This is a genomic window from Mesorhizobium sp. B2-2-4 (genome assembly GCF_006442375.1).
In the GTDB taxonomy this organism is placed as follows: domain Bacteria; phylum Pseudomonadota; class Alphaproteobacteria; order Rhizobiales; family Rhizobiaceae; genus Mesorhizobium.
Genome location: NZ_VFWB01000009.1, coordinates 1 through 57,671 on the forward strand (window position 1 = coordinate 1; position 57,671 = coordinate 57,671).

The 57,671-nt window shown below is 61.9% G+C and carries 53 protein-coding genes (1 of these 53 running past the window's edge); 39 read left to right on the forward strand and 14 right to left on the reverse strand.

Going from position 1 to position 57,671, the window contains the following annotated elements:
- Positions 1-12 precede the first annotated feature (12 nt).
- From FJ959_RS22475 to FJ959_RS22495, 5 genes are all read left to right on the forward strand, one after another.
- Positions 13-9,096 (forward strand): DUF5801 repeats-in-toxin domain-containing protein, encoded by a 9,084-nt coding sequence (locus FJ959_RS22475; protein WP_140632147.1) that lies wholly within the window; start codon positions 13-15, stop codon positions 9,094-9,096.
- Positions 9,097-9,122: 26 nt separating this feature from the next.
- A complete protein-coding gene (locus FJ959_RS22480) occupies positions 9,123-9,491 on the forward strand; it encodes a hypothetical protein (protein WP_140498145.1) in 369 nt (122 codons plus the stop codon).
- 449 nt (positions 9,492-9,940) lie between these two features.
- A complete protein-coding gene (locus tag FJ959_RS22485) occupies positions 9,941-11,140 on the forward strand; it encodes an ABC transporter substrate-binding protein (protein WP_140632150.1) in 1,200 nt (399 codons plus the stop codon).
- Positions 11,141-11,159: 19 nt separating this feature from the next.
- On the forward strand, positions 11,160-11,846 hold the full coding sequence (locus FJ959_RS22490; protein ID WP_140524689.1) for a thermonuclease family protein: 687 nt from the start codon (positions 11,160-11,162) through the stop codon (positions 11,844-11,846).
- Between the two features lie 104 nt (positions 11,847-11,950).
- Positions 11,951-12,697 carry a GGDEF domain-containing protein gene (locus FJ959_RS22495; RefSeq protein ID WP_140623836.1) on the forward strand — a complete coding sequence of 249 codons (747 nt, stop codon included), beginning with the start codon at positions 11,951-11,953 and terminating at the stop codon, positions 12,695-12,697.
- Positions 12,698-12,820: 123 nt separating this feature from the next.
- Here the strand turns inward: FJ959_RS22495 and FJ959_RS22500 are convergent, their stop codons facing one another.
- The 5 genes from FJ959_RS22500 to FJ959_RS22520 form a co-directional block, all read right to left on the reverse strand.
- A complete protein-coding gene (locus FJ959_RS22500) occupies positions 12,821-13,633 on the reverse strand; it encodes a formylmethanofuran dehydrogenase subunit C (RefSeq protein ID WP_140632152.1) in 813 nt (270 codons plus the stop codon).
- Entirely contained in the window at positions 13,630-14,538 is a 909-nt protein-coding gene (gene fhcD, locus FJ959_RS22505; protein WP_140557450.1) for a formylmethanofuran--tetrahydromethanopterin N-formyltransferase, read from the reverse strand. The genes FJ959_RS22500 and fhcD overlap by 4 nt, the downstream gene beginning before the upstream one ends.
- Positions 14,526-16,157, reverse strand: coding sequence for a formylmethanofuran dehydrogenase subunit A (locus tag FJ959_RS22510; protein ID WP_140632154.1), 1,632 nt, complete (start codon positions 16,155-16,157; stop codon positions 14,526-14,528). Before FJ959_RS22510 ends, fhcD begins: the two co-directional genes overlap by 13 nt.
- On the reverse strand, positions 16,151-17,257 hold the full coding sequence (locus FJ959_RS22515) for a tungsten formylmethanofuran dehydrogenase (RefSeq protein ID WP_140632156.1): 1,107 nt from the start codon (positions 17,255-17,257) through the stop codon (positions 16,151-16,153). The genes FJ959_RS22510 and FJ959_RS22515 overlap by 7 nt, the downstream gene beginning before the upstream one ends.
- Before the next feature lie 118 nt (positions 17,258-17,375).
- Positions 17,376-17,756 carry a 4a-hydroxytetrahydrobiopterin dehydratase gene (locus tag FJ959_RS22520; RefSeq protein WP_140498164.1) on the reverse strand — a complete coding sequence of 127 codons (381 nt, stop codon included), beginning with the start codon at positions 17,754-17,756 and terminating at the stop codon, positions 17,376-17,378.
- Between the two features lie 157 nt (positions 17,757-17,913).
- On the opposite strand from FJ959_RS22520, the gene FJ959_RS22525 reads away from it, so the two are divergent.
- The 7 genes from FJ959_RS22525 (at position 17,914) to fae (ending at position 24,397) form a co-directional block, all read left to right on the forward strand.
- Complete coding sequence (locus FJ959_RS22525) at positions 17,914-18,885, forward strand: beta-ribofuranosylaminobenzene 5'-phosphate synthase family protein (protein ID WP_140524695.1); 972 nt, start codon at positions 17,914-17,916, stop codon at positions 18,883-18,885.
- Between the two features lie 30 nt (positions 18,886-18,915).
- Complete coding sequence (locus FJ959_RS22530; protein WP_140566625.1) at positions 18,916-19,809, forward strand: NAD(P)-dependent methylenetetrahydromethanopterin dehydrogenase; 894 nt, start codon at positions 18,916-18,918, stop codon at positions 19,807-19,809.
- 46 nt (positions 19,810-19,855) lie between these two features.
- Positions 19,856-20,917: an ATP-grasp domain-containing protein gene (locus FJ959_RS22535; protein ID WP_224655934.1), complete on the forward strand. Its 1,062-nt coding sequence runs from the start codon at positions 19,856-19,858 to the stop codon at positions 20,915-20,917.
- Positions 20,914-21,870, forward strand: a complete 957-nt coding sequence (mch, locus tag FJ959_RS22540; protein ID WP_140515161.1) for a methenyltetrahydromethanopterin cyclohydrolase — start codon at positions 20,914-20,916, stop codon at positions 21,868-21,870. The genes FJ959_RS22535 and mch overlap by 4 nt, the downstream gene beginning before the upstream one ends.
- A gap of 51 nt (positions 21,871-21,921) precedes the next feature.
- On the forward strand, positions 21,922-22,869 hold the full coding sequence (locus FJ959_RS22545; RefSeq protein ID WP_140515160.1) for a RimK family alpha-L-glutamate ligase: 948 nt from the start codon (positions 21,922-21,924) through the stop codon (positions 22,867-22,869).
- A gap of 12 nt (positions 22,870-22,881) precedes the next feature.
- Positions 22,882-23,742, forward strand: a complete 861-nt coding sequence (locus FJ959_RS22550; RefSeq protein ID WP_140515159.1) for a triphosphoribosyl-dephospho-CoA synthase — start codon at positions 22,882-22,884, stop codon at positions 23,740-23,742.
- A gap of 148 nt (positions 23,743-23,890) precedes the next feature.
- Positions 23,891-24,397 (forward strand): formaldehyde-activating enzyme, encoded by a 507-nt coding sequence (gene fae, locus FJ959_RS22555; protein ID WP_140498176.1) that lies wholly within the window; start codon positions 23,891-23,893, stop codon positions 24,395-24,397.
- A gap of 135 nt (positions 24,398-24,532) precedes the next feature.
- Here fae and FJ959_RS22560 read toward each other — a convergent pair whose 3' ends face one another.
- On the reverse strand, positions 24,533-25,324 hold the full coding sequence (locus tag FJ959_RS22560; protein WP_140515158.1) for a HisA/HisF-related TIM barrel protein: 792 nt from the start codon (positions 25,322-25,324) through the stop codon (positions 24,533-24,535).
- Between FJ959_RS22560 and FJ959_RS22565 the strand changes: the two genes are divergently transcribed.
- Entirely contained in the window at positions 25,274-26,320 is a 1,047-nt protein-coding gene (locus tag FJ959_RS22565; protein WP_140524699.1) for a hydantoinase/oxoprolinase family protein, read from the forward strand. The genes FJ959_RS22560 and FJ959_RS22565 overlap by 51 nt on opposite strands.
- Positions 26,321-26,340: 20 nt before the next feature.
- Here the strand turns inward: FJ959_RS22565 and FJ959_RS22570 are convergent, their stop codons facing one another.
- The 5 genes from FJ959_RS22570 to FJ959_RS22590 are packed head-to-tail and all read right to left on the reverse strand — an operon-like array spanning position 26,341 to position 30,945.
- Positions 26,341-26,925 (reverse strand): DUF447 domain-containing protein, encoded by a 585-nt coding sequence (locus FJ959_RS22570; protein ID WP_140524700.1) that lies wholly within the window; start codon positions 26,923-26,925, stop codon positions 26,341-26,343.
- On the reverse strand, positions 26,926-28,320 hold the full coding sequence (locus FJ959_RS22575; protein WP_140632159.1) for a DUF6513 domain-containing protein: 1,395 nt from the start codon (positions 28,318-28,320) through the stop codon (positions 26,926-26,928).
- A complete protein-coding gene (locus FJ959_RS22580; RefSeq protein WP_140632161.1) occupies positions 28,313-28,864 on the reverse strand; it encodes a flavoprotein in 552 nt (183 codons plus the stop codon). The genes FJ959_RS22575 and FJ959_RS22580 overlap by 8 nt, the downstream gene beginning before the upstream one ends.
- 3 nt (positions 28,865-28,867) lie before the next feature.
- Entirely contained in the window at positions 28,868-30,694 is a 1,827-nt protein-coding gene (locus tag FJ959_RS32390) for a (5-formylfuran-3-yl)methyl phosphate synthase (protein WP_140632164.1), read from the reverse strand.
- On the reverse strand, positions 30,691-30,945 hold the full coding sequence (locus FJ959_RS22590; RefSeq protein ID WP_140560484.1) for a hypothetical protein: 255 nt from the start codon (positions 30,943-30,945) through the stop codon (positions 30,691-30,693). Before FJ959_RS22590 ends, FJ959_RS32390 begins: the two co-directional genes overlap by 4 nt.
- A gap of 38 nt (positions 30,946-30,983) precedes the next feature.
- Between FJ959_RS22590 and FJ959_RS22595 the strand changes: the two genes are divergently transcribed.
- The 6 genes from FJ959_RS22595 (at position 30,984) to FJ959_RS22620 (ending at position 36,036) form a co-directional block, all read left to right on the forward strand.
- Complete coding sequence (locus FJ959_RS22595) at positions 30,984-32,213, forward strand: ABC transporter substrate-binding protein (protein WP_140632166.1); 1,230 nt, start codon at positions 30,984-30,986, stop codon at positions 32,211-32,213.
- 42 nt (positions 32,214-32,255) lie between these two features.
- The gene (locus FJ959_RS22600) at positions 32,256-33,206 is read left to right on the forward strand and encodes a YVTN family beta-propeller repeat protein (RefSeq protein WP_246679005.1); all 951 of its coding nucleotides are present in this window, start codon (positions 32,256-32,258) and stop codon (positions 33,204-33,206) included.
- 29 nt (positions 33,207-33,235) lie between these two features.
- On the forward strand, positions 33,236-33,679 hold the full coding sequence (locus FJ959_RS22605) for a hypothetical protein (RefSeq protein ID WP_140557423.1): 444 nt from the start codon (positions 33,236-33,238) through the stop codon (positions 33,677-33,679).
- 70 nt (positions 33,680-33,749) lie between these two features.
- Positions 33,750-34,538, forward strand: a complete 789-nt coding sequence (locus FJ959_RS22610; RefSeq protein ID WP_140632171.1) for an ATP-binding cassette domain-containing protein — start codon at positions 33,750-33,752, stop codon at positions 34,536-34,538.
- 11 nt (positions 34,539-34,549) lie between these two features.
- The gene (locus tag FJ959_RS22615; protein WP_181168592.1) at positions 34,550-35,410 is read left to right on the forward strand and encodes an ABC transporter permease; all 861 of its coding nucleotides are present in this window, start codon (positions 34,550-34,552) and stop codon (positions 35,408-35,410) included.
- Complete coding sequence (locus FJ959_RS22620; protein ID WP_140498203.1) at positions 35,410-36,036, forward strand: hypothetical protein; 627 nt, start codon at positions 35,410-35,412, stop codon at positions 36,034-36,036. Before FJ959_RS22615 ends, FJ959_RS22620 begins: the two co-directional genes overlap by 1 nt.
- Before the next feature lie 101 nt (positions 36,037-36,137).
- Here FJ959_RS22620 and FJ959_RS22625 read toward each other — a convergent pair whose 3' ends face one another.
- Positions 36,138-37,070 (reverse strand): LysR family transcriptional regulator, encoded by a 933-nt coding sequence (locus tag FJ959_RS22625; RefSeq protein WP_140498205.1) that lies wholly within the window; start codon positions 37,068-37,070, stop codon positions 36,138-36,140.
- Between the two features lie 124 nt (positions 37,071-37,194).
- On the opposite strand from FJ959_RS22625, the gene FJ959_RS22630 reads away from it, so the two are divergent.
- The 10 genes from FJ959_RS22630 (at position 37,195) to gph (ending at position 47,172) form a co-directional block, all read left to right on the forward strand.
- Positions 37,195-38,241: a class 1 fructose-bisphosphatase gene (locus FJ959_RS22630; protein ID WP_140515144.1), complete on the forward strand. Its 1,047-nt coding sequence runs from the start codon at positions 37,195-37,197 to the stop codon at positions 38,239-38,241.
- 8 nt (positions 38,242-38,249) lie between these two features.
- A complete protein-coding gene (locus FJ959_RS22635; protein WP_140498210.1) occupies positions 38,250-39,122 on the forward strand; it encodes a phosphoribulokinase in 873 nt (290 codons plus the stop codon).
- A 10-nt stretch (positions 39,123-39,132) separates the two neighbouring features.
- A complete protein-coding gene (tkt, locus tag FJ959_RS22640) occupies positions 39,133-41,142 on the forward strand; it encodes a transketolase (RefSeq protein WP_140557417.1) in 2,010 nt (669 codons plus the stop codon).
- An 11-nt stretch (positions 41,143-41,153) separates the two neighbouring features.
- Complete coding sequence (fba, locus tag FJ959_RS22645; RefSeq protein WP_140515142.1) at positions 41,154-42,233, forward strand: class II fructose-bisphosphate aldolase; 1,080 nt, start codon at positions 41,154-41,156, stop codon at positions 42,231-42,233.
- A gap of 21 nt (positions 42,234-42,254) precedes the next feature.
- Positions 42,255-43,748 carry a ribulose-bisphosphate carboxylase large subunit gene (locus FJ959_RS22650; protein WP_140632173.1) on the forward strand — a complete coding sequence of 498 codons (1,494 nt, stop codon included), beginning with the start codon at positions 42,255-42,257 and terminating at the stop codon, positions 43,746-43,748.
- An 18-nt stretch (positions 43,749-43,766) separates the two neighbouring features.
- Positions 43,767-44,201 carry a ribulose bisphosphate carboxylase small subunit gene (locus FJ959_RS22655; RefSeq protein WP_140498220.1) on the forward strand — a complete coding sequence of 145 codons (435 nt, stop codon included), beginning with the start codon at positions 43,767-43,769 and terminating at the stop codon, positions 44,199-44,201.
- A gap of 7 nt (positions 44,202-44,208) precedes the next feature.
- Positions 44,209-45,147: a CbbX protein gene (gene cbbX, locus FJ959_RS22660; RefSeq protein WP_140557415.1), complete on the forward strand. Its 939-nt coding sequence runs from the start codon at positions 44,209-44,211 to the stop codon at positions 45,145-45,147.
- 61 nt (positions 45,148-45,208) lie between these two features.
- Complete coding sequence (gene rpe / locus FJ959_RS22665) at positions 45,209-45,895, forward strand: ribulose-phosphate 3-epimerase (RefSeq protein ID WP_140632176.1); 687 nt, start codon at positions 45,209-45,211, stop codon at positions 45,893-45,895.
- Between the two features lie 21 nt (positions 45,896-45,916).
- Complete coding sequence (locus FJ959_RS22670; protein ID WP_140632179.1) at positions 45,917-46,474, forward strand: thioredoxin family protein; 558 nt, start codon at positions 45,917-45,919, stop codon at positions 46,472-46,474.
- On the forward strand, positions 46,471-47,172 hold the full coding sequence (gene gph, locus FJ959_RS22675) for a phosphoglycolate phosphatase (RefSeq protein ID WP_140632181.1): 702 nt from the start codon (positions 46,471-46,473) through the stop codon (positions 47,170-47,172). The genes FJ959_RS22670 and gph overlap by 4 nt, the downstream gene beginning before the upstream one ends.
- Before the next feature lie 48 nt (positions 47,173-47,220).
- On the opposite strand, the gene FJ959_RS22680 is transcribed toward gph, so the two are convergent.
- The gene (locus tag FJ959_RS22680) at positions 47,221-47,601 is read right to left on the reverse strand and encodes a cytochrome c family protein (RefSeq protein ID WP_140498230.1); all 381 of its coding nucleotides are present in this window, start codon (positions 47,599-47,601) and stop codon (positions 47,221-47,223) included.
- Between the two features lie 360 nt (positions 47,602-47,961).
- On the opposite strand from FJ959_RS22680, the gene FJ959_RS22685 reads away from it, so the two are divergent.
- The 6 genes from FJ959_RS22685 (at position 47,962) to FJ959_RS22710 (ending at position 52,710) form a co-directional block, all read left to right on the forward strand.
- Positions 47,962-48,171 carry a hypothetical protein gene (locus FJ959_RS22685; RefSeq protein WP_140498232.1) on the forward strand — a complete coding sequence of 70 codons (210 nt, stop codon included), beginning with the start codon at positions 47,962-47,964 and terminating at the stop codon, positions 48,169-48,171.
- A gap of 31 nt (positions 48,172-48,202) precedes the next feature.
- A complete protein-coding gene (locus FJ959_RS22690) occupies positions 48,203-49,189 on the forward strand; it encodes an ABC transporter substrate-binding protein (protein WP_140498234.1) in 987 nt (328 codons plus the stop codon).
- A gap of 77 nt (positions 49,190-49,266) precedes the next feature.
- Positions 49,267-50,013 (forward strand): ABC transporter permease, encoded by a 747-nt coding sequence (locus FJ959_RS22695; protein ID WP_224519073.1) that lies wholly within the window; start codon positions 49,267-49,269, stop codon positions 50,011-50,013.
- Complete coding sequence (locus FJ959_RS22700) at positions 49,982-50,722, forward strand: ATP-binding cassette domain-containing protein (protein ID WP_140632395.1); 741 nt, start codon at positions 49,982-49,984, stop codon at positions 50,720-50,722. Before FJ959_RS22695 ends, FJ959_RS22700 begins: the two co-directional genes overlap by 32 nt.
- 65 nt (positions 50,723-50,787) lie before the next feature.
- Positions 50,788-51,729 carry a quinoprotein relay system zinc metallohydrolase 2 gene (locus FJ959_RS22705; protein WP_281406687.1) on the forward strand — a complete coding sequence of 314 codons (942 nt, stop codon included), beginning with the start codon at positions 50,788-50,790 and terminating at the stop codon, positions 51,727-51,729.
- Between the two features lie 117 nt (positions 51,730-51,846).
- A complete protein-coding gene (locus FJ959_RS22710; protein WP_140566577.1) occupies positions 51,847-52,710 on the forward strand; it encodes a quinoprotein dehydrogenase-associated SoxYZ-like carrier in 864 nt (287 codons plus the stop codon).
- A gap of 52 nt (positions 52,711-52,762) precedes the next feature.
- Here FJ959_RS22710 and FJ959_RS22715 read toward each other — a convergent pair whose 3' ends face one another.
- Positions 52,763-53,116: a hypothetical protein gene (locus tag FJ959_RS22715; protein ID WP_140632186.1), complete on the reverse strand. Its 354-nt coding sequence runs from the start codon at positions 53,114-53,116 to the stop codon at positions 52,763-52,765.
- A gap of 686 nt (positions 53,117-53,802) precedes the next feature.
- On the opposite strand from FJ959_RS22715, the gene FJ959_RS22720 reads away from it, so the two are divergent.
- From FJ959_RS22720 to FJ959_RS22735, 4 genes are all read left to right on the forward strand, one after another.
- The gene (locus FJ959_RS22720) at positions 53,803-55,704 is read left to right on the forward strand and encodes a methanol/ethanol family PQQ-dependent dehydrogenase (protein WP_140632189.1); all 1,902 of its coding nucleotides are present in this window, start codon (positions 53,803-53,805) and stop codon (positions 55,702-55,704) included.
- Between the two features lie 175 nt (positions 55,705-55,879).
- Positions 55,880-56,404, forward strand: coding sequence for a c-type cytochrome, methanol metabolism-related (locus FJ959_RS22725; protein ID WP_140515133.1), 525 nt, complete (start codon positions 55,880-55,882; stop codon positions 56,402-56,404).
- Positions 56,376-57,269, forward strand: coding sequence for a substrate-binding domain-containing protein (locus FJ959_RS22730; RefSeq protein ID WP_140524717.1), 894 nt, complete (start codon positions 56,376-56,378; stop codon positions 57,267-57,269). Before FJ959_RS22725 ends, FJ959_RS22730 begins: the two co-directional genes overlap by 29 nt.
- On the forward strand, positions 57,266-57,671 hold the 5' portion of the coding sequence (locus tag FJ959_RS22735; protein WP_140581044.1) for a PQQ-dependent catabolism-associated CXXCW motif protein. 155 nt of this gene lie beyond the right edge of the window; only the first 406 of its 561 coding nucleotides appear in the window; the start codon lies at positions 57,266-57,268; its stop codon lies off the right edge, out of view. Before FJ959_RS22730 ends, FJ959_RS22735 begins: the two co-directional genes overlap by 4 nt.

The window sequence follows — 57,671 nt, forward strand, 5'->3', positions numbered from 1 at the left end:
CCGAACGGTGCCTTGAACGGCCTGTTCCTGGACGGCTTCGTCCCCAATGGCGACGCCTGGGGTGCGGGCAGCGGCACGAACACCACGGGCACGGCCGGAGCCTGGACCATCGAGGCCTCGGAAACCCACGGCGCCACCAGCGTCGAACTGGAGAAGGTCGGTGACGGCTATCGCGGCGCCGACAGTCCGACCAACAGTGTTATGGTCGACCTTGAGGCCAGCCCCGGCAACATCCAGATCTCGCAGACCATGCTGCTCAGCGCCGGCGAATACCGCATCTCCTTCGAGATCGGCGCCGCCAACGACACCAGCCTCCTACACAGCGCCAAGCTCGAAGTGCTGTGGAACGGCGTCTCGGTCGGAATCTATGATCCCACGTCGGGCGTCATGCAGACCATCGCCATCGACGTCACGGCGGTCGGCGGGAACAACTCACTGATGTTCCGTGAAATCGGCGAAGCGGGCGACAACACCGGCACCTTCCTTGCCAACATCAAGGTCGGCGACATCATCGTTATCGACGAGACCGCAGGTGTCGATGCCGATTCCGACGACACCACCGATCCTGCCGTGGCGGCCCTGTTTGCCGGCGTCAATGCCGGGACCGATCCCGACATGCCGCTGCACCAATATGCGCAAGGCAGCGGCGGCGTCGTGAACGCCACGGCGCTGTTCGGCGCCGACGGACCGGCAGCGAAAGCTTCGCTCGTCTATGCGCTCACCCTTGCCAGCAATACGGGCGTGGATTCCGGCCTGAAGACCACCGATGGCCACGCAATCTCGCTGTTCAACGACGGCAACGGCCACATCATCGGCGTCTATGATGCCAACAACAACGGCGCTACCGCCACCGACAAGGTCGCCTTCGCGCTGCATGTCGATGCCGCCACCGGCCAGGTCGCGGTTGCGCAATACGTCTCGCTCCAGCATCCCGACACCAGCAGCAACGACGAGGGCATCGCGCTCGGCGCCGGTTCGGTCTCGGTCACCGTCACGGCGACCGATGGCGACGGCGACCACGTCACACAAAGCGCCGACATCTCCCAGACCATCGTCTTCGAGGATGACGGGCCGAAGGCCGTCGGAACCGCCTCGATCACGGCGAATGTCGACGAAGACGGGCTTGCCGGGCACAACCCAGATGCCGGCAGGCCGGGTGAGACGGGAGCGATCGGCCTTTCCGCGACCGTCACGGGCGCTGCCGGCGCGCTGACCGCGCTCGTCGACTTCGGCGCCGACGGCCCGGGCGCCCAGGCGTTTCATCTTGCCTCGACGGCCGTGCCGGCGGATTCCGGCCTTACGTCGCAGGGCGCGCATGTGCTCATCGTATCCGATGGGAGCACCTTGCATGGTTATGCCGAGGCAGGAAACGGCGCCGGCTTCTCGGCCGGCGACCGCGAGATCTTCCAGCTGACCGTGGGGGCCAACGGCTCCTACGTCTTCACGCTCAAGGACCAGATCGATCATCCGGCGCTGGACGGCCAGGCCGGAGACAATGGTGAAAACCAGCTGACGAGCCCGATCGATCTTTCCTCGTATATCGTCGCGACCGACGGTGACGGCGACTCCATCTCCCTTGGCGCCGGGACCTTCCTGATCCAGGTCCTCGACGACATTCCGGTGCAGACCAGCGCCACCGTCTCCGGCAATGTCGGCGAGGACGCGCTTTTGCTGGCGAACTCGAATGGTCATTCCGTCGGCAATCCCGACGGAGATGGCCTCGGCACGGTCGCGACCGGTTCGCTGAGCTCGCTGGTCTCCGCCGGGGCGGACGAACCCGGTTCCTTCTCGCTGATCCAGAACCCCGCTGGCCTGCCGGCGGCGACATCGAAGGGCGAGGCGATCGTCTACCACGTCGACGGCACGGTGCTGACCGGCTATGTCGAGAGCGGAACACCCGGCCTCGATGCGGGCGACCGCAAAGTCTTCACCCTCGATGTCCAGCCGAACGGCACCTACACCTTCACCTTGCTGGATCAGATCGACCACCTGCCGAACTCCCCCGCCAACGATGACAACCAGAAGCTGGTGCTCGACTTCACACATGCGCTCCAGTTCACCGACGCCGACGGCGACACGATCGCGATCACCGGCGAGACGACGACCACCACAGCCACGACAGGCCTGAGTCTGCATTCCGGCCATTACGGCACCTATACCGTGGGCGGCGTTACGTTCGACGGACTAACGTTCAATGGAGCCTTGGCTCACGATTTCAACAATGGCGCCGGGAGCGATTCCTTCAACGTTTCGGGTCAGGGCGTCGGCATCGGCGACAATCATATCCATGACAATGAGGGCTTCATCTTCTCGCGGCCAGGCACCGACGCGGTGAGCTTCACCATCAACGGCAACGGTTCGGGCACAATTTCCTGGGAAGCCTACAATGGCGCCGGCGTGCCGGTTTCCGGCAGCTCCGGTTTCCAGACAGGAACGATGACCGTGCCGGCCAACGGCTCCGTCGTCACGATCGACCCGGCGGGCACGTTCGACCATCTGGTGATCCGCTTCGATCTCGACAGCGGCGACAAGATCCGCGCCGAAAATTTCCTCTATACGTCGACCACCACCAGCAGCGGCGGCGTCTTCACCATCGGCATCGAGGACGACATTCCGGTAGCGCTGAACGGCAGCGCCACTCTTCCGACCGTCTACGAAGACACGCTGACCGGCCTGTCGAGCGGAAATTCGGAAGGCGGCAGCCAGCCAACCTCGGTTACGTTTGGGGCATCAGCCTTCGTCCCACTGCTTTCCATCGGCGCTGATGACGACGCGACTTTCTCCTTCAACGTCGAAAAGAATGGAACTCAGGCGGGCGTGTCGTCGGGGGGATCGGCGGTTCATTTCGTTGTGGGTGTCGATGCCGTCGATGGCGTCGCGGCGGACGGTCGCACCGTGTTCACGATTGCGGATAACAACAACGGCACCTTTACGCTGACGCTGCTCGATCACCTCGACCATAGCCTCAATTCCGGCGACAGCGGAACGACGGCGATCGACATCGGCTCGCTCTTCAAGGCGACCGACTTCGACGGCGACAGCGTCAACCTGGCCGGCACGTTGAACATTGTGGTCGAAAATGACAGGCCAGTGATCGTTGCGGCGGAGACCACCGTGGCGGAAAGCACCGCAGCGGGTTCCACAAACGCATTCAACGCGGCCTCCGCGACCGGCTCGCTGGGAATCTCGTGGGGAGCCGACGACGCCAATCCCAACAGCGGCATTCACGACCGGTCGGTTGCCTTCAATCCGGCGTTGGCCGGCGTCCAGGCTGGCCTGACGTCCAACGGCGATGCCATCACCTACACTCTGTCCAGCAACGACACCGTGCTGACGGCGACCGCCACGCACAACTCGGTCATCCGCACCATCTTCACCGTGTCGATCAACGATCAGACGAACGGCAACTATTCGTTCAACCTGGAAGACAATATCGACCATCCGGCTGGGGCCGACCACAATGGCAAGGCCCTGTCCTTCGGCTTCAACGCGACGGATTCGGATGGCGACAGCACGTCGTCCGCCTTCACCGTGCATGTCACCGACGACATTCCGGTCGTCACCAGCCCTGCGGGTACGGGCAATGTGCCGGAGAGCCTGCTGCCCCTGGTACAGCCGACATCAGGCAATCTCAATATCGACTGGAATGCGGACGACAAGGGATCGAGCCATCTCGAATTCGCGCGCGGTCCCGGCAACACTCTCATGGCGCCCGAAGAGCTGACCTCGGGCGGCGTTTCGCTGGAGTACACAGTCCGTCTTGCCGCCAATGGCGTCGATGAGGAACTCGTCGCCTTCAAGCAAGGCGACACCGTATCCAATCCCGTCTTCATGGTGACCCTGAACGGCATGGGCACCCCGACCTTTGTCTTCACCCTCTGGCAGCCGCTTGACCACGACCACACCGGCGGCAGCGACGCCTCGCTGCCGCTCGGCTTCACCGTCAAGGCCATCGACGGCGACGGCGATTCCGTCACCCAGAGCTTTACGGTCAATGTCGCGGACGACGTGCCGACGGCGTCGATGAACGCACAGGTTCAGCTTGATGACGATGCGCTGGCCGGCAATGCCGGCGGCACCGGCGATGTCACTCCCGACACAGCCCACACATCCGGTACGCTTGGTCACACCTATGGCGCCGACGGCGCCGGTACGATGCTGCTCACCGGTGCAACGCTGCCGGCTGCGGGCGGGTTCTCGGTGACCTCGAACTCGGGAACCGACCTGATCATCAGCCAGGTGCAGAACAGCGTCGTTGTCGATGTACTGAAGGTGCATCTTGCCGACACTACGTCCGGCGCCTACACGGTCACGCAGCTTCATGCGATCGATCACCCTGCCGGCGGCGACGAAAACGACGTGGCATTCACGGTCGGCTACACGACCACCGACCATGATGGCGACACGGTACCCGGTTCGCTGACGATCAACGTCGATGACGATACTCCGATGGCTTCGAACTACACGGGAGCGGCCTTCGCCGAGGGCAGCGGCGCGCACGACATTGGCGATGCGGTGATGCTGCTGGGCATCGGCGCGGGCGCCGACGGGTTGCAGGGAACGCTGCAAGGCCTGGCCTTCACCAACCAGGGCACGACCGGCGGAACGCTGTCGATCGACGGCGCCGGCCATCTGATCTACACCGCGCCGGCCAACGTCACCAGCGCCAGCACGGTGACCGAGACCTTCAGCTACATGGTCAGCGACAAGGACGGCGACACGGTCACCAGGCAGGTGACGTTCGGGGTCTCCGACGGTGCGGGCCCGGTGGCGGGCGCTCCGATCACGCTGGCGCTCGACGACCAGAACCTCGCCGACGGCTCGACGCCGGGTGCGACGAGCGACCATAACTCGATCACCTTCACGCCGGGTTCCGACGCGATCGCCTCGATCGCCTTCGGCACGGACCTAGGCGGGCTGAGCAATACGAACCTGACCTGGGAGCGGATGTCCGACACCCAGATCGTCGGCAAGGACACGGGCAGCGGCGTGACGGTGGTGACACTCGACCTGTCGGTTGCCGGCAATGTGGCGGCGGTGACGGCGACGCTGAACGACAATTACGACACGCATCCCGACATCACTCTCGACGATCTGGTCGACCTCGGCCATGTCGGCGTGGTCGCCACCGACACCGACGGCACCCAGGCAACGGGCACGGTCAACGTGACGGTGTCGGACGACGTGCCGACGGCATCGGCGGAGGCCTCGCAGGCAGTTGCGGAAGGCGCGACGGTGACGGGCACGCTGGACTTCGTCACCGGCGCCGACGGCGCGATGGTGACGCACATCAACGGCACGGCGCTGACGTTCGGCCTCAACGGCTGGACTGATGCGATCGACATCGGCGCGGGCACCATCAAGGTGAAGGCCGACGGTTCCTATTCGTTCACGGCCGATGCCTCGGTCAACAATGGCGGCGGCGCCGTGCCGGTCAACGCGACCTACACGGTCACGGACGGCGACGGCGACACCTCGACGGCGGGGCTTGCCTTCACCATCACCGACGGCGCAGGCCCGGCCGCAGGTGATCCGATCACGCTGGCGCTCGACGACCAGAACCTCGCCGACGGCTCGACGCCGGGTGCGACGAGCGACCATAACTCGATCACCTTCACGCCGGGTTCCGACGCGATCGCCTCGATCGCCTTCGGCACGGACCTAGGCGGGCTGAGCAATACGAACCTGACCTGGGAGCGGATGTCAGACACCCAGATCGTCGGCAAGGACACGGGCAGCGGCGTGACGGTGGTGACGCTCGACCTGTCGGTTGCCGGCAATGTGGCGGCGGTGACGGCGACGCTGAACGACAACTACGACGCACACCCCGTCATCAATCTCGACGATCTGGTCGCTCTGGGCCATGTCGGTGTGGTCGCCACCGACACCGACGGCACCCAGGCCACCGGTACCGTCACCGTCACCGTCTCCGACGACGTGCCGACGGCGCACGCCGATACCGACAGCACGCTTGCGGGCACTGCGACCGGCAATGTGCTTACCGGCGTGGGTACCACCAACTCAGGAGCGGACGCGCTTGGAGCCGACGGCGCCTCGATCACGGGCGTCGTGGCCGGAAACGTCGGCACACCGATCGTCAACGGCACAGGTGTCGGAACCAGCGTTTCGACCGCGCTTGGCACGCTGGTTCTGGGCGCCAATGGCAGCTACACTTATACGGCCAACGCCAATTCGTCCGGCACGGACGTGTTCTCGTATACGCTCAAGGACGGCGATGGCGACACATCGGTCACAACCCTGACGATTTCCGTCATCAACAGCTCGCCTTCATTGACGGCCGCGACATCAGCGACAAACGATGCGGCCGGCGATGACAATATCGTCAATTCCAATGTGGATGCTTTCGTCGCGCAGAACCAGACCGGCTCGATGAGTTTCAACTTCGGCGGCGACGGAGAGAACGCAACCACGCCATTCGCTTATATTTACGATGGCGGCCTGGGTTCGGCTGTCGCTTCGGAAACGATCATCGCCGGTCAGAAGGTCTTGACGCTGACGAGCGCGGCCTGGGTGCTTACCCTCAATGAGGTGACCGGCGCCTATTTGTTCACGCAGACCGCAGCCTACCAGCATGACGCGGGAGCTACCACCGACAGCGGCATCGTCACGGTCACCCTCACTGACGCAGATGGGACCACCGCGGCCAAGACCTTGACCATGACGATCGGCGACGATGTTCCGACGCTTGGGACCATCGACCACGGCACGGTGTCGAACGAAGCCAACATCTCAATCACCGGACAGTTGCCGATCGACGGCGGCGCCGATCACCCCCTCACGGCGAGCCTCGCGGGCAATGCCGATCCGGTTGGTCTGACAGTGGGTGGAAACGCCGTTCACTACTATGTCGATCCCACCCACCCCGAGACCCTGGTGGCCTATACGGGCTCCGACCACTCGCAGAACAACGTCTTTACCCTGACGGTCGATCCGACCAGTGGAACCTATAAATTCACCGAGCTGACACCGCTCGACACGTTCCACGCAAATACGCTGATCGGCGGCTCCTCATTCGGGTCCGGACCGCATGACTATCAGCAACTGACCGCCAGCGGCGGAGCACAACTGTCGATCGTCAGTGGTTGGGATACCAGTGGTTCGTTTGACCTCAATGCCTGGATGGCCGCCGGTGGGACCACGGCCACAACCGGCATCGTGTTCGACCAGGTCAACGGTTCCACTGGGGGTTGGGGTGTCCAGAACGCCAACTTCAACAATGGGGAGTTGCTCAGATTCGATTTCGGCAGTGTGACCGATTACGATGGAGCTGGGACGTTCGCTCCGCCAGCGGCCGCGTCGACAAATGTGACGGCCGCGACATTCAGTTTTGACGCCGCCGACGCCAACTCGATGGCCTATGTGATCCACTACACGGATGGATCCATCGCATCCGCCAAGTTCCAGCCTTCGGCGGCCGGAATTACCATACCTTCCAGCACGAACACGAAGTTCATCGACTACATCGAATTCTACGATATCAGCGCCAACAACAACAAGGTTCAGCTTGTCAGCGTCACGACTGTCGATAACAGCGGAACCAAGGACCTCACTTTCAACGTGACGGTCACCGATCACGACAATGACAGCGCTACTGCTACGATCGGCGTCACGGTCGATGGCGATCACACGTTCAACGCTGCTGCCAGCGTCAACAACGTCCTTGCCGGCGGATCGACCGCGGATACGTTGATCGGAGGCACGGGCAACGACTTGCTCATCGGTGGTGGCGGCAACGACACGCTGACCGGCGGCGCAGGTGCCGACCAATTCCGGATGGCGACCAACACCGGAACAGACACCATCACGGATTTTGCTGCGGGGACGGACAAGATAGGCCTGCTGGACGCCGGCATGAACGGCAGCGGCAGCGTCAATTTCGTCAACACGACGGGAACGTCCGCCGCCGCTGTTCTCAATGCCGCCGACTTCGCCTTCCGGGGTTCGATCGCCGCGATCACCGCCGCGGACTCCGCACACATCATCCAGATCACGGCGATGCAGACCCCAACGCAGATCGCCGCGGCGACGGTCGCGGTGGCAGCCAATGCCTATGTGCTCGTCTTCAATTCCACGACTCTCCACGGCGAATTGTGGTTCGATGCCGATTGGAGCACCGTCGGTGGTCGTACCCAGATCGCAACATTCAACAATATCACTTCACTGGGACAGCTAACCGCCATCACCAACACGGACTTTGTCGTCCACAACAGCACAGCCGACCCCATCATCCTCGACCTAAACCATGATGGCTTCGCCTTCTCGGACGTCAGCCACGGCGTCCAGTTCGACATCAACGCGGACGGGCACAAGGATCAGGTCGCCTGGAACACCTCGAATGACGGCATGCTGGCGGTCGATCTCAACCATGACGGCAAGATCGACGACGGCACGGAACTGTTCACGCCGAGCTTCGGCGGCGGCAAGTTCGCCAGCGGGGCGGCGGCACTCGCCTCGCTCGATGGCAATCATGACGGCGTCATCGATCACAATGACGCCGCCTTCGACAGCCTGCTGATCTGGAAGGACGCCAATACCAACGGCGCCAGCGATGCCGGGGAATTGTCGCACCTCGCGGATAACGGTATCGTCTCCATCAGCACGGCGGCCAGCCCGGCCGTGGGCGAAATCGACGGGCAGACCGTGACAGGCAACGGCACGTTCCAGATGGCGGACGGCACCACCGGCAACTATGTCGAGGTCGAACTCGACACCTCGCTCGGTGCCCCCGCACAGCCGACCGTCGCCTCCGACGGCACGAAGACCTTCGCCATCGGCTCTCTCGAGGTGACCGACCTGATCGCCGACTTCCATGACGGGGCCAAGGGTGACCAGATCGATCTTACGGCATTGCTGAAGGGCCTGGCCGGCGTCACCGATCTCGAAGCCGGCGGCTTCGTGGAGATCGCGCAGTCCTCCGCCAATGCGGCGAACGCCGAGGTCAAGGTCGACACCAATGGCGGCGGCGACAACTATCACACGGTGGCGGTGCTGGAGAACTATACGTTCCACAGTGCAGCCGAAGCAGTCAAAATACTCTATGACGACAGCCATGGTACCAAGCAGGACGTGGCCTAAGGGGCGAAAGGAACGGGGTGAGCAACATGAACAGAATCTTGCGGGTGGCTTTCGGGGCCGGTCTGCTGTCGATCTTGTCGACGGGCCTCAATGCCGCCGACATCATCGAAGGACCCACGGGCGATTATTGCGGTGTCGTCGGCACCTCCAACCTGGTGCTGAACGACAACATCGTCGATCTCAGGGATCAGGTGGTGAAGCTGATGGACGAGTCGGTCGCCGTCGCAAACAGCTCGGAGTGGATCAATTCGTCCCGGCCGGTTTTCGTCTGGGCCTCGGAAGCCAAGGTCGCCTGCGGCATGGCTTACGGCTATCTGAAGACGAACTACAAGGACGAGGACACGCTCAACAAATGCGAGTGTTTCCACGATCGCATGGTCGAGTACATGCACTGACCGGATAGGCAACCTGCGCCTGTTGGCCACCATGGCAGCGGACGGATCAACTCCTGAAGGCGATCGCCGCAACGATCGCCCTGGCCGGCATTGGCCAAGTCGTCACGCTGGCTTGCGCCGACCGGCTGGAGCAGCCTCCCATGGCACAACCTCCGTCGTCCGGCTCGGCGCAGCCGATCCCATTGTGACGCAACCGCAGTGTGGTATGCGACAGACATTCAAGGCGTTCGCGAGCTATCAGCCGACCGTGCCGTTGCCGATGGCGACGTTCGGCGTTTCCGCGTTTTCGTCGGACCGCGATACCTTCTCAGGGCAAGCGCGACGGGGGCGCTGAGGGCCCGGCTCTTCGGCGGCTGAAGAAAAACAGGACGGCACGACCAGTTCGCCGTAACATGCGTCGGAGACCAGACCGGGAATAATAAGCCGGCGGTGAACAGGGTGGGACAATCATGGAAGCTGGCCGACGGGTCCGTGGGCTGAAGATTTGGGCAACCGCCTTCGCGCTCGCCGCGGTATTGTCGGGCTGCCAGTCGAAGGGGGGCGTTACCGAAGCGCTCGATCCGGCGGCGATTGCCGCGCCTGCCGGGCAGGACGGCGCCGCGGCCGCCGGCCCGGTCGAGGCAACCCAGTCGCTGGGTACCGGTTCGACGAAAATTACCATGCTGCTGCCATTATCCGCCCCGGGATCGGCGGGGCAAAATGGCCGCAAAATGCTCGATGGCGCCAAGCTCGCGATGACCGATATCGGCAATGGATTGCTTACGCTGACCGTGGAGGACACCAAGGGCGACAACGCACAGGCCGGCAAATTGGCGCTGCAAGCCCTGACGACCGGCACGAAAGTCGTCATCGGGCCGACCGAACTGCCGGCAGCCCAGCATATCGCCACATTGTCGGGATCGAAGCGGCCGCCCGTGCTGGCGCTTGCCGACAATTTCGCGGGCGGCGCCGGTGTTTATGCCGTGCGCCTCAGCGAAGCGGACAGTGCGGCGGCGGGCGCCGCAGGCATCGCCGCGAAAGGCGGAAAAAAATTCGTACTGTTTGTCGCGGGTGGCTCGAACGCCAGCACGGTCGAGAAGCGGGTCGCCAACAGTCTCAGCATCTATGGCGCGACGCTCGCCGTCACCGTTCCATATTCGGCCGGCGACGGCGCCGCCAAGGCGGTCGACGAAATGGCCTCGCTCGTGGACACTCCCGACGCGGTCATCATTGCCAGCGGCGATGCCAGCCCCTCGCCTATCCTTGCCGCCCTCAAATCAAAGGGCATTGCGGGTAAGGCGACCTCCGTCGTCGGAACCAGCCGTTGGCTGGAGCATCCCATGGAACCATCGTTCGAGGGAGCCTATATCGCAACGCTCGATCCGGGTGAAACCGGGCCGATCGCCGATCGCTTCAGGACGACATACAATTATCCCGCCGACGTCAACGTAGCCTACGCTTATGATATGGTTGCGCTGACTGCAGGAATTGCCAGCGCGGTCGGACCTGACGGTTTCAGCAAACAGGTGCTCGAAAATCCGAGTGGATTTCGCGGATCGACCGGCCTGTTCCGCTTTCGCGCCGATGGATCCAGCCAAAGATCGATGCCATTCTATCGGATAGAAAAGGGTGCGCTCAAACTGGTTGCCAAATCGACCTCGGGGTTCTGACCGTCCGGTAACGAACGCTGTGCTGGCCCGCCTGGTCATTACGGTCGGAGGCCTCGAGCTGCTGTTCGGGATTGCCCTGATCATGCATGCCGGAGCCTTGCTTGCGACCGACAGGCCTGCCCTTGGGACTCGTGTCGAGAATGCCGGGCAACCAGCCCGGTCGCAGACGACTGTTCTCGACGGAAGATGGCGAGAAGCGCGCAGGGTTGCCGAGGGCATTGTCGCGCTGCCGTCGATTGACCTGCCCGAGATCGAGCGGATCGAAGCCCGGCCGCCGCTCGGCGACCTCGGCCTCGCCGTGCCCCCTAAAACGCCCATGCCAGATGACTGGCGCGAAACCCTGCTCTTCCGGCCAATGGCAACGTCATCGGCGACTTTCGAATCCATGGGACGCAAAGTGGCCGTCAGTGGTGTGGCCAGCATAGAACCGGAAGCCACCTGCTCGTTTCACGATGTCGCTTGGTCCTGCGGCCAGCGCGCACGCGCCGCCTTCAACTCCTGGCTGCGTGGGCGCGCGCTGAAGTGCTTCATGCCGCCGGAGATCGAACGTTTTGCCATTGCCGCGCCGTGTAGCCTTGGCAAGCAGGATGTCGGCGCCTGGCTTGTGTCCAACGGCTGGGCGATCGCGCTGCCCACCGGCATCTATGGCAAGGCGCAAGCAGTCGCCGAGGACGCGGAGGTGGGAGTTTTCGGCCCGCCGCGATAGGCGAAATCGATTCACGATTCGCACATCGATCAAATTGTATGGTTTGCCGCAACTGAAATTGCGCATGCCGGCGCTATGCTCGCCGATCTGACAGGAGATTGGTAATGGCACAAGCCGAAACGACCGCCACCGAGCCGGTATGGAAGGGTGTCGCGTGGCTCGCCTTCCTGGGGACCGTTGGCAGCCTTGCCCTCTCAGTGGGCCTCAATTACCTGCTGTTGTTCAGCGATGTCTTGACGCCGTTCGGGCGCAGCATGGTCACTGCGGTGCTGCTGCCTCTGATCATCGGTCTGCCGCTTTTCGTATTGATCGGCTTGAAGCAGGCCCAGATCCGCGGCTACCGGCGGGAGCTCAACAGGGCCGAGACCTATGACAGGGTGACAGGCTGCCTGAACGGCCCGGTTTTCACCTCGATGGTCGAGCGGCGCGCGGCCAGGCCGTCAGCGCCAGGGCCGCGCTCGGGCGCCTTCCTGGTGATTCATGCCGAACACCTTCGCTCCATAAATCTTCGCTTCGGCCCAGATTGGGGCGATGAGGCCTTGCGGCTCGTCGCATCGGCCATTCAGTCTTCGGTCCGCAAGGAGGATATGGTAGGTCGCATAGGAACATCGATGTTCGGAGTCTTTCTTCCAGGTACGACCGAAGCGGAGGCCGCGGAAATTGGCGAGCGCATTCGGGCAAGCGTCGCGCGGGTCTATTTCGCGCCCAAGGGGACCGAGGACGTTCTGGCGATCAGCCTGGGAAGCACCGTGTTTGAAACCGAGCTTGGATTCGAGGACATGTTTCGCTCAGCGGAAGCGCAATTATCCGCCCGCGCATCCGCCGAAACGCGCCCTACAGGTCTCCAGTAGCCAGGTGTAACGGGACGAAGCCAATAGCTGGCGGCAAATCGACGTTTGGACACATTCCTAAAGCTCAGCGAGCAGGGCCGCTCGACAGGCACAAGCACTTGATCGATCTCGTTGCCGGAAACCTCATCGGCGCGGAAAGAGAACCTCGCCCATTCCAAGCACCGCGTTGTCGCCGCCATATTTATGTGGTGCGCTCCCCAGCAGCGGCCGTTTCAAAATGCCTTCGGCGATCAGATGACGATCGATGACGGTGGCAAAAACGCTCTCGGGCGCGCCACACTCGACGAAGCTCGGCGACAGATGTCCTGGCGCGCGATCAAGAAGGATCGAACCGCGACGCATCAGGTAGCCGGGCATTTCACCGATGCCACCGGCTACCACCAGCGTGCCTGCGATCATGCGGCTGCCGGCATAGTCGCCCGAGCCTTTCAGCACCGAGATCAGACCGCGCCGCATCCGGTCCGCGGCGAAGGCGCCCGCCCTGCCCCTGACGATCAGCACGCCGCCATTCATGCCGGCCAGTTCGCCGACGAGCGGCGCACCAAGGTGATCGCCGGCATTGCCTGTTATCTCCAGCCTGCCGCCGCGCATGCCAGAGCCGGCGTGCGGCCCCGCATTGCCTTCGATCGTCAGCTTGCCGCTGCGCATGGCGCGCCCGGCCTGCGCGCCAGTATTGCCGATCACGCGAACCGATCCACCTCCCATGCCTTGCGCCACCCGGTCGAGACGCGCGCTTCCTCCTTCGAACACGATGCTTAGCGGATCGCTGCCGGCGAGGCGAAAAATGTCGCCCACCTTCGATCCGTGCTTCGACATGCCGATCCGGATTTTTTCGATATCCCGTCTTTCGCTCCCAGCAAGCCGCTCCGGCGTCAGCGGCGACAGGTCGAGGCGCTCAGGCGGTTCGGCAACAAGAGTGAAGGTCAGCGCCTTCATGGCAACATATCCTTCAGCGAATAGATGAACTTACCGAGCTTGCCGCCGTAATTGCCGGCGCCGATGCGAACCGCGCCTTTCTTCGGTCCGATCTGGATGACGGCGTTGATGCCGGCCTTCATCGCCGCGGCAACGGCATCATTGGTCTCACCATCAATGACGATTTCCAGGACGGCGTTGATGTCGGGGCCTAGCTCACTCGCAACCACACCGCGCAGTGTCGGCGCGTAGGCTTCGTTGGCCGAGGCGATCATGCCCTTGTATTTGCCACCTATCTTGGAACCCGAACGGGCGATGCCGCCCGGGAACGGCACGATGGCACCGGGCACCATTCCGATCGCGGCGACCGCGGCCTCGGCCGCGACCAATGCGTTGGCGCTGCTTTCGGCCATGACAAAGAAATTGCCGCCGCCGACGGCTTCCTTCGTCAGTCCGGTTGTTGCCTCGCAGAGGAATTCACCATCCATGACGGGAATGCGCCAGAAATGCCTGTCGCCGATCTTCTTGGAGATTTGCCAGCCGTCGCCGAAATAACGCAGTGCCGAACCGAGCTTGAGCTTAGCGCTGCCCTCCAGCCCGGCAAAGCAGGCGGAGCCCGGCGAAGTCAAAACACACTGCCCGACGCGATTGAGCAGTTGCTTCTGCAATTCATCGGTTCCCATCGCGAAGATCATCACGCGGCAGCCGGGCCGGCCATCCGGGGTGGCTGACGGCGGCAGGTCGGCATCGATTGCCGCTTCGCAGCCGCAACCGATTACCGAGGTGGCGAAGCCGGTCATCGTGATCGCCGCCTGCCGTGCCCATTTCCGGTTCGGCGCGGTGATGATGATGGCGGTTGCCCGCATCCCAAAGGCTTCGGCAAAAGTATCGTCGATCGTTACGCCATTTACGCTCACGTTCGGCATGGCACCTCGCCGAATGGCTGTTCACGCGCAATAGCGGAATCCGGGAAATTGAACCAATCCAAGGACAGGCCGTAGCGCTGCTGGTGATAGTCCTCCAGACGCCGCACCATCGCCTTGTCCACAGGTGGATTAAGCCTGAGGGCCTTGCCCCAGCGGTAATGGATGATCTCCCCGTCCTGCACGACGAGATCGCCATCCTTGAAAACATAAGCCGCCTGTCCGAGCATTTTCGCGATACTTTCGTTCCTGCGATAGACAGCGATGTCGGCGATCGCGCCGACGCCGAGATGGCCTCGATCCGTCAACCCGAGCAGCCTGGCCGGCGCTGCACGCGTCATGATGGCGATTTCCTCGAACGTGTATTCGCGGTCGATTGCGGACAGGGTAGAGAGCGCTAAGGCGGATCGTGAAAGTCCAGCGGCCATTTCGGTGCGTGCTTCCCGCCTCATCAGCAGCTCGAACAGAGCCGGATAAGCGGTAAAGGGTGCACCGTTGGGGTGATCGGTGGTGAAGAACACACGCCAGGGATCGTCGATGAGGAGAAAAAGCTCGAGCCCGATCGCCCACTGCATCGTGCCATAGAAGTCCTTGCCATAGCTGTAGGGCACGATGCCGCCGCCATTGCCATCCCCGTCATGAATGACGGACTTTTTCGGATGCGCACTGCCCCGCGCCGAGAACTGCCGCATGACGTCGGAGGAGACCGTGACCGTCTGGCCGAACATCACCTGACCGATATCGATGGTGACTTCCGGAGTCGTGTTGATAAGCTCGGCAAGCCGCGCGGCGGCGGAGGAAAATCTGCGCTTTCCTTCCGTGCCATAGCCATAGAACTGGAGGTGGGCGAGGTGCATCGGCAGCCCATCCGCCGCCGCAATCGTCGCGGCCGCCGTGTCCGCAGATCCGGGGATGCCCAGATTGTTGCAATGGACATGCAAAGGATGCGGCAGGCCAAGATTGTCGACGGCGGCCTGCAGCGTCTTGACGATGTTGCGCGAGCTGACGCCGTAGGAAGGCACCACATCGTCCAGCGCGAACGTGCGTGCGTTTTCCTTGAAGGCGGCCGCTGCACCGGCGTTGATCACCTTGACCCCGAGCGCTCGCGTCGAGGCGACCGTCCAGGCGACATAGTCCTCGATCATTTGAGGTGTGGCGGCGTCACGGATCATTGACAGCAGGAAGTCGTCGTTGCCGAGAATGGCGAGCGTCGCCTTGTCGATGATCGGGATGTCGGCCAACTCGAGATGGGTGTGGAGTGCAGATCCCGGCGACATCGCCGGTTCGACGACCGTCGTGAAGCCCATCTTGGCGTAGAGACAGCCGGTCTGGAAGGTCGACCAGCCGGCATTGGAGAGCGGCGTGGTCGCCGGTCGGGCCTGATGGGCGGCATGCTGTTCGGGCAAGAGAAGCCGCGCGGTATTCACGTTACCGCCGCCAATGTGGGAGTGGATGTCGATGGCGCCCGCCATCACGATGCAGCCGGCGGCTTCGATGGTCCGGTCGGCCATCCCCTCAGCCGGCGCCGCGATGATCTTGCCGTCCTTGATCCACAGGTCGCCCTTGCCGAGACGGCTGTTGACGGGGTCGACGATGTCGCCGTTGGCAATTTTCGTCAGCATGGCAATGCCTCGGCGAAAACCCGACTGGCGACCAGGCGAATGATCGTCGCGGCGGAGGGCAATTTCGAAGCAGCGCGTGTATCAGTCGACTTCAGCGAGCCGGTACGGCTGGAATAGACAACCGCATCGTGATCGACTCCAGCTTCGCCAATGGCGATGGTGACCGCGGCGCCTGTGACCGGCTCTTCCGTTTTAGCCAGCGCAATCAGTGCCATGCGTCCCCTTTTTCTCGGGAGTTGGGCAACCGTGGCGGAGATCCGCAGGTGCAGGTCGGCTTCGCCGGCGGCGATCATGCGCGCCACATCGTAACGCCAGGGATCGAATTCCGGGAAGCCCCGCGCAAAGCCCGTGCGCAATGGAAAACCTGTCATCCAGGTCGAGGCGAGCACGCTTCCCCACCCGTTTTCGCTCGCGGGCAGATGAAGGCCAGATGCACGTGATTTGCGATTGAGATCGGCGATCAGCCCCTGCAGCATCTCCAACGCCAACCCATCGGTGGCATGGCCTGAAAACAGGAACACGGGAAAGTGCGCAGCCGCCAGAGCCTTGGCGAAATCGTTGAAGTTCGACACCGGTCGCGATGTTTGCCGCCCCTTGTACTGCGCCCTCAGCGCCGCCAGCGTGGCGCCGAGGCTAGCCTGGCCACAGGAAAGGAGCGTTGCCTTGCGCCCGTTTTTCAGCGGCGGCGCGGACACCCCGTTCGATCCCACCAGGAAGAACTCGCGCTCATTCCCGGTCGAGAGATCGGGCCTGGTCGAGAGATCGGGAACCGTGCTAGCGAGTTCGGCAACAAGGTCATGATGGGTTTGTGCGAGTTCGCCCACGATCACCACGATATCGGCACGCCGGCGCGTCTCCCCAGGGGCGACGGTCATCGCGCCCCTGTCGGTAAAAAGCAGGGTCTCTCGGGCAAGTGCCGCGCCGTCGGTGTGATCGTATGCCGCGCCAAGCCGCTCGGCCAGCGCGATCGCCGCCCTCGTGCCGTGTATGTCCGTATCAAAGCTGAAAACCGGGCACCGGCTTGACGATAACAGCGACGCGGCATGCGCAGCCGCGCGCTCGACCAGCGCTTCCCGGTTGCCTATCCAAGCAACCGCCATTCGCTACACTACTTTCTGGTGCCGGCCCGATCCTAGACGAAACTGGATTGGCCGTGAACCCCGCTTGCCAGCAGATTAACGAATGTTTTCATACGCTATCAACAAACTCCGACCGCGCTTAATCATATTTGATGTAAGCGAAGCGTTGATCGGTCGCCGGAGTTCCCTCCAGCGCTCCGCCTTCCTTGGCCGGCTGCCACTGGACAACGTCCTCGATCTTTCTCGCCAACTCGAAGTCCTTGTCGGTGATACCCTTCGCCGCGTGGTTCATCAGGCGTACCTCGACCCAGGCATAGGAAGCGGTGATATCGGGATGGTGCCACGCCGCCTCGGCGAGATGGCCAACCGTGTTGATGACCATCAGCGTCGACTTCCAGCTGTGGGTCTTGTATTTGCGCCGTATCCAGCCGTTTTCGTAGCGCCATTTCGGCAACTCCTTCTCAAGCCGGTCGGCAATCTCGGCGTCCGAATAGACCTTCTCCTTGACCGTTTCGCTCATCTCGACCTCCCCGAATTGCTCGGTCCGTCAACACGACAGGCCAAAGCAGAAACATGAATGCACTCTCTTTGGCTTGCTCCCTCGACGAAAACAGTTATCATCGTGGCGGGCACCTAAACTTCCATGATGCATCCATGATGCACCCATCGGGGGGCAGATGTCGAATTTTGTTACCGTACGAGTGCCCGCTCGCCTTCACCTTGGCTTCCTCGATCTCAATGGCGATGCCGGACGTCGCTTTGGCAGCGTTGGGCTTCCGTTGAGTGAACCCGAAACCGTTGTCACCCTGTCGCGGTCCGGCGAGACCATAGTCGAAGGTTCCGAGAGCGTTCGCGCCGGTGAGCACTTGTCGACGCTCTGCAGGCATCTCGGCATTCGCGGCCAGCACCATTTGGTGATCGAACAGTCGATCCCGAGTCACGCCGGCCTTGGGTCCGGCACGCAGATCGCCCTTGCCGTCGCCTCGGCACTGCGAACGCTCCACAACCTGCCTCTCGATGTCGCCGGCGACGCGACCCTGCTCGAACGAGGCGGCCGATCTGGAATCGGCATCGCAAGTTTCGAAGACGGCGGCGTGATTGTCGACGCGGGCAAGGACGAGCGTGGCGGACCGCCTCCGGTCGTGGCGCGGCTGCCGTTTCCCGAAGAATGGCGCGTCATCCTCATCCTCGACCATGCCGGGCATGGACTGCATGGCGAGGCAGAGGTCGCGGCGTTCCGTTCACTGCCACCCTTCCCGACGGCGGGCAGCGGCGAGATCTGCCGGAGGGTACTGATGGGTATCATGCCGGCCTTGGTCGAGCGCGATCTTGCGGCATTCGGCGCTGCCGTCACCGCGATACAGATGCTGATCGGCAGCCATTTCGCTCCGGCGCAGGGCGGTGTGTTCACCTCAAAGCGGGTCGAGATGGTCGCTCACCGTCTCAATAAAGCGGGCGCCGTCGGGATCGGCCAGAGTTCCTGGGGACCCACAGGGTTTGCCTTCGCGCCGTCGCATGACGCCGCGCTCAAATTCGTCGGCGCGGTTCAGAAGACAGCCGTTGAAGACGGCCTTCAGATCAAGATCGTCAAAGGCAGGAACTCCGGCGCGAAGATCAGTTCGACCGGACTCGGTCTCGTCGGCAGCTGACGCTTCAGATTCCAAGCAGAAAGGCGAGAAATGGCCCGCAAACATATCCTGCATATGCTGACGCCGTTGAAGCACATGAGCCCGTTCGACGTGAACATGGCGCTCGACGCTGGCTTCGATAGCGTGGTCCCCTATGTCGATGTCGACCTTGGTGAGGTGACAGGCCTGGTTCAGGACGCGATCTTTTCGCGCCCGCCGGATGCGGGTGTCGATACCGGCATCTTTATCGCCGGGAAGGATGCTTCGTTGGCGCTCGACATGTTCGATGCCGCGAAGAAGGCGATGGTGCCGCCTTTCCAGGTTTCGGTATTTGCCGACCCCGCCGGCTCGTTCACCACGGCCGCGGCGATGGTGGCCAAGGTCGAAAAGGCGTTGGAGAAGAAATTCGAGCGCGGGCTGAAGGACACGAGGGTGGCTGTTTTCGGCGCCACCGGCGTGGTTGGCTTCTGCACCGCCGTCATCGCGGCAAGGGAGGGCGCCCGCGTCACGCTTGTCGGCCATGACGGCATCGAAAGGGTGAAGCAGATCGCTGCCGAGATCAAAAGCCGATTCAAGATCGGTGTCGATGCGGCTGACGGATCGAGCGATGCCCGGAAAGCCGATCTGGTCGAAGCAAGTGAGGTCATATTGGCTTGTGCGAAAGCCGGCGTCCAGGTGGTTTCAAAGGCCCAGTTGAGAGGAAGCGGCTTGCTTATCGCCGCCGACGTCAACGCGGTCCCGCCCGCAGGCATCGAAGGATTGGCCGTCAATGCCAATGGCGACCCGCTAGAAGCGGCAAAGGTCGTCGGGATTGGCCCGCTTGCCATCGGCAACGTCAAATATAAGGTCGAGTCTGGCCTTTTCAAAAGAATGATCGAATCCGAAAAAACGATCGCGCTCGATTTCCAGGAAGCGTTTTCCCTTGCACGCGAGATTGCCAAATAGCGCCAGATCTCTGCTGATCGCGGCGATTTCAGGCCGGGCATTGGCCATGGCTGCGCGGCGTGCGGGCTATCGTCCGTTGGTCGCTGATTTCTTCTGCGATACCGATACGGTTGCGCTGGCAGAACGAACGACCAAGCTGCCGGGCAACCTACAGGACGGCATCGACGGCGAGCGCATCATCGAGACGCTTCGGGACCTGGTCGGCGAAGACCAGCCGGTCGCCGTCGTCCTGGGCTCGGGTTTTGAGCGGATGACGGAGACTGTCGACGCCGTCGCTCGCCATTTTCCGCTTGCCGGCAATCGCGGCGCGGCGATCAGCAGGATCAAGGACCCGCAATTGCTGGCCGCGGATTGTGCCGAACTCGGCATCCCACATCCGGAATTCCGGTGGGATCGACCGCCTGAGCCAGACAGCTGGGTGGCCAAGACCGTGGGCGGCGCCGGGGGTGGGCATATCAGACAGGCGGCCGGAGAAAGCCAGACCACCGGCCGCTATTTCCAGCGTTTCGTCGCCGGACGCAGCATCTCGGCCCTGTTCGTCGGCGACGGCCAGGCCGCGCGCATCGTCGGCTTCAGCCAACAATGGACTTCCCCCGTCTCCACGGCGCCCTACCGCTATGGCGGGGCCGTGCGGCTGAGACGCTTCGACCGCAGGCAGGCGGCGGTCATCGGCGGCTGGCTTTCAGCCCTGACGCGCCGTGCCGGCCTGGTTGGATTGTGCAGCGCCGATCTCATTCGCGGATCGGATGGCTACAAGCTCATCGAGATCAATCCGCGGCCAGGCGCCACGCTGGACATTTTTGACGAGGCCGACGCGCCGCTGATCGAAGCACATCTGCGAGCTGCAACCGGCGGAACTTACCGTTTGCCACGCTTCGTCGATTCGATGGCTTCAATGGTGACCTACGCCGCGACGCCAATCGCGCGGTTTCCGTCGATTGCGTGGCCCGAATGGACCGCTGACCATCAGTCGCCCGGCACCCCTCTGATTGCCGGCGACCCCGTCTGCACCGTCTTCGCGCGCGGTCCGAACGCCGATTTGACCAGGCGGCTCATCAAGGGGCAAGCCCGCCGGTTGCAACTCCAATGGGAAGGAGACCGGACATGAAAGACGGTTCGGCATTCCTGAACGACAATGCACAGCGCATCGCTGACGGCATGATCAGCGACGCCGAACGGCTGCGGATCGCCGCTTCCAAGGGAACCTTGGGCGAGCTCCTTATCGATGTCGGCGCCAAGGCGCCCGGCAGCGTCGAGGCCGGGCTGCGCATGGCGGAGGCGGCGATGGGCGGTCTCGGCAGCGTGTCGGTGTTTATGGACCGCACGGAGCGGAAATGGCCGTTCACCGTCGAGGTGCGCTCGTCGCAGCCGGTACTAGCCTGCCTAGGCAGTCAATATGCGGGCTGGAACCTGTCTGCCCAGGACTATTTCGCCATGGGATCGGGACCGGCGCGGGCACTCGCCCGCGTCGAACCCCTGTTCGACGCGCTTTCCTATCGAGACACCGCATCGTCCGCCGTGCTTATCCTGGAGACTGCCAAACCGCCTCCCCCAGCAATCGTCGAGAAAGTGAGCAAGGCAACCGGACTGGCAACCGACAAGCTCACCTTCCTCTACGCGCCGACGCAAAGCCTTGCCGGCAGCCTGCAGATCGTTGCGCGCGCGCTCGAGGTTGCCCTGCACAAGGCCAACGATCTCAAATTTCCGCTGGAGAACGTTGTCGACGGCATCGGAGCGGCGCCAATCCCCGCCCCCCACCCGGATTTCCTGACCGCCATGGGCAGAACGAACGATGCCATCATCTATGGCGGCAGCGTCCAGCTCTTCGTAAAAGGGTCGGCAAAAGAGGCCAGCAACCTCGCGGAGAAACTTCCGAGCCGCGCCTCACGGGACTACGGTCAACCCTTTGCCGAGATCTTCAAGCGGTTCAAGGGGGATTTCTATGCCATCGATCCACTGTTGTTCAGCCCGGCCGAAGTGATCGTGACGGCGATCGAAACCGGCGACACGTTTCGCGCTGGCCGGCGTGATCCAAAGATGCTCGAACGGAGCCTCGGTTAGCATGGCGGCACAAAGAGACCCGTCCGTCATCCGCCACATCCGAGGCACCACATGATCCCTCGCATCCTGATCGTCAGCGACAATTCGGACACCGGCTCAAGTGGCCTCGCGGCAAGGCTTGGTCGACGGGGCGCTATTGTTGCAACCGTGCCGCTGGCGGCGATCGCGTTCGACACCGGCAGCCCGGGCGGACTTTCGATCCCCGGTTTCGGCGGTGCGCTGCCCGATGCCGTGCTCGTCCGTTCGATCGCCGCAGGATCGTTCGAAGCGATCACCCGGCGCCTCGGGGTACTGCACGCGCTGAGCCGGCTGTCGGTTCCCGTGTGGAATTCGGCGCAGGCGGTCGAACGCTGCGTCGACAAGTCGATGACGACTTTCCTCTTGAAAAATGCTGGCCTGCCAACGCCACCGACATTCGCCGTCGAAGGACTTGCCGCCGCCAAGGAGATCGCGGCGCAGGAGCTTCGGGAGGGACCGCTGGTGCTGAAACCATTGTTCGGGGCGCAAGGCCGCGGGATAAGGCTGATCCGTACGCTCTCCGACCTTCCCGCCGCAGACGAGGTGAACAGCGTCTACTATCTCCAGCACTATGTGTCGCGCGCCGGCCCGCCCTTCCGGGATTTCCGCGTTTTTGTCTGCGCCGGCGAAACAGTCGCGATGATGAGCCGCAGCAGCGACGACTGGATCACGAACGTCAACCGGGGTGGCGTGCCGGAGCCGGTTTCGGGACCTGGCAAGGCTGAGCTGGCATCGCTGGCTGTCGCCGCGTCAGCCGCCGTCGGCGCGGATTTCGCCGGCGTGGACATCGTGCGAGCCGACGATGGCAGCTTGTTCGTACTCGAGGTGAACAGCATGCCCGCCTGGTCAGGACTGCAATCGGTGGTCGCTGTGAACATCGCCGAGGCGATCGCCGATGCCCTGCTGAAATTCCTGGCCGACCGCACCGAAGCGACCGCCGCGCCGCGGCCCTTCCGTTTCACCGCGCCGGCGAATTCGTAACGGAGCGGCAGGATGGCGTTATCGCGTGAACGCCTCCGGGCTAGCTACAAGGATGCCTGCCGGATGGAGATCGAAGCTCTGAAGCCGGGCAATGTCCACCTGTTCGCCGACGGACACGGCATGTCCGCCGCCCAGTTCATGATGAGTGCCGAGGTTTCGTCCGAGCCGCTGACCGATCCTCGCCTCTCGGTCGGGCAGCGCATGCTGGAGGCGGTGCGTGCGACACGCCTGGCGGTAGCAACCAACACCAATCTCGGCATCGTCCTCCTGGCGGGGCCTCTGATAGGCGCCGCCGAAATGAGGAGTGGCAGCTTGCAGGACAATCTCGACTCGCTGCTGCGCGCGTTGAGCATGGACGATACCAGGGCAGTGTTCGAGGCGATCGCCATGGCAGCGCCAGGCGGCCTGGGAGATGCCGCGAATGATGTGCGGCAGGAGCCGAAGGTTCATCTCTTGGAAGCAATGCGGGAGGCTGCCGACCGCGATATGATCGCCCGCCAGTATGACACCTGTTTCGGCGACGTGTTCGGGGTAGGGCTGGCCGCGCTGGTAGGGGCGCTAGCTCGCGGAGAAAGCGGCATGTGGCCGACCGTGTTCGCCTATATGGCGTTTCTCGCAGGCTTCCCCGACAGTCACGTGGTGCGCAATCACGGAATTGAAGTCGCAAATCAGGTGCGACAGGACGCTCTTTCCGTTCAGGCGACGCTCCATGCCAACGGCGACGAGCCGTCACGCATTCGCCTGCTCATGGAGTTCGACCGCCGGCTGAAGGCGGACAAAGTAAACCCCGGCACCTCGGCCGATCTGACCGTGGCTACTCTTTTAGTCCACACTCTAGGCACTCGCTTGCATAATCGCGGCGTTGGTGCTTGACTTCCAAAAGCGGGAGCTGTGCTTCCGCGGCTATCTAGCCAACCGGTCCGGGCAATCCGGGCGCTGCCAACAAGGATAGCTGTCCATCGAGCGCCTGCTCGGTTGCAGCGTCCGTGGACATCATAATTGTGTCTTGGAGGAAATTGGCATGGCAAAAATCTCGAAGGTAATGGTCGGTGAATCGCTGGTCGGGGACGGCAACGAAGTCGCGCATGTCGACCTGCTCATCGGGCCGCGAGGGAGCGCAGTCGAAACGGCATTTTGCAACGCGCTCACCAACAACAAGGACGGTTTTACCTCGCTTTTGGCGGTGATCGCGCCCAATCTTCAATGCAAGCCCAATACGGTGATGTTCAACAAGGTCACGATCAAGGGCGCCAAGCAGGCTGTACAGATGTTCGGCCCGGCGCAGCACGCCGTTGCAAAGGCAGTGCAGGACAGCGTCGCGGACGGGACAATTCCGGCAAACGAAGCGGACGACGTGTTCATTTGCGTTGGCGTATTCATCCATTGGGACGCGGCCGACGACGCCAAGATCCAGAAATACAACTACGAGGCGACAAAGGAGGCCATCCAGCGCGCTATCGCAGGAACCCCGACCGCCGCCGAAGCCACCGCTCAGCGCGACAACGTCAAGCATCCGTTCGCGGCCTAGACAAGAGACAGCCCCGCACAGGAAAAGCCATCTTCCGAAACGGATGGTCTGTTGCGCCGGCTGAAAAGGGTTCTGGGCTTTTGAAGCGACACTCCCGAAGGGCGCCCGCCTTTCGGGGGTGAGGAGCAACTGTGATCAGGCGCCGAACGACGCCAGGTGACTAGGTGTGAGCGTGGCGTTGTGCAGTGAGGTTGCGACCAGCGCTGCGGCGATGCCCATCGCTGACAATGCGTGGATATCGTTGTCATCGCGGACGCCGCCGGCCGCGATGACCGCGCGACTTCCCGCCTTGGCCTTGACCTCCTCCAGCCGCCTGAAGTCCGGGCCGGCGGCCGCACCGACTTTGGCCAGCGTCATGACGATCACCTTTTGCGGCCAAAGCTCGGGCTCAGCGAGAAGAGAACGCGGTCCGCAAAAATCATCGCCAAGGAAATCAAGGGACAGGATGAGATCGGGATGATCGCGAAAATGCCGGAGCAGCACATCGTCCTGCTGCGATTCGGAGCCCAACACGGGGTGCACCGAACGTTCAGCAAGCGCCGCCGAAAGTGTTTTCCTGTCTGCTACGCCGGCATCGACCCAGAGCTCAGGCGGCTGCGTCATCGCCCTCAGCCGGGCAAGTGCGTCGCTGTTTGGAGTACCGCCTCCGATGGCGTCCAGATCGGCGATGTAGAAGGTCGAAAAGGGATAAAGCGTGCGCAACCCTTCGGCGACGGCGAGGACATCGGAACTTCGGCTGAGCGGGGTAACGATCGGCCGGTAGCGATCGCGTTTTCCTTGCTGGGCGCGAACGACCTCGCCGCCTTTCAAGTCGAGAACCGGAATGATGCGCAACGTTTTTCTCGCCGACCAACTGCTGTCATGAAAGCTTGAAGTGTGGAAAAAAGAAAGAGCATCATTGCGGGCTTCGACATTGGCGGCGCGCATCTGAAGGTGACGCGCGCGCAAGGCGGCCGCATCGTCGGCGCGGTAACGATCGCCACGCCGCTCTGGCAAGGGTTGCACAGCCTGACCTCGGCCCTCGACGAAACAGCTCCGATCTATGCGGAAGCCGATCTCAACGCGTTCACCATGACGGGCGAACTGTCGGACATCTTTGCGTCCCGCGATATCGGCGTGACGACGCTGCTGGATCAGATTTCCAACCGTTTTCCCACAGGCGAAAAGCTGATCTATGCCGGATCATCCGGCTTTGTCGAGGTCGAGCAGGCAGCGCGGCTGAGCACCGATGTCGCCTCCGCCAACTGGCACGCGACAGCCTCTTTGGTGGCAAAATTGGCCGGCGATGCCCTGTTCGTCGACATGGGCTCCACCACCACCGACATTATCGCAATCAAGAATGGCGCCGTCGTCAATGAGGGGTACACCGATGCAGGACGGCTTCTGACTGGCGAACTGGTCTATACGGGATTTACCAGGACATTTCTGTTCGGCGTAGCCTCGTCTGCTCCTGTCCATCGAAGACTGACGCCATTGATGAACGAGTATTTCGCCTCGATCGCCGACGCGCACCGGATCCTGGGCGTGCTCGATGAGGAGGACGACATGCACCCTTCCGCCGACGGCAAGGAAAAGACGGTCCACGGCTCAATCGCGCGACTGGCGCGCATGGTCGGGCGCGACGCCGCTGAACTTTCGCCGCCGGAATGGGGTGAAGTCGCACGCTGGTTCAGCGAGCAGCAATTGCGGAAAATCCACGACGCAGCATCCCTGGTTGCCTGGGGTCTTGCTCAAGATGTTCCGATCGTCGGCGCCGGAACGGGCCGCTGGCAGATCAGGCGGCTGGCCGAGCGCATGGAACGTCGCTTTGTCGATTTCGCCGACATCGTCCCCGCTCATGAAGCTGTTCGCGGCGAGGCCAGCCGCGCCGCACCAGCATCGGCGGTGGCGCTGCTGGCTGGATATCGATCACAAGCAGCGTAGCGGCGCTCGCGCCGTCACGCTCACGCGTCCCCGCTGCTGGACCCTTTGGCGGCTAGGTGATCGCTGACACGCTGCATCAGCCAACCCCAGGCTTCCCGTTCGTCGGCGCCGGCTGTCTTTTCGATAGAGATCGAAAGATACGCGATCTCGGCCTCGATCTTGTCGCGGGGTAGCATGCCAAGCCGGCTGACCAGGATGGCCAGTTCCAGAACAGCCGCCTTGGCACGGTTAAGGCCGGTGAAGGGCGCATGCATTTCCTCTCGAAGCACGCGGCAGAAATGGCGAGGGCGCACGCCATCATCGTCAACGCTCTCGACTTCGAGAACCGAATGCGCCAGCGCAGTCGCCAACCGGGGAACCAGAAAATCTTCAAGGGGAACGGTCGGCCAGTCCTTGCGCCCGGTCAGGCATCCAGCGAAGACGCGCACGTCGTCGGTGTAGTTGGCGATGGCGAACGGCACCGCCGCCAGATTGTCGAGCGTAACCGAGGGACGAAACGGTGCGATGACCCAGCCGTCTTTTTCGGAGATTATGCCGATCGGCGCGATATGGACCTTTCCTGTCTTGTCGACAGTGGTGATGATTGTCTCGCGAATGTAAGGCACCTAGCCCTCCTTCTTCGCGCGAAGCGTTTCGCCCGGTTTGGCAAGACGGGTACGGTCGGTTTCGGGAGCCGGTGCGGCAACGCCCCATGCGAGCGGCTCGTCCTGAACATAGCGCTTGCCGAGGCGCCACGCGATCTCGGCCTTCGTCAGTTCCGCGCCCAGATAGAAAGCATGCGCACCATCGGTCTCCACGCCAAGTCCGGCGAAGAATTCGAACGCATCCGTGGCAACCGCGTGCCCTTTGCCGTTGAAAATATGAATGCCGTCCTCCGCTGCCGCGATACGGTAGTTGGCGTCGCGCACCTCGGCCGCCAATCCAGCGATATCATCGGTCGAGGCCGTGAAGGGCTTGCGATCGTGGATCTGCAGCAAGCCTGGGTGATAGCTACGCGGCAGTGCACCGTCATTGCGGGCGGCGAACATGATGCGACGGGCAATGTCGTGCTCCTCGATCGTCCGCTCCGTGTGAGGGCTGACATGTACGGCTAGCACGTTTCGAATCCCGAGTTCCGAGCAGAGCCCCGTTAGAACGGCCGTAACGCCAGAACTGTCGGCGTCGGTAAGTTCGGTGAGATTGCCGGTGCCCATCAGCAATTCGATCTTCGGCCAGCGGCGGCGCGCCTCGATGAAGCGGCCGAGCGATTGGGCGAAGCCGAAGTGGATCGGATCCAACACGGGATCGGCGATAAAGGAAATGCCAGCCCTTTGCGCCGCATCGATAGCGCGGCCAAGCGAATCCAGATCGCCGGGGGCGGACGGGATCAACACCGCCGTAGCCCCATGGCCGAACACTAACGGCAGCGTGTTCTCGTCGAGGCTGAGAAGATAGTCCGCACCGGCGCGTGCACCGATCGACAGTTCGTCCGCGCTGGCCGAATCGACGCTGACCTGAAATCCTTGTGCCTTGAGCTCGCGCACAGCCTCCGACAGCAACGGAAATGGCGTTTCAGGCAGGCAGCCAAGATCGATGACATCGGCGCCGGCCGCAGCTAGCGTCCCCGCCCGCAGCGTGAGCGCTTCGATCGACAGCATTGGCGCATCGACGATCTCGGCGAAGATGCGCATATCGTGACGCGTAAGATCCGGCGGCTCGCCGACACGGCCGAGAAAGGCCGGCAGGTCCGCGATCTCGTCAGGACCGCGCGCAAAGGGCACGCCGAAATGGTTCGACAATTGCTCGATATCGCCGCGATAGCGCCCTGGCAGGATAAAGCGGTCAACGGCGTTGGGCGCGATGAGACGCCGCTTTATGATGTCTTCGGTCATCAGTGCGGCGACCTTGACACCTATGTCGACCACCTCCCACGAAAACTCCGTCTCGCCCAGACCGGATAGCAGCTTTTCCAACCGTGCCCTGGCCAGATGTCCCGTGAGAAAGACCAGCCGCTCAGCCATGGCCGGACAGCTCGGCCCGGCGGTGCTGAACCGCCGCGTTGAGGTCCGCGAGCGACTCGACGACCTGGGTTCGTTCGAACCCCTTCAGCCGCTCGGTGTTTTCCAGGTCAATCCTGCGCGGATAGACTTTGACCAGGCCATGCGGCGCCATGGTTTCGAGTTCGGGTGCGGTGTCGCAGGCAAAGACGATGATCGGCACGCGGCACTTTCCGGCTTGCGCAAAGACGTTGGTGGCAAGCGTATCGGATATACCCCAGACGCATTTGGCAACCGTGTTGGACGAGGCAGGCGCCACCACGACCGTGTGGTAGACGCCGTGGTAAAATTCGCCGACGGGAATGGCGCTCGCCGTCTTGTCGTGCAGCACGCGCGTCGTCTCCGGAAAATCGAGTTTGAGCTTGTACATGCGCAGCACTTCATTGGCGGCTTTCGACACGAAGACATCGCAATGTTCGAGTTGGCGAACAAGTGCGAAGCTCTCCGTGAAAAAATGCCCGGACCCCGTCAAAACCCACGCCCAGCGCGGCACGTGCAGCTTCACCATCGGCTATCCTGCCTTCTTTGCCGAGCGGGTCGAAGCCACAATCCCGATGCCGGGCAGCTTGCCCGATGCGAGTAGCGCGCCCGCCTCGGCGGCATCCTTCGGACCGGCGAGACGGAAATCGATGCCGTCGGGCAGCATGGCGGCAAAGCCTGGGTCGACAATGCCCCTGGCCTTCAGGCTGTCAGGGGTATCGTTGTCGAAGAATGCATCGGTCTGCTTGATAAGCAACAGCGCGTTCGCGCCAAGCTTCCCGGCAAGCCAGGCAGCCAGGGAATCGGAGGTAATGTCCCAAGAGGCCGGAACGTCCGGTGCCGGCAACGCAAGTGACGACGGCAGCCACACCGGAACCTTGCCTTCGTCCAATGCTCGCACAATCTCCTCCAGCGATCGTGCCGGCGTCAGTCTTTCGTCCCGATCGAGGATGACTTGGCCGAACTGCTCCATGGCGAGGATCGCCATGGCATGTGCGGCGGTGTCGGAAAAATCCATGCGGGTCTGCGTCTCGCGCACCTGGTCGGCAAACAGGCCGCCGCCGGGCACGATGACGATCGGTAGCCTGGAACCCGCCAGCGCCGCGATCCAGCTCGTCATTTCCGCCGCATGGGCAGTGCTGCCACCAAGCTTGACGACGGCCCGCCCGAGGACGTCGGAGCCTTGCTGGCGCGGCCGAGAAACACTACCTCGGTCTTTTCGGCCGGCAGAGCCGGAGGCGACACCGCGTCCTGCCGATTGGCGCTTGCGTTCGATCTCGACGCCGACACCGCCAGGCCCGAGCTCGAGTTTTTCCACCCTTACCGTGACGCGCACGACGCGCTGGTTCTCCAGAACGTGCGCCGCCACTTGCTCGGCCAAAGCCTCGCTGAGCTGAATGTGCCCCCGCGCGACGATGGTGCGAATGCCATCCATGATAATGTCATAGGAGAACACATGGCGCATGTCCTCGGGATGGTCGGTGACTTGCAGCACGTCGGCGATCACATCAAAGCGCACCTTTTGAGTATGACCATGCTCGAAGCTGTAGGCACCGATCTGGACCGGCAGAACAAAATCCCGCACGAAAATCCTGTCCGTGCCCAGTGTCGGATCTGTGCCCGGCGAATAGCCTCTCGCTGCCAACAGGCGATAGTCGATGCTCGATTTACCGCCCGTCCCAGGCTCTGCCGGGACCAATTCGCGAATCTGCGAGACCGCCTCGGCGCTGATTGAACCCGAGCGGCCGGCATGGCCACACAGCGCGCCGCGAAAGCCGAGGAAATCGGGAGCGAAAGGCAATAGACGTGGAATATCCGGGGCTTCGAGCGATCCGCTCAGGCCAACCATCAGACCGAGCGACTTGGCTCGATCGACGAATCCCGGAATCCGCTCCGGTGGCAAATGGTCGAGCAGCCGGCCCTTTCCCTTCTGCGCGGTATCAACCATCACGCCGTGGAAGCGGTGCCTGCCGAATACCGGCAGGAGCTCGAAGTCCGGCGCCAGATCGGCAAAGAGCACAGCGATCAACTTCGTTCGCGCGGCCAGCGGTTCGAGCGCCTCCGCGCAGGCAGGGATGTGAGCCGATGGGAAAAACCCGATCTTGACATAATCGACGCCGGTCGCCGCGATCTCTTCAGCCTTGGCGCGGATCGTTTCGGGTTCCATCGGCAGGTCGCCGCAGACCGCGCTGACCGGAGCCCGACCAGCGATGAACGAAATCGTTCGGCGGATGGTTTCCGTGGGTACCGCGCCCAACGCTCCCGCCTTCGGATCCTTCAGATCGACGATGTCGGCGCCGCTCGAAAGAACGATCTCCGCCTCTTCGATGCCGGTGACGCTGGCCAGCATTCTGGTCATTTGAACAGTTTCTCCAGTTTGGAGGACAAGATCTTTTGTCCTTCGTCCGCTTGATTCTCGCGCACGTCGCGGATGACATAGCTGCGAACGACCTCGAAATCGAAGATGGCAATCTTTTCAGCCGCCATGGCATGTTTGTCAAAAAGACACCGAGCCAGGGCAGACGCGAAAAGTCGTCCGATAGGGTTTGATAAATTTTGCGGGTCGGCTAAGTTGACCATGGGCACCTGGACTTGGCGCTGCTCCGACACCCGTCGGACCTCAGCGCAAGAATGGGTAATTACTATCGATGACGAGCGCGGTGCCGGGCACTCTCGCCGCCTTTTTGTGCTTTTTTTCCCTGACCGTCAACGCTCCGGGCGCGATAGCCCAGGAAGCGGCGGCGAAGCCGGAAAAAAAGGTCACTGAAATCAAGATAGGGTATTTGCGGGCCTACGCGCCGCAATTGACGCTTTCCATGCTCGACCTGCCGCCGCGTGATGAAGGTGTCGCCGGCGCCACTGTGGCAATCGGCGATAACAACACCACCGGAAAATTCACCGACCAGAAATTCAGCCTCGACGTGACCGAGATCAAACCCGAAGCCGACGCGGTTCAGGCATTCGAGGACCTGATCGCCAAAGGTGACCACTATGTCGTCGCAGACCTCTCGGCCAAACAATTGCTGTCGATCGCCGATATAGCCCGCGACAAGGGCGTGCTGATCTTCAACATCGGTGCCACCGACGATAGCCTGCGCGAGGAGGACTGCCGCATCAATGTTTTTCATATCGCGCCGACGCGCAGCATGCTTGCCGATGCGCTGGCGCAGTATCTCATGGTGAAGAAGTGGCCGAATTGGGTGCTGCTCTACGGCTCGCATGAGCAGGACCATCTCTACGCCGACGCGTTGCGCCGCGCGGCAACCCGTTTCGGCGGCCAGATCGTCGCCGAGAAGGAATTCAAGGACACCGGCACGGCCAGGCGTACCGACACCGGCGCCACGCAGATACAGCAGCAGATTTCCGTATTCACGCAGGATCTGCCGGAGCACGACATTGTGCTTGTCGCCGACGAAAGCCAGGTGTTTGGCACCTACGTGCCCTACCGCACCTGGACGCCGCGGCTGGTCGCCGGCACGGCCGGGCTTGTTGCATCGTCGTGGCATCCCGCCAGCGAGCAATGGGGCGGCATCCAGATGCAGAGCCGCTTCCTGAAGACGACGGCCCGGCGGATGCTTTCCAAGGACATGTCGGCGTGGACAGCAGTGCGTGCCGTCGGCGAAGCCACCACGCGCACCAAAGGCGACGATGCCAAAAAGATCAGTGACTACATCCGGTCGGGCGATTTCTCGGTTGCCGCCTTCAAGGGACAGAAACTCACCTTCCGCAAATGGAACCTCCAGCTTCGCCAGCCGATCCTGCTTGGCGACACCAAGTCGGTCGTGTCGACATCGCCGCAGGAGGGCTATCTCCACCAATTCTCCGAACTCGATACGCTTGGTATCGATCAGCCGGAAACGAAATGCGTTCTCAAGTAGGGCCAAAGGGGAGGAATTTGCGTGCAGACACGAGCTTGTGCATTGGCCATTCTCGCGGCCGGCCTCACGGCCAGCCCGGCATCGGCCTATACGGCCTACGTTTCCAACGAGAAGGACAACACGATGACGGTCGTCGACACGGCCACCATGCAAGTGGTGAAGACCGTCGAGGTCGGCCAGAGGCCACGCGGCATCACCATCTCGCATGACGGCAAATTCGTTTATCTTTGCGCCAGTGACGACGACACGGTCGAAATCATCGACACCGCGACGCTGCAAATCGTCGGCACGCTGCCATCTGGCCCCGATCCCGAATTGTTCGTGCTCTCGCCTGACGGCAAGACGCTCTATGTCGCCAATGAGGACGACAACCTCGTCACCGCCATCGACGTCGAGAGCAAGCAGGTCATGGCCGAGATTCCAGTCGGCGTGGAACCGGAAGGCATGGGTATCAGCCCTGATGGCAAGATCATGGTCAACACCTCGGAAACCACCAGCATGGCGCATTTCATCGACACTGGCACCCACGATGTAACCGATAACGTACTGGTCGACACGCGCCCGCGCTTTGCCGAATTCAAGCCGGACGGCTCGCAGGTCTGGGTCAGCGCCGAGGTCGGCGGCACCGTCAGCGTCATCGATAACGCCAAACGCGAAGTGGTGAAGACGATCCAGTTCGCGATCCAGGGATTGCGGGCTGAGACCATCCAGCCGGTAGGCATCGCCATCAGCGCCGACGGCAAGAAAGCCTATGTCGCGCTCGGCCCGGCGAACCATGTCGCCGTGGTCAATACCGACACCTACGAGGTCGAGAAATACATCCTCGTCGGCCAACGCGTCTGGCACCTGGCCTTCACACCCGACCAGAAAACGCTGATCACCACGAATGGCAACTCCAACGACATCACGTTCATCGATACGGCGACCGACGAGCCGGTCCAATCGCTCACCGTAGGCCAGCAGCCTTGGGGTGTGGCCATTTCGCCCAAATAGCAGACATTGATCATGGGGAGGATCGCGACATGAAATTTCGCCATAGGTTTATCTTCGCCGCGCTCGCCGGATTTGTGCTTGCTCCGATCGCCGCAAGCGCGGATGACGCAACGCCAAAACCATCGCGTGCCAGCAAGAACCTGCCGGAATTGATTATCGGCTCGGCCGATTCCACCTATGCCGTCAATCAGAAGGATTTCGAGCTGATCGCCGGCCAAGGCTATCGCTGGAAGATCACCTCCAAGGGCGGTTTCGAATACAAGTTCGTGACCGACCTGTTCCGCAATGTGTGGATGGACCAGATCGTCATCGACGATCTGGAGGTGCATATGGACGGCGGACCGGCCTGGCTGGAATTCGACGACGCGGGAACGATCCAGGTGCAATTCCACACAGTTCGCCCCGGCGAGTATACCTGGTCGGTTCCCGACCTCGCCGACAAGGGCCTGAAGGGCAAGATCACGATCAAGTGAGACCAAAGGAAATCAGGCGCGCTAGATAGCAGTGCGTCCTGCCAACGCGTCCTGAAGGAGCGATCCGGGCATGCAGCATGTGAGAACAAGCGGACCGGGAGACGAGGCGGCGGCACTCGACGTCAGTGCCGTCAGCCACTCCTATGGACCGAAGCGGGCACTCAAAGAGGTCTCGTTCTCGATCTTGCCCGCGACGTTCACCGTCCTGCTCGGCCTCAACGGGGCCGGCAAGACAACACTGTTCTCCCTGATCAGCCACCTCTATGACACGCGTCACGGGTCGATCCGCATCTTCGGCCACGACATCCGCAGCGCTTCGGGCGAAGCGCTCAGACGGGTCGGCATCGTGTTCCAGGCGCGCACGCTCGACCTCGATCTCAGCGTCTATCAGAATCTTTCCTACCATGCCTCGCTGCATGGCATTGGCGGACGCGAAGCCCGGCAGCGCATCGCCGCGCTGCTTGACACAGTCGACATGCAGGGCCGCCAGCATGACAAGGCACGCAGCCTCTCCGGCGGTCAGATGCGGCGCATCGAGATCGCCCGGGCGCTGCTTCACCGACCTTCCCTGCTCCTGCTTGACGAAGCGACCGTCGGCCTTGACATCGAGTCGCGTGCTGGCATCCTCGCCACCATCCGCAAGCTCGTCGAAACCGATGGTATCGGCGTGCTCTGGGCCACGCATCTGATCGATGAAGTCGATGATACCGATCATGTCGTCGTGCTGCGGCGGGGTGACCTGGTCGCCAGGGGCAAGGTGTCGGATGTCGTCCAGGCAAATGGAGGAAATTCCATTCGCGATGCCTTTTCGAAGCTCAGCCGCGTCGACGCGACGGGCATGGCGGAGACATCGTCATGAGCGCTCCTGCGATGCCCGGAAAAGTCGTCGGCATCAAACCGGTAGGGTCTGAACCATTCGGCCTCCGCCACCATCTCATTTGCCTGAAAGGCATCGTCCTGCGCGAGTGCCTGCGCTTCCTGCACCAACGCGAACGGTTCATTTCCTCACTGGTGCGGCCGCTCGTCTGGCTGTTCATCTTCGCCGCCGGCTTCCGCCAGGTGCTCGGCGTGTCGATCATCCCTCCTTACAAGACCTATGTGCTCTACGAGGTCTACATCACTCCGGGTCTGTGCGGCATGATCCTGCTGTTTTCCGGCATGCAGTCTTCACTGTCGATGGTCTACGACCGCGAGATGGGCAACATGCGCATCCTGCTGGTCAGCCCATTTCCGCGCTGGTTCCTGCTGGTGTCGAAGATGTTGGCCGGCGTGGCCGTATCGATCGTGCAAGTCTACGCATTTCTGATCGTCGCCTGGTTGTGGGGCGTCAGGGCGCCGCCGCTCGGCTATCTCTACGTGCTGCCGGCACTGTTTCTGTCGGGCATGATGCTTTGCGCGCTCGGCATGCTTTTGTCGTCCATGATCAAGCAACTCGAAAACTTCGCCGGCATCATGAACTTCGTCATCTTTCCAGGCTATTTCGCGTCGCCGGCGCTGTATCCTTTGTGGCGTATCCAGGAGGCAAGCCCCCTGCTCTACAAGATCTGCCTCGCCAATCCGTTCACCTATGCCGTCGAACTGATCCGCTTCGCCTTCTATGGGCAGATCGACTGGCTGTCGCTGGGCGTCGTCGCCGGTTGCACGCTGTTGTTTCTGGGCGGCGCCATCATTGCATACGATCCTTCGCGCGGCCTGATGACCCGCAAACAGGACACGGGAGGAAACGGCTGATGGCGCGAATGAGACTTGTCCACACCCTGGTTCTGATCGCCATGCTTGTCCCGATGGACGCCAGGGCGGCAAACACCGATCCCGACTGGCCTTGCATGCAGCGCAAGGTGCCGCAGCTCTCGCTCGGCCAGATCTGGAATGGGCCGGAGCTTCCCCCGGCGGCGAAGGATTGGTCGAAGGATTCGGGCGTCTCCGCGCTGGTCGAGGCGGTGGCGGCCCGACGGACGCCGATTGCCGAAGCCCAGAAGGAGATCAAGGACTTCGTGGCTTCTCTGCCGGCGGAGCAGGTCGCACCAAAGATGGCGATGCTGGTGCAGGGAATGTTCGATCACATGGACGCCGAGCGTTCGCACGTGATTTCCGGCATTTCCCGCTATGCCCACAAACAGCTCGAAATGGCGGCTGAATTGCGCAAGGAAGCATCCGACGTCGACGCCCTACGTGCCAAAGCCGACGCCGATCCGGACGAAGTCGAACGGCGAACCGACCAGTTGAATTTCGCGACGCGCATTTTCAACGAACGTGTCCAGTCGCTGACCTATGTCTGCGACGTGCCGACGATAATCGAGCAGCGGCTCTATCAATTGTCCAGGACCGTCTCGGAAACGCTCGGTCGGAAGAAATAGACCTTCAGTCGACCTTGCGACGGATTTCACGTCTCTTGGCAGGCGACACGTCCGGCGTCTCGCTCCGGTCGATTCCGAACGCCATCCGTCGGTCATCCCGCTCAGGAATCGGGATAAAGCTTACCGAACAGGGGCAGATACATCGCGCCCTTGCGCATCAGGAAATCGTTGAACGTAGCCATGGCCGGCGAGATTGCGTGATCGGTTCGTATCACCGAGAACCATTGTCGGCGGATCGGCATGCCGACAACGTCGAGGATGACGAGCCGGCCAGCTTCCGTTTCCGCGGCGATGGTGTGGGCAGAAATGAAGGCGATGCCCAGACCAGCCATCACCGCCTGCTTGATCGTTTCGTTCGAGCCCATCTCGACACCGAGTTCGTCGATGCGGCCAGGCACGTCGCTCAGGAATATTTCCAGCGAGATGCGGGTTCCGGAGCCGGGCTCGCGAATAAGGAAATGCTCCTCGGCAATGCGCTCTTTGGAGATATCGCGCGCCGCCGCCAGCGGGTGTTCGGGCGGCGCGATGATGACCAGCGGGTGGTCGCCGAAGACCGAAGCACGCACCGGTACCTCTTTCGCCGGGCGCCCCATCAGCGCGATGTCGATGTCGTGATTCTTGAGGTTGTCGATTGTCTGGGCACGATTGCCGATGGCAAGCCGCATGTCGATGTCGGGATGTTCCTTCATGAACGCAGCCATCAACCGCGGCGCGAAATACTTGGCGGTGGAAACGACGCCGAGCCTCAAGCTACCCGTACGAACGCCCTTGATGGCGTCGATCTTGTCTTCGAGCAGACCGAGATGCTCCTCGATAGCTTGCGCTGCCTCAACGACGGCCAAACCTGCGGCAGTGGGACGCATGCCGTCCGACGTCCGGTCGAACAGAGCCAGTTGGAATTCTTCCTCCATTTGCCGCAACTGAATTGTCAGTGCTGAAGGAGACAGACCTAACGCCTTGGCCGCACTCACAATTTTTCCGTGCCTGATGATGGCCTGGATGGTCTTGAAATGCTTGAGCGTGAGGTTTCTCATGTCTCATGCTAAATTATTTTTAGTACCAACGTAAAGTTATTGAATTTTACTTATCAAGTGTCGTTTGTTTTCATTCCCCCGATCCAGCCGATCCGAGGAGACGCGGCTGGATCGGGAGGTTACGATGCCAGCGGCAACGCTCGACGCTTTTCTGAACTCCTATCTCGGCCAGCCGGACGAACTTCGCTCCGCGGTCGTAACGACTGTCCGTCAGCTGACACAGGCCGCCAGCAAGATCCGCAATACCATCAATCAAGGTGTGCTCGGCGCCGCCTTTGCCGGGACCCGTGGCGCCAACGCCGACGGCGATGTCCAGAAGGATCTCGACGTCTTCTCCGACGACATCTTCCTCGACGCCATGCGCCACGCTCCGGTCGCGCTCTACGCTTCCGAGGAGCTGGAGCAGCCGGTCCTACTCGACAGGCAAGCACCACTCGCCATTGCCATCGACCCGCTCGACGGCTCTTCCAACATCGACACCAACGTGTCGATCGGAACGATCTTCTCGCTCCTGCCCGCAACTGGCGCGCCGGATGCCGATCCGGCCGCCTCTTTTTTGCAGGCGGGCGTGAATCAGCTAGGCGCCGGTTTCTTCATCTATGGGCCGCAGTTGGCGCTCGTCCTGTCGCTCGGCAGCGGTACGCATATCTTCGTCCTGTCGGCCAGGCTCGGCACCTTCGTCCAGGCATACGAGAGCCGGATCATTCCGCAACGCACCCAGGAGTTCGCCATCAACGCCGCCAACTACCGGCACTGGGACGAGGCCGTGCGGCTCTATGTCGACGACTGCCTGGAGGGCACCGAAGGACCGCGAGAGAAGGATTTCAACATGCGCTGGATCGCCTCCCTGGTCGCCGACTGCTACCGCATATTGATGCGCGGCGGCGTGTTTCTCTACCCCGGCGACCGGCGCAAGGGCTACGGTCAGGGACGGCTGCGCCTGGTCTACGAGGCCAACCCGATTGCCTATCTCATAGAACAGGCTGCCGGTGCGGCCACCGATACGATCAACCGCATCCTGGACATCGAACCCGACAGCCTGCACCAGCGCGTGCCGATGGTCTTCGGGTCGGCGCGGGAGGTCGCGCGCGTCACCCGCTACCACACCGAGCCGAGCAACATCGGCGAACGAGCGCCGCTGTTCAGCCGCCGTGGCCTCTTCAGAGCCTGAGCAGCACCATGTCAGCCAAGCACCCCATCATCACCATCACCGGCTCGTCGGGCGCCGGCACCACTTCGGTCAAGCGTATCTTCGAGCTGATCTTCCGGCGCGAGAACATCGAGGCCGCGTTCATCGAAGGCGACGCATTCCACCGCTACGACCGCGCCGCGATGAAGGCAAAGGTGGCCGAAGAGGAGAAGGCCGGCAATCCGAACTTCACCCACTTCCATGCCGCGGCCAACGAACTCGGGATTCTCGAAGAGGTGTTCGCGGAATACGGCCGCCGGGGATCCGGAAGAACCCGCACCTACATCCATGACGAGGAAGAGGAAAAGCAGTACGGCACGCCACCGGGAAGCTTTACCGAATGGCGCGAGTTCGGTCCCAGCGACCTGCTCTTCTACGAGGGGCTGCACGGCTGTGTCGTCACCGACACGATCAATTTGGCGAAGCATGCGGATCTCAAGATCGGCGTCGTGCCGGTCATCAATCTCGAATGGATCCAGAAGATCCATCGCGATCGTTCGACACGCGGCTATTCCACCGAGGCGGTGATGGACGTGATCCTGCGCCGGATGCCCGACTATGTCCGCTACATTGTCCCGCAATTCTCGCAGACCGCCATCAATTTCCAGCGCGTGCCGATTGTCGATACGTCCAACCCCTTCATCGCGCGCTGGATTCCGACGCCTGACGAATCGATGCTGGTTATCCGCTTCGCCAATCCACGCGGCATCGATTTTCCCTATCTGCTGTCGATGATCCACGACTCGTTCATGTCGCGGCCAAATTCCATCGTGGTGCCAGGCAACAAGCTCGACCTTGCCATGCAGCTGATCCTGACGCCGCTCATCCTGCAATTGATCGAACGCAAGAGCCGTGTGTCGTGAGGAGGACGCCATGACCAGCCAAACAGCACTAAAGCCTGCCGCCACCGCCGTCGTCTCGGAGCTCGACATGGCGAACGCCATTCGCGTGCTGGCGATGGACAGCGTCCAAAAAGCGAATTCGGGACACCCCGGCATGCCGATGGGCATGGCCGATGTCGCAACGGTGCTGTTCAACCGCTTCATCAATATCGATCCTTCCAGGCCGGGCTGGCCCGACCGTGACCGTTTCGTGCTTTCAGCCGGCCATGGCTCGATGCTGCAATACGCGCTGCACTATCTGCTCGGCTATGAAGACATGCAGATCGAGGAGTTGCAGCGGTTTCGGCAACTGGGCAGCCGCACGGCCGGACATCCCGAATATGGCCACGCGCTTGGTGTCGAGACCACCACCGGCCCGCTCGGACAAGGCATTTCCACGGCGGTCGGAATGGCGCTGGCGGAGCGCATGCTTGCTGCCCGCTACGGTGCCGATCTGGTCAACCATCATACCTATGTGATTGCAGGCGACGGCTGCCTGCAGGAAGGCATCAGCCACGAGGCGATCGACCTCGCCGGCCACCTGAAGCTTTCCCGCCTGATCGTGTTCTGGGACGACAATGCGATCTCCATTGACGGGCCAACCTCCCTGTCCACGTCGATGGACCAGCCGGCGCGCTTCAAAGCCGCCGGCTGGGATGTCCAAACGGTCTCCGGCCACGACATGGAAGCTGTCGCCGCGGCTATCGAGGCGGCGCGGCAGTCGGATCGACCGTCGCTGATTGCCTGCCGCACTGTAATCGGCAAGGGCGCCCCCAATCTCGGCGGTTCGGAGAAGACGCATGGCGCGCCGCTGGGCGAAGCAGAGATCGCCGCGACCCGCGAGAACATCGGCTGGACCTTCGCGCCGTTCGAGGTGCCGGACGACGTGCTTTTCGCCTGGCGCGAAATTGCCGGCCGCGGCGAAGCGATGCGGGGCGCGTGGGAGCAGCGGCTTGCCGCCTCGCCGCAGCGAGAGGCCCTCGAGAACGCGGTCGCCGCCAGACTGCCCGACGCGGTCTTCGAAGCGCTCGATGCCTTTCGCCGAGAGCATGTCGAGAAGGCAACCAAGGTGGCAACGCGAAAAGCTTCCGAAATGGCGCTGGAGGTCATCAACGGCGCCACGGAATTGACCGTCGGCGGCTCGGCCGATCTGACGCACTCGAATCTGACGATCACCAAGGGCATGAACCGCATTGCGCCGAGCGACTATGCCGGCCGCTACATTCACTACGGCATTCGTGAACACGGCATGGCCGCCGCCATGAACGGCATCGCATTGCATGGAGGCTTCGTGCCCTATGGCGGTACGTTCCTCTGCTTCGCGGACTATGCGCGTGGTGCGATACGGCTCTCCTCGCTCATGGGCCAGCGCGTCATCTACGTGATGACGCATGATTCCATCGGCCTCGGCGAGGATGGCCCGACGCATCAGCCGGTCGAGCACCTGGCGATGCTGCGTGCCACGCCGAACCTCAATGTCTTTCGCCCAGCGGATATCATCGAAACGGCGGAATGCTGGGAACTTGCGCTGAAGAGCAGGGATCGGCCGAGCGTGCTGGTGCTGTCGCGCCAGAACCTGCCGATGCTGCGTGAGGCGCACAGCGACGCGAACCGCTCCAGCCAGGGCGCATACATCCTGCGCGAGCCAGCCAGGCACCGTGCCGTCACCCTGATCGCAACCGGCTCGGAGGTCGAGATCGCGGTTGCCGCCGCCGAAAGGCTGGAGACCGAGCATGGCGTCGCCGCCGCGGTCGTCTCGATGCCATGCTGGGAGCTTTTCGAGGAGCAGGAAAGCGCCACCCGCAAGGCCGTTCTCGGCTCCGCGCCGCGCGTCGCGGTCGAAGCGGCGGCCCGGCTGGGCTGGGACCGCTGGGTCGGCGAGACGGGCGCTGTCGTCGGCATGGCCGGTTTCGGCGCCAGCGCCCCTGCCCCCGATCTGTACCGGCATTTCAACATAACGTCCGAAGCGGTTGCTGCGGCGGCGCTGAAGCTCATCATCTAGGAGGACCCACAATGGCCCGCATCACCCTTCGCCAGCTTCTCGACCATGCCGCCGAGCACGGCTACGGCGTCCCTGCATTCAACATCAACAACATGGAACAGGGCCTCGCAATCATGGAAGCGGCCAAAGCCTGCGACGCGCCTGTCATCATCCAGGCCTCACGTGGGGCCCGGTCCTACGCCAACGACGTCATGCTGGCCAAAATGATGGAGGCATTGACTGAAATGCATCCGACCATTCCGCTGTGCATCCATCAGGACCACGGCAACGACGAGGCCACCTGCCTTTCCGCGATCCGCCACGGCTTCACCTCGGTGATGATGGACGGATCCCTGATGGCAGATGCCAAGACGCCGGCAAGCTATGCCTACAACGTCGCCGTAACCGAACGAGTCACACGCATGGCGCATTGGGTCGGGGCTTCCGTCGAAGGCGAACTGGGCGTGCTCGGATCGCTGGAAACCGGCCAGGGCGAGGCCGAGGATGGCCACGGCGCCGAGGGCGCGCTCTCCCACGACCAACTCTTGACCGATCCCGATCAGGCGGTCGACTTCGTGGCCGCAACCCAGGTGGACGCGCTGGCGATCGCCTGCGGCACCTCGCACGGCGCTTACAAATTTACCCGCAAGCCGGACGGCGACATACTGGCCATGCAGGTGATCGAGGCGATCCACGAGAAGCTACCCAACACGCATCTGGTCATGCATGGCTCTTCCTCCGTGCCACAGGAACTGCAGGACATCATCAACAAATATGGCGGCGAGATGCCCCAGACCTTTGGCGTCCCGGTGGAGGAAATCGAGCGCGGCATCCGCTACGGCGTGCGCAAGGTCAACATCGACACCGATTGCCGCATGGCCATGGCCGGGCAGTTCCGCCGCGTCGCGACGGAGAATCCGCGCGAGTTCGATCCCCGAAAATTCCTGAAGCCCGCCATGGACGCCTTGCACGATCTTTGCCGAGACCGCTTCGAGCGTTTCGGCACGGCGTCCAACGCCTCGAAGATCAAGGTCATCGCCATGGACGAGATGGCCAAACGCTATGCCGCGGGAAAACTCGCGCCCCATATCGCAACCGCGAAAGCCGCCTGAGCAACAAACAGGAGACCTGTCATGAACAAGATCGATATGCTGCCAGCGGGTACGCTCAAGGAAGGCAAGGAACGCTACAAGTCAGGGGTCATCCCTTACAAGAAGATGGGCTACTGGGAGCCGGACTACAGGCCCAAGGAGACCGATCTGATCGCGATGTTCCGGATCACGCCGCAACCCGGCGTCGACCACGAGGAGGCAGCGGCCGCCATCGCCGGTGAATCCTCAACCGCGACTTGGACCGTGGTGTGGACCGACAGGCTGACAGCCTGCGAGCTCTACCGCGCCAAGGCGTTCAGATCCAAGCCGGTTCCAAACACCGGTCCCGGCACCAAGACCGAGCAACAGTACTTCGCCTACATCGCCTACGACCTCGACCTGTTCGAGCCGGGCTCGATCGCCAACCTGACCGCATCGATCATCGGCAACGTGTTCGGCTTCAAGGCGGTCAAGGCGCTGCGACTGGAAGACATGCGTATCCCGGTCGCGTATCTCAAAACCTTCCAGGGACCCGCAACCGGCATCGTGGTGGAGCGTGAGCGGCTCGACAAGTTTGGCCGTCCGCTGCTCGGCGCGACGACGAAGCCGAAGCTCGGCCTGTCAGGCCGCAACTATGGCCGCGTCGTTTACGAGGCGCTGAAGGGCGGCCTCGACTTCGTCAAGGACGACGAAAACATCAACTCGCAGCCCTTCATGCACTGGCGCGACCGCTTCCTCTACTGCATGGAGGCGGTGAACAAGGCTTCAGCTGCCACTGGCGAGGTCAAGGGCCACTATCTCAACGTCACCGCCGGCACGATGGAGGAGATGTACGAGCGCGCCGAATTCGCCAAACAGCTTGGCTCCTGCATCATCATGATCGATCTCGTCATCGGCTACACGGCGATCCAGTCGATGGCCAAGTGGGCACGCCGCAACGACATGATCCTGCACCTGCACCGCGCCGGCAATTCGACCTATTCGCGCCAGAAGAACCACGGCATGAATTTTCGCGTCATCTGCAAATGGATGCGCATGGCCGGCGTCGACCATATCCACGCCGGCACTGTGGTCGGCAAGCTGGAAGGCGACCCGCTCATGATCAAGGGGTTTTATGACACGCTGCGCGAGGAGCGCACGCCGCAGAATCTCGAGACCGGGCTGTTCTTCGATCAGGACTGGGCCTCGCTCAACAAGGTGATGCCCGTCGCCTCGGGCGGTATCCATGCCGGCCAGATGCACCAGTTGATCCATTATCTCGGCGAGGACGTCATCCTGCAGTTCGGTGGCGGCACGATCGGCCATCCCGACGGCATCCAGGCGGGCGCGACGGCCAATCGCGTTGCATTGGAAGCGATGATCCTGGCCCGCAACGAGGGACGCGATTATTTGCGCGAAGGGACCAAAATCCTCGAACAGGCGGCCAAATGGTGCACGCCGCTGAAGGCTGCCCTGGAGACCTGGAAGGATGTCACCTTCAACTATGAATCGACCGACACGGCCGATTTCGTGCCAACCGCAACGCCCAGCTTCTAGAAGAAAGGAACCGTCGCCATGATGACCAATCCGGGAAACAAGGTCACGCAGGGACAGTTCTCGTTCCTGCCCGACCTGACCGATGAGCAGATTTCGGCGCAGATCAAATATGCGCTGAAGAACCACTGGGCCGTCAGCGTCGAGTACACGGACGATCCGCATCCGCGAAACACCTATTGGGAAATGTACGGCAACCCGATGTTCGATTTGAGAGACCCGGCGGGCATCCTGCTCGAAGTCAACGCTTGCCGGAAAGCCTGTCCGAACATGTATGTCCGGGTAACCGCCTTCGATTCGACCAAGGGATGGGAAGCGCCGCGCATGTCGTTCATCGTCAACCGGCCACCCAGCGAACCCGGGTTCCGGCTGCTGCGCCAGGAGCGTGACGGCCGCAGCCAGGGTTATTCGATCGTGCCTTATGCGACCGACAGGCCCGAGGGCGAGCGGAGCTAGCTGAGCCATGCTGGACACGATAGCAAAGGGCGCTGGCGCTCAGGACGAATCGGTTGATCTGCAGGCCGAGTTCGAAGCGTCCAACATCGACGAGGTGATGGACAAGCTCGATCGCGAACTCATTGGCCTGAAGCCAATCAAGAACCGCATCCGCGAGATCGCGGCTCTTCTCCTGGTCGACCGGCTTCGCCGCAAGTTCGGGCTGACCTCGGGCGCACCGACGCTGCATATGAACTTTACGGGAAATCCGGGCACGGGCAAGACCACCGTGGCGCTGAGGATGGCCGAAATCCTGCATCGACTCGGCTATGTCCGCGAAGGCCACCTGGTCGCGGTGACGCGCGACGATCTCGTCGGCCAGTATGTGGGCCACACCGCACCCAAGACGCGCGACGTGATCAAGCGTGCCATGGGCGGCGTGCTTTTCATCGACGAGGCCTATTACCTCTACAAGCCCGAGAACGAACGCGACTACGGCCAGGAATCGATCGAGATCCTGCTGCAATGCATGGAAAATAATCGTGACGACCTGGTCGTGATCCTTGCCGGCTACAAGAACAAGATGGATCGTTTCTTCGACAGCAATCCCGGCATGCGTTCGCGCATCGCCCACCACCTCGATTTTCCCGACTACGGCGTCAGCGAGCTGAAATCGATCGCCGAGATCATGCTGGCGGAGCAGAATTATCGCCTCAGCGAGGCGGCCGCCCAGGCCCTCGAAGAGTATCTTCCGATCCGAATGAGGCTGCCGCATTTCTCCAACGCGCGCTCGGTGCGCAATGGGCTGGACCGGGCGCGGCTTCGCCAGGCCAATCGGCTTTTCGCATCGCGAAGCCGTGCCCTGACCAAGGCAGACCTTATTACCATCGAGGAATCCGATATCCGCGGCAGCCGCGTATTCGCGGAAGGGAAGCTCGAAGGCGAACCGGAGACGAAGACGCGCTGAGGGCGAAGCCGGCTGGCGGGCGGCGACCCGACACGGAAGACAGAAATTGGAGACGACGACCATGGTCACCAGGACAATCATCGCGCCCTCCGTGCTTTCCGCGGATTTCTCGCGGCTCGGCGACGAGGTCGAAGCTGTCGTTCAGGCGGGCGCCGACTGGATCCATCTCGACGTGATGGACGGGCATTTCGTGCCCAACATCACCTTCGGTCCGCCGGTCATCAAGGCGATCCGTGGTCGAACGGACAAGATCTTCGACTGCCATCTGATGATCGCGCCGGCCGACCCCTATCTGGCCGCCTTCGCCGATGCCGGTTGCGACATCATCACGGTGCATGCCGAGACTGGACCGCATCTCGACCGCTCATTGCAGGCGATCAGGAATCTTGGCAAGAAGGCCGGGGTGTCGCTCAATCCGTCGACGCCGGAGAGTGTCATCGAGTATGTGCTCGACCGGCTCGATCTGGTGCTGCTGATGACGGTCAATCCAGGCTTCGGCGGCCAGGCTTTCATTTCAGCGGTCGTCGAGAAAGTCAGACGGATCAAGGCTTTGGTTGGCCATCGCCCGATTGACATCGAGATCGACGGCGGAGTCACGGCCGAGACCGCCCCGCTGGTCACCGCGGCTGGCGTCAACGTACTGGTCGCCGGTTCGGCTGTATTCAAGGGAGGCACCGAGGCAGCCTATCGTGCCAATATCGGCGCCATCAGACAGGCGGCCGATGGCGCGATCCGGAAAGCCGCGTAAACCGTTGTCGGGGAGACGAACATGGCTGCGGTCCCACCTGTATGCGATTTCGGCTGGCCCGCCATCGATGCCGTTTTGCCCGGCGTCGACGGCACGTCGCATTCCATCTTCGGTCACGCCGGCCCGAATGGCCTGGTCGTGGCCTTCATCTGCAATCACTGCCCTTATGTGAAGGCCGTGATCTCTCGCATCGTGCGCGACGCCAATGACCTCAAGGCCGAAGATATCGGCTTCGTCGCGATCAACTCCAACGATGCCGACGCCTATCCGGACGATTCCTTCGACCAAATGAAGCGCTTCGCCATGACGAACGGCTTCAGCTTCCCTTACCTGCACGACGAGGCGCAGACCGTAGCGCGCGACTACGCAGCGGTGTGCACTCCCGATTTCTTCGGGTTCAACAGCGAACTGAGACTGCAATATCGCGGCCGGCTGGACGCGTCGCGACGCGAATCCGGACCGCTCGGGCTGCGACGCGATCTGTTCGAGGCGATGAAGCAGGTTGCTCGAACCGGCGATGGTCCGTTCGACCAGATCGCCTCGATCGGCTGCTCGATCAAGTGGAAGGATGCTGCATGAATGTCGGCGCAGGTAGGTCGCTTCGACCGCCGAAGGCGATCCTGTTCGACCTCGACGGCACACTGGTCGATTCGGCGCCTGATATAGCGGCCGCCGTCAACGAGTTGCTGGCCAGCCGCGATCTGCCGCCGTTGCGCCTGGACCAGGTCAAGGCCATGATCGGTGGCGGCGTCAGGAAATTGGTCGAGCGGGCCTTCGCGGCGTCGGGAGCGCCGCTCGTCGGCAACGCGCTCGATGAGGCCAGCCGCGTCATGGCGCCGATCTACAGCCGACATCTGACCGGCCTGACAAGACTGATGCCTGGCGTCAGGGAGGTTCTCACACACTTCTACGCGAAGGGAATGGCCATGGGCGTGGCGACCAACAAACCGCAGTTGGCGACTCGCGAGATCCTGCTGCATTTCGGACTGACGGAATATTTCCGTGCGATCATTGGCGGAGACGCGGTGACATGCCTGAAACCCGCGCCCGATGCTCTGCTGCTGGCGCTCGCCCAGCTTGGAGTCGACCCCTGTGACGCGCTGCTGGTCGGAGACAGTGGCGCCGATGCAGGCGCCGCGCGCGCCGCCGGCATGCCCGTCATTCTGCTGCGCGGCGGATACACCCATTTTCCGGTTGAAGAGCTTGGCGCCGACCAGGTTTGCGACAGCCTTTTCGACCTGCCTGCGGCGATACAGGGGCTGCAAGCCGGTGCTTGATCGGGGCGAACGCCGGCCGGACGCAAGTTCGAACGGCCGGCGGCGCCGCTATTTAGAGAATTGCTTCAAATAGGCGATGACGTTGGCGATGTCTTGGTCCTGCTTGAGGCCGACGAACGCCATCTTCGTTCCTTTGACCATGGCCTTGGGATCGCGAAGGTAAGTCGTCAGCGTGGGTTCGTCCCATTTGACGCCGGACTTGCCTGCCGCGACCATCGCTTGGGAGTAACTGAACCCCGGGTGTGTGCCAGCCGTCCGGCCGATGACGCCGTTCAACGACGGGCCGACCTTGTTCTTGTCCTGGTCGGCGACATGGCAGACCTTGCATTTGGCGAAGACCTTCTCACCCGCCGCGGCATCCTGTGCCTGGGATTGGCTTGTGATGAAGGACACAGCAAACACGACTGCGAAAAATGCGATTGCGCGCATGGCATTTCCTCATGGATCGTCTGGGTGCCCTGGACGATTTTGCGCATGCCGATCTTTCATCCATTGGCATGCACCTTACGCGGTGGGGTGGAGTATCCGCTTTCCCTTTGTGAAGCGGCGCCGCGCGAATCGAAAAGCTAGTTGGCGTGGGGTGAAAGTCAATCGTATAAAGGTATAGAGGCTTGGGTACCCAGGGTACCGGTATTCGTCTTTGTTGACGGCTATCGGGCGAATGCGTAGCTTCAAGACATCCGGTTTCTCCACTGGCACCTCGGGAATCCGGCAACTGGCGATTTTGTCCAGGCTCCTCATTGGGCCGGACCAGTCGAGACAGGCGTCCCGGAGCGCAAGAGGTGCTAAATGGATATGGTCGATCTCATATTAACGGTGTGCCTCAGCACCAATCCGGGCAATTGCCGAGACGAACACCTCTATTTCGAGAGCCGCGGCTCTCTGCTCCAATGCATGTTCCTTGCACCCAGCGAGATCGCGAAATGGTCTCAGGAACACCCGGCCCTCAAGGTCATGCGCTGGAAATGCGCCTTTCCGAGCAAGGAACGAGCGATCTGATTGACGTCCTGGAGCCCAGGGAGGAGGTGTCATGATGATTTCACGGCGCAACACGCTGCGTCTGGCGGTTCTCGGCACGGTCGCTGCTCTTGCCGCAAGGCCTGTCTTTGCAGCAGCCAGGATTCGCGTTGGTGTCCTGAAGTTTGGAACCGTGAGTTGGGAACTCGACACGTTGAGGCAACACAAATTCGATGTGGCGAACGGGATCGATCTGGAGATCATCGATTTCGCCGGGGAGGACGCGACCAACGTCGCCTTGCTGGCCGGTGCGATCGACATGATCGTCTCCGACTGGTTGTGGGTCTCGCGCCAACGGTCGGAAGGCGGCGACCTCACATTAGCCCCCTATTCGACCGCCGTGGGGGCGATCATGGTGAAGGAGGGATCGCCGATCCGGACGGTCGCCGACCTCAAGCACAGGAAGATCGGCGTCGCCGGCGGCCCGCTCGACAAGAGCTGGCTCCTGATACAGGCTCTGACCAGACGCGACTACGGGGTCGACCTGTTGGCAACCAGCGACATCATCTTTGGCGCGCCACCGCTGATTTCGGAAAAGGCCATGCAGGGCGAACTCGATGCGGTGCTGAATTTCTGGCATTTTTGCGCCCGTCTCGAGGCCAACGGCTTTCGTCGATTGATGGGCGTGAACGATGCGGCGCGTGCGCTCGGCGCCTTGGGACCTGTGTCGGCACTCGGTTACGTCTTCCACGACCAATGGGCGAACGAGAACCCGGAGGCCGCCAGGGGCTTCGTCAGGGCCTCCGCGCAAGCCAAGGACCTGCTGGCCAGATCCGACGAGGAGTGGCTGCGCCTGGCGCCGATCATTCGCGCGGAAGGCAAAGAACTGGAAAAACTGCGCGACCGCTACCGCCAAGGCATCCCCAGGCGGGCGGTCGCCGAGGAAGCGGCCGACGCCGGCAAGCTCTATCACGTGCTGGCGGCGATCGGTGGCGCGAAGCTGGTCGGCAGCGCGCCCGAGATGGCGCCCGGCACATTCTGGCAGGACCGCACGGAATGACCGCACCGGAAACCAGCAACGGCACGCGAGGTGCCCCGACGAGCATGTCCGGGCGATCCAGCTTGGCGACAACGCTGATGCCCGCGCTGACCGTGGCGGTTTCCTTGCTCGGGCTTTGCCTGCTGTGGAGCCTTGCGGCGAGTGTCTGGCGGAGCCGTGCCCTCCCGGGGCCGGGACAGGTCTGGCAGGTGCTCCTCAGGGAGGCTGCGAGCGGCGACCTCTTCTATCATCTCGGCGCGACCCTCGGCCGGGTCGCCGCGGCATATATCGTCGCGATGATCATAGGATCGGTCATCGGCGTTTTGCTCGGCAGCTATCGTCGCGCCGACCGCTTTTTCAACCCATGGGTAATTCTGTTCCTCAACATCCCGGCGCTGGTGGTCATCGTCCTCGGCTACATCTGGTTCGGCCTCAACGAGGCGGCGGCGATCGGCGCGGTGGCGGTGAACAAAATCCCGAATGTCGTGGTGACGATGCGTGAGGGCGCCAGGGCGCTTGATCCGAGCTACGCCGAAATGGCCACTGTCTATCGCTTCGGTCCTCTCGATCGCATCCGCCACATCCTGCTGCCGCAATTGCAACCCTATCTTGCCGCCGCGTCACGATCCGGCATCGCCCTCATCTGGAAGATCGTCCTGGTCGTCGAACTGCTCGGCCGGTCGAACGGCGTCGGCTTCCAGATCCATCTCTATTTCCAGCTCTTCGACGTCGCCGCCATTCTTGCCTACACACTGGCTTTCGTGGCGGTGATGCTCGTCATCGAACTTCTTCTGGTGCAACCCGTTGAACGACATGCAACCCGTTGGCGCCGTCGTCCCGCTTAGGGTCGATATCGCTGAAAAGACTTTCAGGTCCGCGCAAGGCGTCTCGATCACGGCGCTTCAGGACCTTTCCTTCGAGGTCCGGCAAGGCGAATTCGCCTGCTTGCTGGGACCGTCGGGCTGCGGCAAAACCACGACGCTGCGTATCCTGCTTGGGTTGGACAAGGATTTTTCCGGATCCTTCCAGTTGCCGCAAGGAGGCTCCAACCGCATTGCGGCCGTGTTCCAGGAGCCGATCTTGCTGCCGTGGCGAACGGTGGAGCAGAATGTCAGGCTGGCCTTGCCGAAAAGCTTGAGAACGAAGAACCTCGACGGTCTGTTTGAAACTCTCGGCCTCGCCGGCATGCGCTCGCTCTATCCTGCGGAACTGTCGCTCGGCCTTGCGCGCAGGGCAGCACTTGCCAGGGCCTTCGCTACCGAGCCGGCGATGCTTGTCCTGGACGAACCGTTTGTCTCGCTCGACCACCAGACCGCCGAGCGGCTTCGTCACCTGCTTCTGTCGATATGGTCGGCACGACCCACGACCGCCTTGATGATAACGCACGATCTACGCGAGGCGCTGATGCTGTCGGATCGCATCATCGTGCTCGCGCCGCGACCAGCACATGTGCTCGGCGTGTTCGACGTGCGGTTGCCTCGGCAACATCGCAATTCACAGGTGATGAGTGACCTTCTGCGGTCGTTCCGGCAAAGGTTCCCGGGCGTCACCTGAACGCCCTGATGGTGAAATGCATATCGGAGGACCCCATGTCGATTGATCGGCTACGACGCAGGGTTATGAGTGGCTTTGCCTGCACCGCCGTCAGCGCTGCCTTGCTGCCATGCTGCCTCGGACGAGCCGCCTTGGCCGCGGCTGGCAGCCTGCGGTTCTCGGTTGGCCAAATCGCCGACGGCGTCTTCGCCTTCCAGGGCGTGGATGAATTGATGACCGCAACAAACGACGGTGCCATCTGCAATCTGGGCGTCGTCGTCGGCACCGACGCGGTTGCCGTCATCGACAGTGGCGGCAGCCTGACCGAGGCGCACGCCTTGCTCGCCGCGATCGGAAAGATAACCGCAAAACCGGTTCGCTTCCTGATCAACACCCACATGCATCCCGATCACATTTTCGGCAATGCGGCATTCCGGGAGATCGGCGCGACCATTGTTGGCCATCGCAATCTGCCGCGTGCCCTCGAGGCGCGTGGCGCGTTCTATCTGCACAATTATCGCGAACAGGTCGGCGAAGCGCTTATGAACGGAGTCGAGATCGTTTCGCCGGCGATGCTGGTTGACGATCGCCTGGAACTCGACCTCGGCGGGCGCATGCTCGAACTGCGGGCATGGAAGGCTGCGCACACCGATAACGACCTGACCGTCTTCGACCCCGAGACCAGCACGCTCTTTGCCGGCGATCTCGTGTTCATGGGCTCCTTGCCGACGCTCGACGGATCGCTGCTTGGCTGGCTCCGCCAGATGGATGCGCTCGCCGCGATCGGCGCCGCGCGCGTCGTTCCGGGTCATGGTCCGGTACCGGCCGACTGGCCGCAGGCGCTGGCAGGAGAACGGCGCTATCTCGAGATTCTGGCGCGCGATATCCGCAACGCGATCGTCGACGGGACGCCGCTCCGAGAGGCCGTCAAAACCGCCGCCGGAAGCGAACGGGGCAAATGGCACCTGTTCGACGACTACAATGAGCGCAACGCAACAGCTGCTTTTGCTGAACTCGAATGGGAATAGACCACACCGACATGCGCCAGAGATCATGAAGTGGGGCGATTTGCCAACGCGTCGTCAAAGGCATATTCTAAACGCCAGCCTGGGCACCACCTCTGTTGCATTGGTGGAGGCATCGAAATGCAAAATCACGCTTACGCGAGCAGGCAGTTCGCCTTGTCGCTTGCATCGTTCTTGGCCGCAATCATCTTGACCATCGGTACGCTGTTCGGCGTCTCCTCAGCCGCCAACGCACAGCAAACAACGGCTTCTTCGGAGAAGATCTGGGAAGACTTGAAAGGCGACGTGTTCGGCGACCGGGCTATTCTGGTCGACACCGGCGTGGTCAGGATCGAAGCGCCAAAGCGGGCGCAAGATGCCGCCATCGTGCCTGTCGACATCTATGTCGACCCAGCCAAGGCGCCGGACGGCATCAAATCCGTGACCTTGATCATCGACGCCAATCCTGCGCCGGTGGCGGCAACGTTCCAGATCGGCAAGGACGCCGGCGTGACACATCTGTCGACACGCGTGCGCGTCAACGATTATTCCTATTTGCGTGCCATAGCGGAGACTCAAGGCGGCCAACTCCACATGGCTCAGACCTTCGTCAAGGCGTCAGGCGGCTGCTCCGCCCCTGCGGTCAAGAACCAGGACGAGGCCATGGCGGCGATGGGGCAGATGAAGCTGCGCCAGTTCCCACCCCAAGAGACGATGAGCAAGGCAGAGGAGTTGCAGTTGATGATCCGCCACCCGAACAATTCGGGCCTGCAGCGGGATCCGTTGACCCAGTATTTCATCCCCGCGCATTTTGTTCAGAAGCTGTCGATCTCGCAAGCCGGCCGGCCGATCCTCTCGATGGAAGGTGGAATATCGATTTCGGAAGACCCTAATTTCCGATTCGATTTCACGGCGCACGGCAATGGTGAAATCCAGGTCGAAGCGATCGACACGGACGGCAAGGTATTCCGCAATCAGTGGCCGCTGGAGAAAACGGGGCTCTGAAGTCTCGAAATACGCTATGCCGCGCTGCCACGGCGATGGGCACGCTTGATCTTTAGAAGCAACGCACGTCGGCTTCCGACTGCGCACGCTTCAGCTCTGTACGGGCTGCCTTCGCCGGTGCGCTTTCCCGAAACAGCCCCGCGTTTTCCCCCGTTGTCAAAGACATGCTCTTGAAGGTCTCGGCCGTCTCATAGTGGTCGTAGGGCAGGATCGAGGCGATGACGTCGATCGAGCAGGAACAGCTTTCCAGCGCCTGACGCGTCTGGCCGTTCGTTCGCATGCAGCCGAGCACGTAGTCGACAACCGTTACTGTGGGATACTCTCCCGCAGCACCCGCCGGGTTTGCGATGGCCAGTGTCGCCGTGAAGAGCAGCGGCAAGGTCGAAAATCCAACATATCTGATCATGAGAAACCTCCGGTTGGTCCGGGTTCGATGCGCCCGGACGAGATCGGCGTGCCAGTTGGCAACGCGCCGTAAAGCCAGTCAAGCACCCATGGGTTCCGTATACGACCAAAGGAGGAAAGGGCTGTCCACGAGCGATAGCTATGGATGACGACTTGATCACCGGCTCCGCGCCCAGGCTCCCGCGACCGCTTCGTATCTCGCTCAATATCGGAGAACGACGAGACTTTTTACATGCCATCCAAGATGGGCAGCGATAAACATTAGCAAATAACCTCGGTGTATATTAAAATCAAAAGACCGACAGTAAGACTATTTTAGTACGGTTCTCGGTCACCGCGGGAGCGTAAAACACTTCATATTAATCTTGTAGTTCTGTTCATTTCTGTATATTGCAGTGCATCATTTAGAATATTGCGGTGCAACAATGCACTAGGCCTTTTTTGCTTGCCTAGCCTTTTGGGATGACATAGCCTTTCCCTGTTTCCGGCTTCAAGGGCGTCACCGTCATTAGGGAGCGGCGACAGTCTTTCGTAGGCCAAAGTGAGGTGGGCAGTAACGGTGCCCTCTGCACATCTGGCTTAGGTCGTGACACGCTGCCGGAAATATTTCCCCCCCGTGAATCGCTTGGGCGAGCCCTTGTGGGCCTGACAGTCGATTCATCACTGTGAACCCCGGGAGGAATTCGGATGCGTGTACTTACGAAAGCTACGTATATTCTAACCACTGCGGCGTTTCTGTCGCTCGGCGCGGCCTATACGGCGTCGGCCAACGAGGATCTTGCAAAGCTCGCTTCGGATGCGAAGAACTGGGCGATGCAGACGGGTGACTACGCCAACACCCGCTATTCCAAACTCAACCAGATTACTGCGGATAATGTGAAGAACCTGCAGGTCAAATGGACCTTTTCCACCGGCGTGCTGCGCGGGCATGAGGGTGGACCGCTGATCATCGGCGATGTGATGTATGTCCATACGCCCTTCCCAAACAATGTCTTTGCGCTCGACCTCAAGAATGACGGGAAGATCCTCTGGAAATACGAGCCCAAGCAGGATCCGAATGTCATTCCGATCATGTGTTGCGATACGGTCAATCGCGGTGTTGCCTATGGTGACGGCAAGATCATTCTCAATCAGGCCGACACCACGGTCGTCGCCCTCGATGCAAAGACCGGCAAGGTCGTCTGGTCGGTCAAGAATGGCGACATGACCGACGGCGGCAAAGGCGAATCCGGCACGGCTGCCCCCGTCGTGGTCAAGGATAAGGTACTCATCGGCGTGTCCGGCGCCGAGTTCGGCGTTCGCGGCTGGCTGGCCGCCTACAATCTGAAAGACGGCAAACTTGCCTGGAAAGCCTATTCGGAAGGTCCCGACGCCGACACCCTGATCGATCCCGAGAAAACCACCCAGCTGGGCAAGCCGGTAGGCAAGGATTCCGGCACCAACACCTGGGAAGGCGAGCAATGGAAGACAGGCGGCGGCACGACATGGGGATGGTATTCCTATGATCCCAAGCTGAACCTGATCTACTACGGCACCGGCAATCCCTCGACATGGAACCCGGTCCAACGGCCTGGCGACAACCGCTGGTCAATGACGATCATGGCCCGCGATGCCGATACCGGTGTTGCCAAATGGCTCTACCAGATGACCCCGCATGACGAATGGGACTATGACGGCATCAACGAGATGATCCTCGTCGATGGCATGGAGGTCAATGGCGCCAAACACGACGTGCTGGTGCATTTCGATCGTAATGGTTTCGCCTACACCATGGATCGCGCCACCGGCGAGCTTCTCGTCGCCAAGAAATACGATCCAGCGGTGAACTGGGCGACGGAAGTCGTCATGGACCCAAAGAGCGAACAGTATGGTCGCCCGCAGGTCGTGGCGAAATATTCGACCCAGCAGAACGGCGAAGACACCAACTCGACGGGTATTTGCCCGGCGGCGCTTGGAACGAAGGATCAGCAGCCGGCTGCCTATTCGCCGAAAACCGGCCTGTTCTATGTTCCGACCAACCATGTCTGCATGGACTATGAGCCGTACAAGGTAAGCTACACCGCCGGTCAGCCTTATGTTGGCGCCACAGTGTCGATGTACCCGGCACCTGGCGGCGACGGCAGCATGGGCAACTTCATTGCCTGGGATGCGGCCAAGGGCGAGATCGTCTGGTCGAAGCCTGAGAAGTTCTCCGTGTGGTCGGGCGCGTTGGCGACAGATGGCGACGTCGTCTTCTACGGCACGCTCGAAGGCTACATCAAGGCGGTCGATAAGGACGGCAAGGAACTTTACAAGTTCAAGACCCCGTCCGGCATCATCGGCAACATCACCACGTACGAGCATGACGGCAAGCAGTACATCGCCGTTCTGTCCGGCGTCGGTGGGTGGGCAGGTATCGGTCTGGCAGGCGGTCTGCTTTCGCCTGACAACGCTGCTGCCTGGCATGGCGCCGTCGATCAGGGCCGTGCGCAAGGCGATCAGTCCGCGGTCGTTGGTACCGCTGGTCTGGGTGCCGTCGGCGGCTACGCGGCACTTGCCGACTATACGACGCTGGGCGGTCAGCTCACCGTCTTCGGTCTCCCGGACTGACGGGCGGGGAACCTTAAGCACGCCTCAGGTCTTGTTGGACCGGAGGTTTGAAAAACGAGAGCCCGGATCATCCGAAACCATGGCCGGGCTCTCGATGCGGTTGCACCCCCGACACACCGATCAATGCCGGCCACGGCAGCAAACCGTGTCCACGGCAAATGAAGGAAGCGTTTGAATGTCCGTTCGCATTGTAATTTCGGCTTTCGTCCTGGCTCTGCTGCCTCTGGCAAGCTCAGGCGTGGCGTGGGCCGAGGACAGCATGGAAAAAGCCAAGGCGGTGAAGCAAGAAGGCGGCAAGTATTTGGATGCGGATGGAAATCCGACCTACAAGATCGAGAACGGAACCGTCGACTGGTACACGTTCAGCGGCTACCGCCGGTATCACTCCGATTGCCATGTCTGTCACGGACAGGATGCGACAGGTTCGAGCTACGCGCCGGCCCTGGTCAACAGCTTGAAAACCATGGACTACGCCACGTTCCTCTCGATCGTCGCCGAGGGCCGCAAGAATGTCGGCGGCGGCAAGGAAAACGTCATGCCTGCCTTTGGCGACAACAAGAACGTCTATTGCTACCTGGACGATCTCTATGTCTACCTGCGCGCGCGCGCCGATGGTGCGGCGCCACGCGGCAGGCCGCCCAAGCACGAAGACAAGCCGCAGGCGGCGAAGGATGCCGAAGCATCCTGCATGGGCGGATGACATGAACGGCTGCGGTGCATTGAAGCTGCGCGTCGTTCTGCCGATTCTCGGCGCACTGGCCTTGTTGCCATCGAACGCGCAGGCGCAAGGCGCCGGCCTCGGCGCGGCGGGAGAACTGGTCGATCCCGACATTCTGCGCGTCTGCGCCGATCCTTCGAATATGCCCTTCACCGACAAGAGCGGCGAAGGCTTCGAAAACAAACTCGCCGAACTGGTAGCCGCGAAAACCGGACGGAAGTCCGTCGCCTATACCTGGTTTCCACTTGTCACCGGCTTCGTTCGCAACACGCTGGGAGCGAACCGATGCGACATCATCATGGGCTATGCCCAAGGCGATGAACTGGTGCAGAACACCAACGCCTATTATCGCTCCACATATGTGCTGGTCTACCCGAAGGGCAACGATATGGAGGGCGTCGAAACGATCGAGGATCCCAAACTCACGGGCAAGACGATCGGGGTTGTCGAGCGCACGCCGCCAACCGCCAACATGGCCGCCAACAAGCTTCTGCGGACCGCCAAGATCTATCCGCTTGCGGTGGATACGCGTGTCACCCCCTCCATGGGGGAGGTCATGATCAAGGACATGCTGGCCCACAAGATCGACGCGGCGGTCCTGTGGGGACCGATGGCAGGCTACTATGCCAAGCAACTTGGAGCCGATGTGGCGATTGTTCCGCTGGTAAAGGAAAAAACCGGCTCGCGCATGTCCTACCGCATCACCATGGGCGTACGTCCGTCCGACCAGGAATGGAAGCGGACGCTCAACCGGGTGATCAGGGAAAACCAGGCGGAGATCAATAGGCTCCTGCTGAGTTACAACGTGCCGCTGATCGACGAACACGACAATCCGATCACCCAATGAAGGGAAAGGAGGCTGTTTTTTTGCTGGTCGCTGCGAGCCTTATGGGTCTGGCCGAACCGACGCGGGCTGGCGAGATCGCCGAACCCAGGGGGTATCGGATGGACGACTATCGGGCGCCGGTGCCGCCGACGCTGCAAGGCGCCAGGGTGGTGACGACGGCGGAAGCTGAAGCGCTGTGGCGAGCGAAGAAAGCAGTCTTCTTCGACGTGATGCCGAACACGCCCAAGCCGACCAATTTGCCGGCAGGAACGATATGGAGAGATAAGGTTAGAAAGGACATTCCAGGCAGTACATGGCTGGCCAACGTGGGATACGGCGCTATTTCGCAAGAGACCACCAGCTATTTTCGCCAAGGCCTCGAAGCCAAGGCCGGCACGGACAAATCGCGAGCGATTCTGTTCT

Coding starts and splice junctions, on each gene's coding strand:
- tkt (WP_140557417.1), top strand. CDS start 39,133: ATGACCAGCCAAACAGCACTAAAGCCTGCCGCCACCGCCGTCGTCTCG.
- FJ959_RS22515 (WP_140632156.1), bottom strand. CDS start 17,257: ATGGCGGTTGCTTGGATAGGCAACCGGGAAGCGCTGGTCGAGCGCGCG.
- FJ959_RS22485 (WP_140632150.1), top strand. CDS start 9,941: ATGGAAGCTGGCCGACGGGTCCGTGGGCTGAAGATTTGGGCAACCGCC.
- FJ959_RS22715 (WP_140632186.1), bottom strand. CDS start 53,116: ATGATCAGATATGTTGGATTTTCGACCTTGCCGCTGCTCTTCACGGCG.
- rpe (WP_140632176.1), top strand. CDS start 45,209: ATGGTCACCAGGACAATCATCGCGCCCTCCGTGCTTTCCGCGGATTTC.
- FJ959_RS22695 (WP_224519073.1), top strand. CDS start 49,267: ATGCCCGCGCTGACCGTGGCGGTTTCCTTGCTCGGGCTTTGCCTGCTG.
- FJ959_RS22545 (WP_140515160.1), top strand. CDS start 21,922: ATGATCCCTCGCATCCTGATCGTCAGCGACAATTCGGACACCGGCTCA.
- FJ959_RS22670 (WP_140632179.1), top strand. CDS start 45,917: ATGGCTGCGGTCCCACCTGTATGCGATTTCGGCTGGCCCGCCATCGAT.
- mch (WP_140515161.1), top strand. CDS start 20,914: ATGAAAGACGGTTCGGCATTCCTGAACGACAATGCACAGCGCATCGCT.
- FJ959_RS22595 (WP_140632166.1), top strand. CDS start 30,984: ATGACGAGCGCGGTGCCGGGCACTCTCGCCGCCTTTTTGTGCTTTTTT.
- FJ959_RS22720 (WP_140632189.1), top strand. CDS start 53,803: ATGCGTGTACTTACGAAAGCTACGTATATTCTAACCACTGCGGCGTTT.
- FJ959_RS32390 (WP_140632164.1), bottom strand. CDS start 30,694: ATGACCAGAATGCTGGCCAGCGTCACCGGCATCGAAGAGGCGGAGATC.
- FJ959_RS22710 (WP_140566577.1), top strand. CDS start 51,847: ATGCAAAATCACGCTTACGCGAGCAGGCAGTTCGCCTTGTCGCTTGCA.
- FJ959_RS22705 (WP_281406687.1), top strand. CDS start 50,788: ATGAGTGGCTTTGCCTGCACCGCCGTCAGCGCTGCCTTGCTGCCATGC.
- FJ959_RS22520 (WP_140498164.1), bottom strand. CDS start 17,756: ATGAGCGAAACGGTCAAGGAGAAGGTCTATTCGGACGCCGAGATTGCC.
- fba (WP_140515142.1), top strand. CDS start 41,154: ATGGCCCGCATCACCCTTCGCCAGCTTCTCGACCATGCCGCCGAGCAC.
- FJ959_RS22560 (WP_140515158.1), bottom strand. CDS start 25,324: ATGCGCGCCGCCAATGTCGAAGCCCGCAATGATGCTCTTTCTTTTTTC.
- FJ959_RS22700 (WP_140632395.1), top strand. CDS start 49,982: ATGCAACCCGTTGGCGCCGTCGTCCCGCTTAGGGTCGATATCGCTGAA.
- cbbX (WP_140557415.1), top strand. CDS start 44,209: ATGCTGGACACGATAGCAAAGGGCGCTGGCGCTCAGGACGAATCGGTT.
- FJ959_RS22635 (WP_140498210.1), top strand. CDS start 38,250: ATGTCAGCCAAGCACCCCATCATCACCATCACCGGCTCGTCGGGCGCC.
- FJ959_RS22685 (WP_140498232.1), top strand. CDS start 47,962: ATGGATATGGTCGATCTCATATTAACGGTGTGCCTCAGCACCAATCCG.
- FJ959_RS22725 (WP_140515133.1), top strand. CDS start 55,880: ATGTCCGTTCGCATTGTAATTTCGGCTTTCGTCCTGGCTCTGCTGCCT.
- FJ959_RS22580 (WP_140632161.1), bottom strand. CDS start 28,864: ATGGTGAAGCTGCACGTGCCGCGCTGGGCGTGGGTTTTGACGGGGTCC.
- FJ959_RS22525 (WP_140524695.1), top strand. CDS start 17,914: ATGTCGAATTTTGTTACCGTACGAGTGCCCGCTCGCCTTCACCTTGGC.
- FJ959_RS22620 (WP_140498203.1), top strand. CDS start 35,410: ATGGCGCGAATGAGACTTGTCCACACCCTGGTTCTGATCGCCATGCTT.
- FJ959_RS22630 (WP_140515144.1), top strand. CDS start 37,195: ATGCCAGCGGCAACGCTCGACGCTTTTCTGAACTCCTATCTCGGCCAG.
- FJ959_RS22495 (WP_140623836.1), top strand. CDS start 11,951: ATGGCACAAGCCGAAACGACCGCCACCGAGCCGGTATGGAAGGGTGTC.
- FJ959_RS22535 (WP_224655934.1), top strand. CDS start 19,856: ATGGCTGCGCGGCGTGCGGGCTATCGTCCGTTGGTCGCTGATTTCTTC.
- FJ959_RS22615 (WP_181168592.1), top strand. CDS start 34,550: ATGCCCGGAAAAGTCGTCGGCATCAAACCGGTAGGGTCTGAACCATTC.
- FJ959_RS22690 (WP_140498234.1), top strand. CDS start 48,203: ATGATGATTTCACGGCGCAACACGCTGCGTCTGGCGGTTCTCGGCACG.
- FJ959_RS22610 (WP_140632171.1), top strand. CDS start 33,750: ATGCAGCATGTGAGAACAAGCGGACCGGGAGACGAGGCGGCGGCACTC.
- fae (WP_140498176.1), top strand. CDS start 23,891: ATGGCAAAAATCTCGAAGGTAATGGTCGGTGAATCGCTGGTCGGGGAC.
- FJ959_RS22730 (WP_140524717.1), top strand. CDS start 56,376: ATGCCGAAGCATCCTGCATGGGCGGATGACATGAACGGCTGCGGTGCA.
- FJ959_RS22655 (WP_140498220.1), top strand. CDS start 43,767: ATGATGACCAATCCGGGAAACAAGGTCACGCAGGGACAGTTCTCGTTC.
- FJ959_RS22680 (WP_140498230.1), bottom strand. CDS start 47,601: ATGCGCGCAATCGCATTTTTCGCAGTCGTGTTTGCTGTGTCCTTCATC.
- FJ959_RS22575 (WP_140632159.1), bottom strand. CDS start 28,320: ATGGCTGAGCGGCTGGTCTTTCTCACGGGACATCTGGCCAGGGCACGG.
- FJ959_RS22510 (WP_140632154.1), bottom strand. CDS start 16,157: ATGCTGACGAAAATTGCCAACGGCGACATCGTCGACCCCGTCAACAGC.
- FJ959_RS22605 (WP_140557423.1), top strand. CDS start 33,236: ATGAAATTTCGCCATAGGTTTATCTTCGCCGCGCTCGCCGGATTTGTG.
- fhcD (WP_140557450.1), bottom strand. CDS start 14,538: ATGCCGAACGTGAGCGTAAATGGCGTAACGATCGACGATACTTTTGCC.
- FJ959_RS22625 (WP_140498205.1), bottom strand. CDS start 37,070: ATGAGAAACCTCACGCTCAAGCATTTCAAGACCATCCAGGCCATCATC.
- FJ959_RS22480 (WP_140498145.1), top strand. CDS start 9,123: ATGAACAGAATCTTGCGGGTGGCTTTCGGGGCCGGTCTGCTGTCGATC.
- gph (WP_140632181.1), top strand. CDS start 46,471: ATGAATGTCGGCGCAGGTAGGTCGCTTCGACCGCCGAAGGCGATCCTG.
- FJ959_RS22530 (WP_140566625.1), top strand. CDS start 18,916: ATGGCCCGCAAACATATCCTGCATATGCTGACGCCGTTGAAGCACATG.
- FJ959_RS22650 (WP_140632173.1), top strand. CDS start 42,255: ATGAACAAGATCGATATGCTGCCAGCGGGTACGCTCAAGGAAGGCAAG.
- FJ959_RS22550 (WP_140515159.1), top strand. CDS start 22,882: ATGGCGTTATCGCGTGAACGCCTCCGGGCTAGCTACAAGGATGCCTGC.
- FJ959_RS22500 (WP_140632152.1), bottom strand. CDS start 13,633: ATGAAGGCGCTGACCTTCACTCTTGTTGCCGAACCGCCTGAGCGCCTC.